Consider the following 55,210-nt stretch of genomic DNA (forward strand, 5'->3'; position numbering starts at 1 on the left):
TTTCACCAACGCGACCAACCCGTTTGGCACCGCGCAGGAGATCGAGATCGGTATGGGTCTGGCCCGTGCCCACCGCGTGACCTATGTCGGTGAGCTTGGGTGGGAAATCTACGTCTCATCCGATATGGCCGGCCACGTGTTCGAAACCCTGCACGAAGCAGGGCAGGACATGGGGTTAAAGCTGTGCGGCATGCATATGATGGACAGTGCCCGGATCGAAAAGGGTTTCCGTCACTTCGGCCACGACATCACTTGCGAGGACAACGTTGTCGACGCCGGTCTTGGCTTTGCCGTCAAGGTCGACAAGGGCTGCGACTTCATCGGCCGCGAGGCGGTGATCGCGCGCAAGGAAAGCGGACCTCACAATCGCGTTGTCCAGTTCAAGCTGACCGACCCGGAACCGCTGCTGTTTCACAACGAGCCGATCATTCGGGACGGTGAGTATGTGGGCTATCTGTCCTCGGGCAACTATGGCCACACGCTGGGTGGCGCGATTGGTCTGGGCTATGTGCCCTGCGAAGGCGAAAAGGCGGCGGACGTGCTGGCCTCGACGTACGAGATCGACGTCTGCGGCGTCAAAGTCAAAGCCGAAGCCTCGCTCAAGCCGATGTACGACCCAAAATCGGAACGCGTTAAGGTTTAACGCTGTAAATCTGGAAACGGGGCGCTTCGGCGCCCCTTTTTTGTTGGGCTATCAATTTTGTTGATGTGAGAGTTCACGGTTTTCGCAGTTTTCAAACCCGCCTGACCTGCCGTAAAGACAAACGGTATCAGCCGGAGGCCAAAGATGGCGGAAGTCGCGACACCCCCACAGAACGAGGACACGCCCAAGGGTCTTGCCCTTGCGGTGACGGCCTACACGTTGTGGGGTTTTCTGCCACTCTACATGAAAGCGTTGGCTCATATCGGGCCGGTCGAAATCGTGGCGCATCGGATTGTCTGGTCGGTGCCTGTGGCGGGGTTGTTGCTGATAGCGCTGGGTCGAACCAAAGACCTGAAGGCCGCTTTGCAGAATCCTAAGATGCTGGGAATGGCGTGCCTGACGGCCGCTTTGATCTCGGTGAATTGGGCCATTTATGTCTGGGCCATCGCCAGTGGAAATGCCTTGGACGCTGCGCTGGGCTACTACATCAACCCGCTGTTTAGCATCTCCTTGGGAGCGATCCTGCTGCGCGAGCCGTTGACTCGGACGCAATTAGTGGCGGTCGGATTGGCCGCTTTGGGTGTGCTGGTACTGATTGTCGAGGCGGGTCGGTTGCCTTGGGCGGCGCTGGGGCTGACGGTCAGCTGGGGGTTTTATGCGTTCTTCAAACGCTCACTGCCAATCGGTCCAAATCAGGGCTTTTTGCTAGAGGTACTGATCCTGTTGATCCCGGCTTTGGTCTATATCACCTGGTTGGGTGCACAGGGCACCGGCCATTTTGGCATAGCGGCTCAGGATACCGCACTGCTGGCGTGCGCGGGCATCGTTACCGCGGTTCCGCTGCTGGTTTACGCCAACGGAGCCAAACTGGTTCGGCTGTCCACCATGGGAATTCTGCAATACATCGCGCCGACGATGATCTTTGTCACCGCGATCACCTTGTTCGGAGAGCACATCGACCGGGGCCGTATGATCGCCTTCCCGCTGATCTGGGCCGCGCTGATTGTCTATACGATCCCGATGATCCGTCAGATGAAGCGTCAGGCCTGACGGATCAGATCAGCCGCTGCGTCCGCCCACAAGCGATACGCTTTCGGGCTGGGGTGATACCCGTCAGGGGCGGCAAGGGCCGGATCATCCGGGAAGGTCACGGACAGGTGGCGCGCTTGAGGAAACGTTGCGGCGACCTGTTTCAGTCCCTGATCCAGCCGGGCGGCCTGACGCCCCAGAACCCAGGCCAAAGGCTGCGGCAGCGCCGGAAACCGATCCATTTGCGGTACAGCCGTCACAACGACGCGGCGTACACCCAGAGCGTTCGTCAGATGATCCAGCAAACGGGTCTGCAACGTGGTGAACTTCTGTTGCGTGACAGCACGGGTGACATCATTCACGCCCAAGGCTGTCACGGCTGCATCAAAGCGGCCTTCAAGGCGCTCCAGCCGCTCAAGCGTATCTTGTGTCGTGTGGCCGGTTGTGGCCTCGAGCCGCCACTCGACACTGTAATGTCTGGCCAGCCGAGCGACCAGAAATCCTGACAATGCCTGCTGCTGTCGACCTGCTCCGACACCCGCCGCTGAACTGTCACCCGCAATCAACAGCCGCAGCCGAGGCCCACGCCCCTCTCGTCCTGCGCGCGGGCCCAGAGGTTCAGGCAACTGTTGGGCTTTGCGGCGCACGGATACCGCTTGTGCCGCCAAAACAGGCAGCAGAGGGACGCGCAATATCTGATCGGCGGCGATGGGGGCGGGCATGGTCAGCTGAGCGCGTTTTTGTATTCCAGGAAACGCGGGTCTTTCATTACCCGGGCCATCATTGCTTCGCGCAGTGCGCCTATGGTTTTATAAGGGCGCATGACCACTTCGAACGTTTCGATCAAGCCATCGTCGTTGAGGGTGATCAGATCGACACCAACCGCGTCCAGGTCGCCAACCTTGCACTGAAACTCCAACGCCCAGTCGTTGCCATCGCCCATGATCCGGCGATAGTGGAAGTCTGAAAACACCTGGCCAACATGCCCCAACACAGCGGCAACCGGTTCGCGCCCGGTCCAGGTGCTGTAATAGGTGGGCGGGGAAAACCGCACATCCTCGGCCAGCAATTCGTGAATCAGGCTTTCATCGCCTTTGGCAACAACTTCTTGCATGCGCGCGATTGTGGGGTGCATGGTCTCTCCTCCGCTTTGGCCCGAGAGTTGCTGAACTGATCCGTTCAGGCAAGCCCGACGTTGCGGGAAGTCGCGCCCTGCGTTAGGCAGGCGCGCATGAGCGAGACCTATGATCCCCCGAAAACGCCGTTGGACGTGCTGTACGAGGATACGCAACTGATCGTGGTGAACAAGCCTTCGGGGTTGTTGTCCGTGCCAGGACGCGGAGAGCACTTGGCCGATTGTCTGCTGACCCGCATGCAGGCAGCGTTTCCTCAGGCGTTGCTCGTGCACCGGTTGGACCGGGATACGTCAGGTGTCATGGTTTTTGCGCAGACACCGCACGCTCAGCGTCACTTGAGCATGCAGTTCGAGAAACGTCAGACCCGCAAGACCTATGTTGCGCGCGTGTGGGGTCGTATCGAGGCAAAGACCGGTACCGTCGATCTGCCGCTGATCGTGGATTGGCCCAACCGCCCGCGTCAGATGGTCTGCCATGAGACGGGCAAGCCTGCCGTGACGGACTGGCGGGTTGTCAAATACGAAGGTGAGACCACGCGCGTCCGGCTGTTTCCGAAAACCGGGCGGTCCCATCAACTGCGTGTTCATATGCAGGCGCTGGGCCACCCCATTCTTGGGGACCCGTTCTATGCTGAAGGGTCAGCGCGGGATTTCCCGCGGCTGATGCTGCATTCGGAAGAGTTGCGCCTGAAAAGTCCCGAGGGCGGAGTTTCCATGAAATTCCGCGCCCCGGCTGACTTCTGATCTCAGGCGGTGCTGGTCCACAGCATCTTGAGATTGCCCAGAGAGAACCGTCTCGTTCGTTTACGCGGCGCGCAGGGCTGACGCGCAGCCATGATCTCTTGTTCGATTTCGAAGGCACGCAAGGTGTGATCCTGCGCCCAGCGATCCAGTTTGAGTGTCATCATCACGTGATTGTCGCGGCTTGGCATGATCGACCTCCTTTGGTTGGTTCATCAAAGATCACCGATCACTCCTGACACCACCTTGTCAGGGGGCTGTGCTAGAGTGTCAGCAGACTGCCCGGAGAACCCCATGCGCCGCTCGACCCGCCTTTTTGAAATTATCCAGATCCTGCGCGCAGCTCAGGCGCCTGTGACAGCCGAAGCGCTGGCTGAAAAGCTTGAGGTGTCGGTGCGCACGGTCTACCGCGACATCGCCGCATTGCAGGCACAGCGTACCCCGATCGAAGGTGAGGCCGGCGTGGGATACCTGATGCGGCGCGGTTATGACCTGCCGCCTTTGAACTTCGATGCCGAAGAGGTCGAGGCGCTGTGGGTCGGGCTATCGATGCTGGCGCGCACCGGTGACAGCACCTTGCAACAGGCCGCAGACCGAGTGTGTCGCAAGATCGATGCGCTGCGCGCCCCTGCAGACTGGCTGCAGGTCGCCCCCTGGGGCGCGCCGATGGATGACCCCGCCAAGGGCTGCGTGCCCGTGGTGAACTACCGCGAGGCCATCCGCGCCGAGCGCAAGATCCGCCTGACCTATGTAAACGCCGAAGGCGAGCGGACCGAGCGGATCGTTCGGCCTGTCGCGCTGATCTACCACATCGAATGCACCATGTTGGCTGCGTGGTGTGAATTGCGGGGCGGGTTTCGCCATTTTCGCACGGACAGAATTTGGGCCTGCGAAATGACAGAGGAACACTTTTGCGGTCAGGGCGCGCCCTTGCGAGCAATCTGGCAAGACCAGACCGAATGGGACGCCGCGGAACGGCGGCAAATTGCCGACTTCACCTGATTGTTGCTTGAGCCTAAGCCGGGGGGGCGCGATATACTGCCCCAAACAAAGCGGGTCCGATGAACGGGCCCAGAGCAGAAGGTGATTTCATGACGATTTCCAAGTGTGCTGTTGCCGCCGGGCTGTGCTCGGCCATGTTTTTGGGGGCCTGTACCGATCCCGGTACGCTGAACCTGCCCTCGGATCCCAATCAGAATGCCAAGCAAGGCGCAATTCTGGGTGGCCTGATCGGCGCAGGCGTCGGTGCCATCGCCAACGGTTCAGACCCGCTGTTGGGCGCGGTGGCCGGTGGCGCGATTGGCGCGGCAGGTGGTGGCCTGATCGGGAACCAGTTGGACAAGCAAGCAGCTGAACTGCGCCAGCAACTGGCCAACCAGGGGATCATCGTTACCAACGCCGGTGATCGTCTGATCGTGACTGTGCCGAATGATATTACGTTTGACACCGATAGCGCGACCGTACGTCCGGCGCTTCGGGCGGATCTGGTGCGGGTGGGACAGAATCTGGTGAACTACCCCAACTCGAACGTTCAGGTTGTCGGCAATACCGACAGTGACGGTGATGCGGCCTACAATCAGGGCCTTTCAGAACGTCGCGCGCGCGCCGTGGCGGACATTCTGCAGGCGAATGGCGTCAGCGGCGCTCGTATTTCGACGGTCGGGCAGGGTGAAAGCCGCCCCATTGCCTCGAACCTGACGCCGGAAGGCAAAGCTCAGAACCGCCGCGTCGATATCGAGATCATCCCCAACGGGAACACGTAATGCTTGGGGCACCTTCGGGTGCCCTTTTTCGCACATTGACTGCGCGTCATCCGGGCTTTGGTCCGCGCCAGACTTGAGCTAGCTATTGGCCAAACACCAAAGCGGAGTTTCCCAATGTCTGAACCCATCCTGCTGAGCCTGTCCGGCTCGTTGCGCCAAAGTGCCACCAACCGCAAGCTGCTGCGCGAAGCGGCGCGGTTGTTTGAACCCGGTACGCATATCGAGGCTGACCTGAACCTGCCTCTGTATGATGGTGACCTTGAGGATGGCGAGGGCATTCCCGAAGCCGTGCAAACCCTGTCCGATCAGATCGCACAGGCGCATGCGGTGATCATTTCCACCCCGGAATACAACAAGGGCCCGTCGGGTGTTCTGAAAAACGCGCTGGATTGGGTCAGCCGCACCGATGGCCGCCCCTGGGCTGACAAGCCGGTTGCCGTGATGTCGGCTGCCGCGGGTCGCGCGGGAGGCGAGCGGGCGCAGATGATCCTGCGCAGCTATATGGTACCGTTTCAACCTCGCATACTGCAGGGGCCTGAAATCCATCTGGCCAGCAGCTCGGACGAGTTTGACGAGGATGGCAAACTGCGCAGCGAACGCTATGAGAATTCGTTGCGGACACTGATGCAGAAACTACGGGCCGAGGCCGGGTTCTGATCGCGCAACACCGCTTGCCGGGGCGTTTCGGTTTGCCTAATCTGCCGCCATGACGCAGGACATACAGACCGATGTGATGGACCCGGCCCGCGCCGCCGCGCTGCAGGCGGCGCTTGGGTTTGAGGAACGGATCGGGGCGGGCAACCCGCTGCCGCCCTTTTTCCACCAGTTGTATTTCTGGACGCCCCAGCCTCCCTCAGGTTTGGGACGGGATGGGCATCCGAAGGTCGGGGGCGGTCTGATCCCTGACATGGGCCTGCCGCGCCGGATGTGGGCCGGCGGCCGTCTGCAGTTTCACAAACCCCTTGTTGCGGGTTCGATGGCGCAGCGCCGCTCTGTTCAGGAAAGTGCGACTTCAAAAACTGGACGAACAGGACCTCTGGGCTTTGTCACGTTGCGGCATGAGGTTTCACAGGACGGCCATCTTTGCCTGACCGAATGGCAAGATCTGGTCTATCGGAAAGACCCTTCAAAGACGGACATCAAGCCCAACCCCCCTGTGGCGCGTACGGATGAAACTGATAAGCGAGAGGTCGCTTTCGACTCCACGCTTCTGTTCCGCTACTCAGCGCTGACCTTCAACGGGCATCGTGTCCACTATGATCTGGACTATGCGCGCGATGTCGAAGGCTATAACGGGCTGGTGGTCCATGGCCCGCTGCTGGCTCAGCTTCTGATGCTGTTTGCCGAAGACCTGATGGGACCGCTGGCAGAGTTTTCATTCCGGGCGTCGTCGCCGCTGATGCATTTTGAAACGGCCACCTTGTGTCGGAACGGTCAGGTGATGTGGGTGCGCGGACCCGATGGTCGGCAATGCATGACCGCTGAGGCGCTGCCGCAGTCAGAGTGACGCCTCGGGCCGAAAACCGTCTGGGATCGTATCACGGTTGTCCAGAACCAGATCGGCCATGACCTCGGCGACTTTCGGAGCCATGCCAAAGCCGATCTTGAAGCCTCCGTTGGCGATGAACTGTCCTTGATGCAACGGATGCGCGCCCAACATCGGCGCGCGGCTTTTGCTGCGCGGGCGCACGCCTGCCCATCTTTCGATGACCTCTGCGCCGTGCAGAACCGGCACCGCGCGCATGGCGCGGTCCAACACATCGTCCAACGCTGCGTCCGTGCTGGTCGGATCGTCATAGTCCCGTTCCGAGGTCGAGCCGATCGCCAGTGTGCCATCCGCATGCGGAATGAAATGGATCGCGTCAGCAAACAGCTGCGGCACCTCGCCAGCGTCAAACCGCAGCAGCGCGGCCTGTCCTTTGACACCATTGCCAACAGTTTTGCCCAACGCTTCACTCAGTTCCTGCAATCCGGCCAATCCGGTTGCGTGGACAACCTGCCCATGGTCCGGCGCTTCGGTCATGACCTCGACACCCATAACGGCCAGCGCTGCGACCAATGCGGCGCAGGCGCGGCGGGGATGCATGCGGGCGCTGAGGGTGTCGTGGATGACAAAACCCGTGGGGCTGGGCGGGCACCAAGCGCCAACCTCAGCGGTTTCAACCACCCGCCATTCTGCGCGACCCTGCCACAGCTCGGCCGCCGTGTCTGCGCGGGCATGGGCCAGCGTCAGCATGCGCTCATCGGCGATAGGCTGTAAGCGGCCCAGCCGGGCATATCCGGGTGAAACGCCACCTGTCGCCTCGACCTGCTTCCAGAACGGCTCGGCCATGATCAGGCTGTCGAACTGAAAGGCCTTCTTCGCATTCCAGTTCTCGGGCACGTGCGGGGCCAGCGCGCCGACCAGCCCGCCGCTGGACCCCGCGCCGGGGCCAAACGGATCGACGACCTGAACCTTTGCGCCGCGCCGGGCGCAGGTCCATGCGATGGAGAGACCAAAGATGCCAGCCCCACGCACCGTCACATCGACCATTGCCATTCCCCTTTTCCTTGTTCAGTGTCGCGCCGCTTAGCTACAGGATTCCCCGATGGCAGACCAGCGTGCCGAACTGACTTGGACCGAGGATCAGATTCCCGTCTCGGATCGTTTTGACGACCCCTATTACTCGTTGCAAAACGGGCTGGAAGAGACGCGGCACGTGTTTCTGGCAGGCAATGACCTACCCGCGCGGTTCGCGCCGGGTTTTCACATCGCCGAACTGGGCTTTGGCACCGGCCTGAACATGCTGACCGTCTGGTCGGAATGGGAGAATGCGGGCCAGACCACGCCGCTGACCTTTACCAGTTTCGAAGCATACCCCATGGAGCCTGAGGATATGGCCCGCGCGCTGGCGGCCTTCCCCGAACTAGCGCCGTGGGCGGAACGGTTTCTGGCGCAGTGGCAGGGCGGAACGTGCGATCTGGGCACGCTGCAGCTGGAGGTTGTCGAAGGCGACGCACGCCAAACCTTGCCCGCATGGGCGGGGTCGGCGGATGCCTGGTTTCTGGACGGGTTCTCTCCGGCCAAAAACCCCGAGCTTTGGGAGGCGGATCTGATGCAGCACGTCGCCGATCACACCGCAGCGGGCGGCACTGTAGCAACATACACGGCAGCAGGTTTCGTGCGACGCGGATTGGAGGAGGCCGGTTTCGCTGTTACCCGCACGCCCGGCTATGGCCGCAAACGCCACATGACGCGCGCGGTCAAACCATGACCCAGCAGAATAACACACGTGCTGGCATTGCGCTGATGATCGGGGCCACCATCGTCTTTGCGCTGCAAGACGGTATCTCGCGCCATTTGGCCGGCACGTATAACACTTACATGGTGGTGATGATCCGATACTGGTTCTTTGCAGCCTTCGTGATCGCCTTAGCCGCCCGCGCGCCCGGCGGGCTGAAGGCAACCACCCGGACAAGCCAGCTCAAGTTGCAGATCTTCCGTGGCTTGCTTTTGGCCGCCGAGATCTGTGTCGCGGTGTTCAGCTTCACGGTTCTTGGCCTGATCGATGCGATGGCCGTGTTCATCTGCTACCCGTTGCTGGTTGCTGCGCTCAGCGGGCCGGTTCTGGGTGAACAAGTCGGCTGGCGGCGGTGGGCTGCGATTGGGGTCGGCTGTATCGGTGTTCTGATCATTCTGCAGCCCGGTATCGGCGTGTTTAACCCATGGGCCATCGTGCCGCTGATCTCGGCCCTGATGTTTGCGGTCTACGGATTGCTGACGCGATATGCGTCGCGTCGTGACAGCACGGCCACCAGCTTTTTCTGGACCGGTGTCAGCGGGGCCGTCGCAATGACGCTGGTCGGCATGTGGTTCTGGGAGCCTATGGCCCAAGCCGACTGGGCATGGATGGCCGTGCTATGCGTCAGCGGTGTTCTGGGGCACTGGCTGCTGATCAAGTGCTATGAAATGGCCGAGGCCAGCGCGGTTCAGCCTTTCGCCTATTTCCATCTGGTCTGGAGCGCCATTCTCGGCATCTCGATCTTTGGCGAGACGCTGCGCCCCGAGGTGGTCATAGGCGCAGCACTGGTTGTGGCCGCCGGTCTGTTCACCCTATGGCGCGAACGACGCCAGGGTTGACCCGACCAGTTCCTGCGAAAACGGAATGGGCAGAGCAGGCTCACCCAAGCGGGCGCGATAGACCGGCAGACTTTCTGCGACCCGCATCACATAGTTTCGGGTCTCGCTGAACGGAATCGTTTCGATCCAGTCGACCACGTCGATCTGTCCCGCGCGCGGATCGCCATAGCGCTGCATCCACGAGATTGGGCGGCGCGGACCCGCGTTATACCCTGCCGCCATCATCACGACATTGCCGTTGAAATCAGCGGCGAGGCTGGACAGGTAATTCGCGCCTAGCTTGGCGTTGTACTGCCAGTCCGAAGTCAGCTTGATTGTCTTATGACCGCTTAGAATGCCCAATTCCTTGGCGACCAGTTTTGCTGTGGCAGGCATGACCTGCATCAACCCCCGCGCGCCCGCGCCACTGATGACAACCGGATCAAACTCGCTTTCGCGGCGGGCGATGGCCAGCGTCATCTCTTTGGCCATAGGCAGCCCCATATCGGCGACCGGGTGAACCGGGTAATAGGCCGCGGGCAGAACGGTGCCATAAGTCGCAGCACGTTTGGCGATCATCACGGCCAGATGCGGCTGTTTCAGTTCGATCACCAGATCGCCAAGCTGATTGGCCTGAACCGGGTCCAGTTCTTCGACCAGATGCGTCAGGAAACGTTCCGACAGGTTGTCTTCATCTGCTTTCAGCAGCAGCAGTCCGGCCTCCAGAACGCTGGAGTTCGAAAACTCAGCCTGTTTCCAGTGTGGCGCACGTCGTGGGTTGGCCAACTCGCTATCAAAAGGCCGCCCGATCTGTTCCGCGGCCAACAGACCGTAGAAAGACGTTTGATAATCCGCGCCCATCGCATAGGCGTCATAGGCCTTATCAGCATCGCCTTGTGCCGCGTAAGCGCGGCCCAGCCAGTATCCACCGCGCCCTTTCGAGATCGGAGATTTCACTGCCTCCGAGAAATTCTGGAAATGTCGGACGGCCGTGGCCGGATCGTTCAGTTTGCGCAAGGCCAGAAAGCCGGAAAGCCACTCCAGATCCGCATAGCCATAGCCCATTTCGGGCGTCATGTGGTGATTGGCGGCGATCTTGTAGGCGCGGCTGGCGTCGCCATTTCGCATCTCCAACCGGGCCAGACGTCGCCGTCCTTCGGCCCATTTGTCCGGCTCGCCCAATGCATCAGGACCGATCGAGCGCGCCAGCATCAGATCGATTGCGCTGTCGTCCAGCTCCTTCTTGTCGCGCCAGACGAACCTGTCAAAGGCCAGCCCGGGTGAATCCGCCAGCGACTTCGGAACCGCGGCCACCTTGCCGTCGACACCGGGTTGCCGTTTCTGCAGAGCAATCCGCGCCTCGGCCAGTTTGCGCTGATCCGAACTGACCAAAGGTAGCATTTGTCCCGCGCTGACCAAATGATTGTCCCACAGCATTCGGTCCAGCCTTGCGGCGTGATGGGGTTTCAGCAGCTTCCCAAAGTTCTCCAAATAGTCTTTCTGCAGACCGGAACCCATTGGCATCGTCCGCCAGGCGGTGACGATATCCGCCTCAGCGTCGCCCTGACGACCTTTGGCCATTAGCGCGACCGCATAGTTCAATGCGCCCTCGGCAGTCTGCGGCGGCACATCGGCATAGAACTTCAGAACACGATCCGGGTCGGCCCCGGTGAACACCGGCTCGCTCTTGCGGCGTAGCCAGGCCAAGCCTGGCCAGTCGGGGCGGCGGTCCAGAAAGACCAGAACATCGCCCGAGCTGCCAAATCCTTCGCGCAGCCAGTGCCAAACGATAATGTCCCGCGTCACCGACCCTCGCGCACCTGAAACGCGCAGGGCTTCGTTCCAGTCACCCTTGCGCATCTCATTCATGCCGGCCCGCAGATCTCCTGCCGCGTCGGCCCGCACCTGTGTGCCCGAAACCAGAATCACGGCCACCAAAACCGCCAGAAAGCGTGTCATCCCTTGCATTCCCCAACCAACCAAGGATACAGCCATTCAGGATAAACCTTGCGCCGTCGGGATCAACTCAAGAAAGCGAAATTCCTGACCTTCCGCGACGCAAAAAATACAAACTGCACCTAAGGAGCGTGTCATGTTCAAAGGCTCTATGCCAGCCCTCGTCACCCCGTTCAAAAACGGCGAGTTGGACTTGGATACGCTCAAACGTTTGGTTGAATGGCAGATTCAGGAAGGCTCGACCGGGCTGGTCCCCGTCGGTACGACCGGTGAAAGCCCAACGCTAAGCCATGAAGAGCATGAAATCGTCGTGGCTGAAGTTGTCAAAGCCGCCGCGGGTCGCGTCCCTGTTATTGCTGGTGCCGGGTCAAACAACACGGTTGAGGCCATTCGCTTTGTCCGATTCGCCGAGCGTGTGGGCGCGGCGGCTGCTCTGGTCGTGACGCCCTATTACAACAAGCCGACCCAGAAGGGTTTGGTGATGCACTTCCGTGCCCTTCATGATTGCGCCGACATCCCGATCATCATCTACAACATCCCCGGACGGTCGGTCATCGACATGACGCCCGAAACCATGGGTGAGCTTGCGAAACTGCCGCGCATCATCGGTGTGAAAGACGCCACCGGTGATCTGGCTCGCGTCAGCCAGCAGCGTGCAAGCTGTGGCGCTGACTTCTGCCAGTTGTCCGGCGAGGACGCGACAGCGCTCGGCTTCAACGCGCATGGTGGGGTTGGCTGTATCTCGGTTACGGCGAACGTCGCGCCCAAACTGTGCGCGGAATTCCAGCAAGCCACGCTGGACGGAGACTATGCCAAAGCGCTGGAGTATCAGGACCGTCTGATGCCGCTGCACGAAGCGATCTTCATCGAGCCGGGCCTCGTTGGCGCCAAGTACGCGCTTAGCAAATTAGGCCTGTGCAGCGAAGAGGTTCGTTCGCCCATGGCCGAACTGGAAAACAGCACCAAAGCCGCAATCGATGCGGCGATGGCTCGCGCAGGCCTGATTTAAAACCTGATTAGAAATTCAAAGGGCGGCCCCGATTCCCGGGTGCCGCCCATTTTTTGTGTCGGATCCAGACTTCATCTGGCCAGAAATACCTCGGGGGAGGCGCGGCTTGCCGCGACGGGGGCAGCGCCCCCTATCGTTTCCCGTAATACAGGCCGACCACATGTTCAGCTTGCGCAAAGAACAGCCAACGCGAGGTGGCGACGCCTGCCAGATGTGAAGCCACCGCCAACAGCGCCAGGAAATGGCTGAACGGCAACAGCAGCAGGACAACCGGCAGAACAAAGGCGAGCGCAAATGAGATGATCCGCAGCTTCTCGGCGTGCTTTCGGCCTACCACGTGCACAAATTCGCGCAGCAGATAGTTGGTGCCGGTGTGCGGCGGCTCGAAGGCGCGTACTGTACCGCGATCTCCAAGACCCGTTGCAGTGCCCAGATCGGTGCCGGATTCCGCCAGCGCCGTGTCACCCTTCTTCCAGTACAGGACCTGCACCAGTGCAGCGATCAGCAACAGCGGCAACGCGATGCTCGTTTGTCCGGCCAACAACGCGCCGCCTGCAAGGCTGAAGCTGATGAACATGGCCGGTGTTAGGTTCATGTTCCAGCGCGGAATGGTCTTGAGCTGCGTATAGATCATCGAGGTCGTGAAAACGGTCGCCAGCGAGAACAACGTGCCAATCCAGCCCAAAAGGCTCCAGCGTTGGCCCAGAAAGACCACGCCGATGGCATAAAGCCCCATGACGATTAGCGCGATGACCGCGCACCAGCCTTCACGGCTGAGCCAACTGGAGCGCCATTGGGTAAAGGCTTTCATTGCCCGTTCCGGGTGGCCGAGGTGGAAGGTCGAGGCCATAAGTCCGCCCACGGCCAGCGCATAGGCGATGGCAAAGAATACGAAGGCCACCCAGCCCGAGACGTCCGGCAGGCCAAGGCCCAGAAAGAACAGAAGGCCAAAGCCTAGCCCCGACAGGGTTGTGAAGATGATAACTGAGGGTGCGGGATGCATCAGAGCTTCTCCAGAGTCTTGTCCAGCCAGCCAAGGAACCCTTTGGGTTCTTCGGCGACCGGCGCCAACAGCGGCGCGAGGATGTCGATTTGTTCTTCGACATTGTCCTTGGGTCGCGGCGGCAGGTATTTGTTGACGGGCTTGGTGCCCATCTCGGGCATCAGGTCCATGCCTCCACGGTCCGCGACCAGTTTGCTGACATCGCTGTCCGGGTCGCCCAGATCGCCAAAGTGGCGGGCTCCGGCCGGGCAGGTGCGCACGCAGGATGGGACACGGTCCACTTCGGGCAGGTTCTCGTTGTAGATCCGGTCGACGCAGAGGGTACATTTTTTCATCACCCCTTCGGCCTGATCCAGCTCGCGCGCGCCGTAAGGGCAGGACCACGCGCACAGGCCGCAGCCGATGCAATCGCTTTCGTTCACCAGAACGATGCCATCCTCGACCCGCTTGTAGCTGGCCCCGGTGGGGCAAACGGTGACGCAGGGCGCGTCCTCGCAATGCAGGCAGGATTTGGGGAAGTGGATGAGCTGCGCATGACCTTCAGCGGGCTGCACCTCGTAGGAATGCACCCGGTTCAGGAAGGTGCCTGACGGGTTCGCGCCATAGGCGTCCTGATCAGACAGGGGTGCGCCATAGTTTTCGGTGTTCCAGCCTTTGCACGAGATCACGCAGGCATGGCAGCCGACGCAGGTGTCCAGGTCGATGACCAGACCCATCTTGCGTTCAGTAGATTGGGGAAGTTGGGTCATGACTGCCTTGCCTCCGCGTTAGTGGTGAGGGCGGGCTGGGGCTCTGCCCCAGACCCCGAGGTATTTTGGGCCAGATGAAGAGCGGATCGGATCATTTGCCCACCTTCCATGCCAAGTCCTTTGGACCTTTGCCCACCGGAGATTTGATTGGTGCAAATTCCGGCTGGCTTTCTGAATCCGAAGGTGCCGCGGCCTTTTCGATTTTGACCTTGAGGTCGAACCACGCGGCCTGACCGGTGATCGGGTCAGAGTTGGCCCAACGCAGACCGTCGCCTTTGGGGGGCAGAAGTTCGTGGATCAGGTGGTTCAGCAGGAAACCCTTGGTGGCCTCGGGCGCGTCTTCCTGCAAGGCCCACGCACCTTTGCGTTTACCGATCGCGTTCCAGGTCCAGACGGTGTTTTCGTTCAGCGCCGCCATTTCCATCACTGGCACTGTGATCTCACCATGGGGAGACGTCACTTTTGCCCAGTCGCCATCCTGCAGCCCATGCTCGCGCATCAGCTTGGTCGGAACGTAGAGCGGGTTTCGGCCGTGCAGCTGGCGTAGCCAAGCGTTCTGGGTGCCCCAGCTGTGATACATCGCCATTGGGCGTTGGGTCAGCGCGTTGACGGTGAAGCCTTCGTTGCCGTGCTGGTCGGTTTCATACCAGATCGGCATTGGGTCCAGCGTTTCCTTGATCCGCTCGCGCAGGTGCTCGGGCGGCTGACGCTCACCATGGCCCTCGGCGGCCAATTGGAACTTACGCATTGGTTCGGAATAGAGCTGGAACAGGTAGGGCTGTGGGCTGTCATAGATGCCCATTCCTACGGCCCAGTCCTGATAAGCGGTGTTCCACGGTTTGTAGTAGTCCGCACCTTCGGGAATATGCGCCACGTAAAAGCCGCCGTTCTCAATGTAACGGTTCAACTGGTCGGGGTTGACCTCGCCTCGGCCTTCCTTATCGCCGTTTTCACCACGGAAGCCGGCGAGGGGGCCGATGCCGGGCTTGCGTTCGTGATTGACGATATAGTCCGCATAATCCACCCATTTGGCGCTGCCATCCTCTTTGGTGAAGCCGGGCAGTTCCAAACGGTTGGCCAGATCGATGAGCACAGATTGGAAGCCGCGCACGTCACGGTCGGGTTCGATCACGGGCCAGCGGATGGCGTCTGCCGCCGCTTCCGCCTCGCAGATCGGGCGGTCGAGCAGTGAGATGCAATCGTGGCGTTCCAGATAGGTGGTGTCGGGCAGGATCAGATCGGCATAAGCCACCATTTCCGAGCTGTAAGCGTCGGAATAGATGATATGCGGGATCACATAGTCGCCGTTCTCATCCTTGTCCGTCAGCATCTCCATGACACCTTTGGTGTTCATGGTCGAGTTCCAGGACATGTTGGCCATATACATGAACAGCGTGTCGATCTTGTAGGGGTCGCCCGCATGCGCGTTCGAGATCACCATATGCATCAGCCCGTGACTGGACATCGGGTTTTCCCAGGTGAATGCCTTGTCGATCCGCGCGGGGCTGCCATCTTCTTTCAGCGCCAGATGCTCGGGGCCTTGAACAAAGCCCAGATGCGGGCCGTCCAATGGTGAATTCGGGGTCACCTTGCAGTGCGGGGTCGGGTGCGCCTCGACCGGTTTGGGGTAGGGCGGTTTGAAACGGAAGCCGCCAGGAACCTCGACCGTGCCCAGCAGAATCTGAAGGACATGCAGCGCGCGGCAGGTCTGGAAACCGTTGGCATGGGCCGAGACACCGCGCATCGAGTGCATCGCGACCGGGCGACCGATCATCTTGGTGTGCTTTTCACCGCGGAAGTCGGTCCATTCCTGATCAAGCTCGAACGCTTCGTCAAAGGCGACGCGGGCCAGCTCGCCTGCGATGGCGCGGATGCGCTTGGCAGGGATGCCGCATTGCTGGGCGACTTTTTCCGGAGCGTATTCATCGCTCAGATAGCGCTCGGCCATCAAGTGGAAGACCGGGCGGTGGGTTACGCCATCTTTTTCGTAAGTGGCAGACAGGTCGGGGCGGACGCCCGGCTTGTCGAATGCCGTCAGTTCGCCGGTGTTGCGGTCAATGACCAGAGGTTTTCCATCCGCGTCGCGCAGGAACAGGCCTTTGGTCGGGCCCTCGGACGCGTCAATCAGAACCGGCGCGTTGGTGTAGCGGCTGAGATAGTCGAGATCGATTTTGCCCGCCTTCATCAGCACGTGGATCATCGATAGGATGAACAATCCGTCAGTGCCGGGCGTGATCCCCACCCAGTCGTCAGCAACAGCGTTGTAGCCTGACCGGATCGGGTTCACCCCGATCACGCGCGCGCCACGCGCCTTGATCTTGCCGATGCCCATCTTGATCGGGTTCGAATCGTGATCCTCGGCCACACCGAACAGCATGAACAGCTTCGTGTGATCCCAGTCCGGCTGGCCGAATTCCCAGAACGCGCCGCCCATCGTATAGATGCCGCCCGCCGCCATGTTGACCGAGCAGAACCCGCCATGGGCTGCGTAGTTGCAGGTGCCGAAATTCTGGGCCCAAAAGCTGGTGAAGCTTTGGCTCTGGTCGCGACCAGTGAAAAACGCCAGTTTCTCGGGATTGTCCTCGCGGATTGGCTTCAGCCAGCCGACCGCGATCTCAAGCGCCTCATCCCAGCTGATTTCTTCGAATTCACCTGAGCCGCGCGGGCCGACGCGTTTTAGCGGTGCGCGCAGACGCGAGGGGGCGTTGACTTGCATGATCCCCGCCGAGCCCTTTGCGCACAACACGCCCTTGTTGACCGGGTGATCTCGGTTTCCTTCGATATAGGCAACCTTGCCGTCTTTCATGTGCACATTGATCCCGCAACGGCAGGCACACATGTAGCAGGTTGTTTTTCTGACCTCGTCAGAGACCTTGGGAGAGGTATTAATGATTGGCTGGTTCATTTCTGGTCCCTGTGGCTTTTGATCCGATCAGTCTTGGAAGAGGCGAATGATCGGAACATTATTTCGCTTGTGCCGGATTTACGAGACGTCTGTCCGGGATTGGGATGTTTCTGCCTGTACGGCCGTTACCGCGATCATGTGCAGAACGTCCTCGGCCGAGCATCCGCGTGAAAGGTCGTTGGCCGGTTTCGCAAGGCCCTGAAGGATGGGGCCAATCGCTTCGGCTCCGCCGATACGCTGCGCAATTTTGTAGCCCAGGTTACCCGCATCGAGGTTAGGGAAGACGAAAACGTTTGCCTCGCCGCGCAGGGGCGAATCCTTGGCCTTTTTGGCGGCCACTTCGGGGACGAAGGCAGCGTCAAACTGCAGTTCACCATCAATCAGCAGATCAGGATCGGCAGCTTTTGCAATCGCAAGCGCCTCGGAAACCTTGTTGATCTTGGGGTGCTTGGCGCTGCCTTTGGTCGAAAAGGACAGCATCGCAACGCGGGGTGTCTCATGCGTCAGCGCTTGATAAGACGCGGCAGAGGCGCGGGCGATTTCAGCCAGTTCCTGTTCGTTCGGATCGACGACAAGGCCGCAATCGGCAAAGATATGAGCGCCACGAACCGTGTGATGGTCGCGGCAGTACAGCATCAGGAAAAAGCTGGAGACCATGGCCGAGCTCGGAGCCTTGCCGATGATCTGCAACGCGGCACGGACCGTGGCCGATGTGGTTTCTACAGCTCCGCCAACGGTTCCGTCGGCGACGCCCATATGCACCAGCATCGCAGCATAGTTCAGGCGGTGTTTGATTTCCTCGGCGGCCTTTTCAGGCGTCATGCCCTTATGTTTGCGCCGCTCGTACAGCTCGGCTGCAAAGGCCTCGGCATGGGGGGAATCCGACGGATCATGGATGTTGATACCGTCCACATCCTGACCGGCCTGTTCGGCCAAAAGTTCAGTTACTTTCGCTTTGTCTCCGACAAGAATGATGCGTGCGACACCTTCTTTGCGGGCTTTCAAAGCGCCTTCAACAACACGTGGATCATCGCCCTCAGCGAGGGCGATGATCTTGTCGGAGCTGCTGGCAGCTCCGAGAATTGTGCGCAGTGGCTTCACGCGCTTATGCCTCGACCTGCGGAGTCATGTCCGAAGAGTCGATGCCTGCAACCGGAACGGGCTTCTTCATCGCGTCGCGACGGAAGGGCTCACCCAGTTCCTGGTTGATCAGAGCTTCGATCAGAGTTGTGATACCGTTCTTCTGATCTTCGATCGCCTGGTTCAGCGCATCGGTCAGCTCTTCCTGGGTGCGGGCGACAACGCCTTTCAGGCCACAGGCCTTGGCGATACCGGCGTAGGAAACCTGAGTGTCCAGCTCGGTGCCGACGAAGTTGTCATCGAACCACAGGGTCGAGTTCCGCTTTTCCGCACCCCACTGGTAGTTGCGGAAGACGATCTGCGTAACTGCAGGCCATTCCGAACGGCCAATCGCGGTCAGTTCGTTCACGGCGATACCGAAGGCGCCGTCACCGGCGAAACCGACAACCGGAACGTCCGGCTGGCCGATTTTCGCACCAACGATGGCAGGCAGACCGTAACCACAGGGTCCGAACAGGCCCGGTGCCAGGTATTTGCGGCCTTCTTCGAAGGACGGGTAGGCGTTACCGATGGCGCAGTTGTTGCCGATGTCGGACGAGATGATCGCCTCTTTCGGCAGAGCGGCCTGGATTGCGCGCCATGCCATGCGGGGGCTCATCCAGTCAGGCTTGGCTGCACGTGCACGCTCGTTCCAGGTGGTGCCCGGATCGTCGTCCTCGTGAGTCATTGAGGTCAGTTCCTGTGCCCATGCGGATTTCTTCTGGGCGATACGGTCCTTGCGCTCCTGACGGCCTTCGTCACCCGCGGTGTCGCTCAGGCGGGACAGGATGCCGTTGGCGACTTTGGCGGCGTCACCAATGATGCCGACGCTGACGTCTTTGGTCAGGCCAATACGGTCAGGGTTGATGTCGACCTGAATGATCTTCGCATCTGCGGGCCAGTAGTTGATGCCGTAACCGGGCAGAGTCGAGAACGGGTTCAGACGGGTGCCCAGAGCCAGAACAACGTCCGCTTCCGAGATCAGCTCCATACCGGCTTTCGAACCGTTATAGCCCAGCGGGCCAGCAAACAGCGGGTGCGAGCCGGGGAAGGCGTCGTTGTGTTGGTAGCCAACGCAAACCGGTGCGTCCAGACGCTCGGCCAGAGCTTTCGACGCTTCGATGCCGCCTTCAGCCAGAACTACACCGGCACCGTTCAGGATAACGGGGTTCTTTGCGTTCGACAGCATTTCGGCAGCCGCAGCAACTGCATCTTCGCCACCCGAAGGACGTTCGAACTCGACGATCTTGGGCAGTTCGATGTCGACAACTTGGGTCCACATGTCACGCGGGATATTCAGCTGAGCCGGGGCGCTTGCGCGCTTGGCGTTCATGATCACGCGGTTCAGAACTTCGGCAACACGCGACGGGTCACGTACTTCTTCCTGATAGGCAACGCAGTCCGCGAACATGCGCATCTGCTCCATCTCTTGGAAGCCGCCCTGACCGATGGTTTTGTTGGCCGCCTGCGGAGTAACCAGCAGAACAGGAGTGTGGTTCCAGTATGCGGTCTTAACAGCGGTGACAAAGTTGGTGATGCCGGGGCCGTTTTGCGCGATCATCATCGACATTTTGCCGGTTGCGCGGGTGTAGCCGTCAGCCATCATGCCGCCAGAACCTTCGTGGGCGCAGTCCCAGAAGTTGATTCCAGCTTTCGGGAACAGGTCCGAAATTGGCATCATTGCCGAGCCGATGATACCGAACGCATGTTCGATACCGTGCATTTGCAGAACCTTAACAAAGGCCTCTTCCGTGGTCATTTTCATCTGAGTGTTCTCCGCACAATTGAAGAAAGGTCCGGGCACAATGCCCGCCTTTGGATATGGTTTTGGCGCATGGGGCCAAGCGGCGTTAGGGCCAGAACGTCAACCGGGATAGGTCCAGAAATATGTCAGGCCGATCGGATGGCATCCGCGATCAGCTTTACCCCCGGTGCAATGCGATCCTTGCTGATGGACGAGTAGCCGAGGCGGTAAAAATTTCGCGGTTGTTGTGGGCCTTTGAAGAACGGCGCGCCGGGTTCGATATGGACGCTCTGACGTTGCAGGTCGCGGGCAAGGCGGGTGGTGTCGACATGATCGGGCGCTGACATCCAAAGGGATGATCCGCCCATAATGCCCCGCCCGGCGACGGTTAGCCCGTGCTGCTCGACCGCGATGTCCAAAGCTTCGCGCCGGCGGGCGAGGGTTTTGGACATGCGTCGAATCTGGGCATCGTAGTGGCCCAGTGACAGGAAATAGGCTGCTGTACGTTGAATATGACCCGGCGGGTGGCGCAAGACCAGCGACCGCAGGGCACGGGCTTCGCGGATAAACGGCTCGGACCCGACAATGTAGCCAAGGCGCAATCCGGGAAACAGAGATTTCGAGAAGCTGCCCACATAGATCACCCGGCCGTCCCGATCCATGGACTTGAGCGCGGGTGAAGGCGCGCCAAGGAAGGACAATTCGAATTCATAATCATCCTCGACCACCATGGCGTCCAATTCGCGTGCGCGGCGCAGCAATTCGTTGCGCCGATCTACGGGCATGGTTGCGGTTGTCGGACTTTGGTGGCTGGGCGTGGTAAAGATGACGTCTGTCTCATTCGGCAGCATGTCCGGCGGCAGACCGTCACTGTCCACGGGCACTGCCGTAATCTTGCAATCGGACCGGTTCAGCAAATCCCGAAGCGCATAGTAACAAGGGTCTTCGATCACTGCCGTTCGGTTTCGGTTCAACAGAATGCGCGAGGCCAGCCATAGGGCGTTCTGAGCGCCCATCGTGATAAGAATCTCTTCGGGTCGGGCCGCGATTCCCCGACGGGGCAGGGTATGGCGGGCAATGAACTCAATCAGCAGCGGATCGTCCTGATCCACATAGTCCCCGGTCAGCGAGGCGAAATCCTTGTGGCCCAGCGCACGCACCGCGCACAGACGCCAGTTCGCGTGATCAAACAATTTGCGATCAGCCTGGCCGTAGATGAACGGATACTTGTATTCCCGCCAGTCGCTGGGTTTGGTTAGCACATCGCCGCCGGAAAACTTACGCGCCAGGGCCGAGCTCCAGTCGACGTTTTCGTCCCGTTTCTGAACCGGTGTGTATTTTGGCGGAACCGGCGCGTTTTGCGACACGAAGTAGCCGGATCGCCCTTTGGCCGTCAGGTAATCATTGGCCAGCAACTCCGTGTAAGCCAGCGTCACCGTGATCCGGCTGACCCCCAGATGTGCCGCCAGTTTGCGGGACGAGGGCAGCTTTTCCCCAACGTGGAAACGTCCAGACAGGATACCTTCGGCGATCATCTGCTGGATCTGCGCCTGCAGCGTGCCTTTTCCGTTCAGTTCAAGAAAGAATGTATCAACCGATATGCCCATAGGGCCTTATAGGGTGGACTTAAATCGAGAGCAATCTGGACTTAACGCCCTATGACTTTTCGTGAACGCGGCTGTTGACGTAATTGCGCGACTCACCTAAATAACTAGAAATCTAGTTTAATGGAGAAAGCAGATGTGGGAAACAGCTGCCGCAGGATTTTCGGCCATGGGCTCAGAGGCTCGGCTAAAGGTTCTCAAGACTCTGGTTCGGGCCGGGCAAGCCGGTCTGACAGTGGGTGAGATTCAAGACAGAACAGGCATCGCGCCGTCAACACTGGCCCATCACCTGCGTTTTCTCGCTGCGGGCGGGGTTGTTGAACAGGAGAAAGTCGGGCGTAGCACCATCAATCGCGCCAACTATGACGAACTGAGAAACCTGGCGCAGTTCATTCTTGCCGAATGCTGCGCAGACGAAGTGGGAAAGGCCGCGAACGATGGCTGAACTGACACAGAACCCGAAGGCACCGGCGAAAGTTGCCGTTGACCTGATCAAAACCCCTTGGGCGCTTATTGTGGCCATTCTGGCGCTGGTCGCCATTTTGGACCCCGGCAACTGGACTGAGGTCGTTACCTTTGCAGGCAAGGCGCTGGCCCATACCGGCCAATACATCCTGTTTGCGGTCCTTCTGCTGTCTTACCTCAAAGCGACGGGCGCTGAGGTGATGGTCGCGCGCGCGTTCGAAGGGCGGGAAACGCGCATGATCTTTCTGGCCGCGTTGTTCGGTGGCCTCGCCCCGTTCTGTTCCTGCGAAGTTATCCCGTTTATCGCGGGTCTGCTTGCTCTGGGCGCGCCTTTGTCTGCTGTTATGGCGTTCTGGCTGAGCTCACCACTGATTGACCCGCCGACCCTTCTGATCACCGCGGGTGCTTTGGGTTGGCCTTTTGCAATCGGCAAGGCCATTGCAGCGGTTGCGTTGGGATTGTTCGGCGGATTTGCCGTGCGGGCACTGATGCGGAGCGGGGCTTTTGCCCAGCCTCTGCGTGAATACAAGCCAGCCAGCTGCTGTGGCTGCGGACCCAAGCAGGACGACAAACCCGTCTGGAAATTCTGGCAAGAGCCAGAGCGCCGTCAGCGGTTCCGGTCCGAGTTCGTCCATAACGGCCTGTTCCTGCTGAAATGGCTGGCTCTGGCCTATGTGCTCGAAGCGTTGCTGGTCAGCTATGTTCCCGCCGATCTGATCGCGCGTGTCGTTGGCGGCGAAGGTGTTGTGCCCATCATCATCGCAGCACTGGTCGGAATGCCCGCCTATCTGAACTCTTACGTCGCACCGCCGCTGCTGGCAGGGTTGACTGAACAAGGGATGAGCGCAGGCGCGGCGATGTCTTTCATGGTCGCAGGGGCAGTCAGCTCGATCCCGGCCATGGCCGCCGTCTGGTCATTGGTGAAACCGCGGGTCTTCGCGACATATCTTGTGCTGGGGATCACCGGGGCCATCATCTCTGGCATCGTGTTCCAGATGATCTGAACAAAAAACGCCCGGTGTTTTCACCGGGCGTTTTTTAACTGGCTTCGCAATGGCGGGGTAACTTGAACCGATACCGCGCCTCGCCACTGTCAACGTAAACACGTTTTTCGATGCAGGCGGTTGTGCCAACCGTTTGTGAGATCGGAGCCTCAGTCGAAGTAATCGACGTTGCCGACCCGTCTGGCAGCCGGACAGACGCGATTACGCCGTTCTTGAGATCACCGTTGATCGGGGTGGCCGACAGCACGTTGACCGTCAAGAAGGCCTCGTGCTCATGCTCGCCGCTGTCGTTGAGGATCAGCAATCCGGCGGCACCCACGATCAGGCCAACGCCACCGAGAAGGGGCAAGCCCCAGGTTTTTGCGAAAGCATAGATCGAAACGGCGCGATGCGGTCCAAACAGTTTGGAAAGAACGTTCAGCATGGGTGTCTCGTGCAAAAAGCCCCGGTCCGTTCAGGCCGGGGCTGTCTGAGCCTTAGGGGCGCAGATCGTCTTCGTCTTCGTCGTCCGCACCACCTTTGGGCAGGTTGAAGAAGCTGTCGGCATCGATGACCGGCTCTTCTTCTTTCTCGTCCACAGGTTCATCCGACAGCGAGAAGGTTTCCAGACCTTCGATGGCGGTCGGGATCTTCGGCGCGGCGTCCATTTCCAGCGACTGCTCGGTCGAGACCAACTTGCGACGCTCGTCATCGCTCATGACGCCGCCTTCGGCTGCTTTTTTGGCGGCGGCTTTCTGGACGATGGCGTCCAGTTCCGACTGTTTGCACAGGCCCAGAGCGACCGGATCGATCGGCTGCATGTTGGCGATGTTCCAGTGGGTGCGCTCACGGATCGACTGGATAGTCGGCTTGGTGGTGCCCACCAGCTTGGCAATCTGGCCGTCGCTGAGTTCAGGGTGGAACTTGACCAGCCACAGGATCGAATTCGGGCGGTCCTGACGCTTGGACAGCGGCGTGTACCGCGGGCCCCGGCGCTTTTCCTCGCCCGAGGCGGCCGGGTTGAACTTGAGCTTCAGCTTGTGCAGTGGGTTGTTCTGCGCCGCATCGATCTCATCCTGGGTCAGCTGGTTGTTGGCAATCGGGTCAAACCCTTTGACGCCAGCGGCGACGTCGCCGTCCGCGATGCCCTGCACCTCAAGCTCGTGCATGCCTACGAAATCCGCGATCTGCTTGAAGCTGATCGTGGTGTTGTCCACCAGCCATACGGCTGTTGCCTTGGCCATAAGCGGTTTTGCCATCAGCCCGTCTCCTATAAATACATCTGTCCCGTCGCCGGAATTCGGCGGCCCCGAGGCTTTGGGGCAGGTTTCCGTTGTCGGGGAACTTGGCCCGTATATAGTCGCGCTGAGGCAAGAAGGGAAGAGGCGAATGCGCCACGGGATTCTGGGGTTGGTTTTGGTATTGGTCGGTGCGTTGGTAGCACACGCGGATGGCGAAAAGGCGGGTGAGTTTGACTACTACGTCCTGTCGCTCAGCTGGTCGCCGAACTGGTGCGCCCGCGAAGGCGATGCGCGCGGGTCCGATCAATGCGACGCGCGCCATGACTACGGGTGGATTCTGCATGGTCTTTGGCCGCAATACCACCAGGGCTGGCCATCCTTCTGCCGCACGCCCGAGGCGCCGCCCTCGCGCGCGATGACCCGCGAAATGGCGGATATTCAGGGCACGTCAGGGCTGGCCTGGCATCAATGGAAGAAACACGGCACTTGTTCGGGTCTGTCGGCACCGGACTACTATGCCCTGTCCCGGCAGGCCTATGGAATGGTTGAGCGCCCGCGGGTGTTCCGCAAACTGGACGCGTCGGTCAAACTGCCCGCATCCGTCGTGGAAGAAGCTTTCCTTAAGGCCAATCCCGGTCTCGAACGCGACATGATCACGGTCACTTGCAAGCAAGGCTATATCGAAGAGGTGCGCTTGTGCCTGTCACGCGAGCTTAACCCGGTTCCCTGTGGGCGCGACGTGGTCAAAGACTGCACAGCCAAAGACGCCCTGTTCGACCCGATTCGTTAGAGTTTTCGGTTCTGGCAGTCCCGCGCGTAGTCCAGCGCCTTGGCGGTGCCTTTCAGGTCAATCGCCATCACCACTTCACCTGCCGGGTTGTAAACAGTCATCGTTCTGTTCTGGGCAATGGCGTTGACGAAATTCCGATCCGTGAAAAACACCGTCGCGCCCGGCACCCGGTCCTGCTTGAAGCCGATGGCGGTCGCGTCAAAGCTTTTGCCGTCCAGTTCAAACCGGATCGGATAGCTCTGCCCCGGTTCAATATCACCCCAGGCCTTATTGTAGACGGTGAAATACCCGCGATTGCCCAGTGCGTCATATCCCAATCGCACAACCGAGAGATCCTGGTAGATCGTCTGGATCAGACACCCGTTTCCGAGCGCAGGGTCCATCATGATATTCCAGCCTTCGACAAAGCCCTTGTCGATGAGTTCCTGCGACCAAGCGGCAGTTGCGGTGAAAGCGGCGAAGGTGAAGGCGAGAAGGCGGGTCATTATTGGTTCCGAATTAAAAGAGGTCAGGCTAACGGCATAGTACACGCCACGCGCTTAAGGCAAAGGTCATTCTGGGCCGCTGTGGCGGTGAATTGCGATCTATGTGCGTAGTAAAACGCGGCTATGCCTTGCGGCGCCGACGCTTGAATCCTGCCCGTCGCACAATAGTCTTTGCTCAACAAGTTAAGGAGCGAGCCATGCCTCAACACCCAAGAACATTCTCTCACATCGGGTTGTCAGTCCCAAACGTTGATGAAGCTGTAAAATTCTACTCCGAAGTTCTTGGATTTTACGTGATCATGCCACCAACCGACGTGGTCGAGGATGATACGGACATTGGTGTTATGTGCACTGATGTGTTTGGCCCCGAATGGAAAAAACTGCGTATCGCGCACCTTGCGACAGCCGATCGAGTTGGTTTCGAACTTTTTGAGTTTGACGGGAATTATCCGCCAGAAAACAATATCGATTTTCGCCAGAATGGTACGTTCCACTTCTGCGTCCAAGACCCTGACGTTGAAGGCTTGGTAGAAAAAATTGTGGCAGCGGGCGGTAAGCAACGGATGCCGATCCGATACTATTATCCCGGAGAGAAGCCCTACCGCATGGTCTACGTTGAAGACCCGTTTGGTATTGTCTTCGAAATTTACAGCCATTCTTATGAATTGACCTACTCGTCGGGTGCTTACACCTGACAAACGAGTAAAGCCTTTTTGTGCAATCGGAGCAGGCGGGAGCGTTCGCTTGCCAGTTGATTGCGGCGCTCAGAGCTCTTTTCGTGCCCTCAATGCCGCCGTAATCGTCCCGTCATCCAGGTAGTCCAGCTCTCCGCCAATCGGAACGCCCTGCGCAAGTGAGGTCAGGCGGACCTGACCCTCCAACTGATCGGCGATGTAGTGGGCGGTGGTTTGGCCATCGACGGTGGCGTTTAACGCCAGAATGACTTCGGAAATCCCCTCGGCCAAAACCCGGTCTTTGAGGCGGGGAATGCGCAACTCGTCCGGGCCGACGCCATCCAGCGCCGACAATGTGCCACCCAGAACGTGATAACGGCCTTTGAAAACGCCGGCGCGCTCCATCGCCCACAGGTCGGCCACGTCCTCGACCACACAAAGCTCTCCGGTCGCGCGGGCCTCGCTGTCGCAGATGTCGCAGATATCGGTGGTGCCTACGTTGCCGCAGTTCAGGCACTCGCGGGCGGTGATGGCGACCTGCTGCATTGCATCGGACAAGGGTGTCAGCAGCAAGGCGCGTTTTCGGATCAGGTGCAGCACGGCGCGGCGGGCCGAGCGGGGGCCGAGGCCCGGCAGCTTGGCCATCAGGTCGATCAGATTGTCGATGTCGCTGTTCGAACTCATGGCGCGGGCTCCTGCAAAAGGGCCGGGCATCTTTGCCCGGCCTTTGGGTCGTCAGGAGTGTCTATCAGAACGGCAGCTTGATGTCTGCGGGAAGGCCCATGCTTTCGGTCAGTTTTGCCATCTCGGCCTGCGAGCGTTCGGCCGCTTTGGTCTGCGCATCCTTGATAGCGGCCAGAATCAGGTCCTCGACTACTTCTTTGTCGTCCCCGTTGAAGATCGACGGGTCGATATCCAGACCTTTGAGCTCACCTTTTGCTGTGGCGGTTGCCTTGACCAGACCTGCACCGGATTCGCCGACAACCATGATGGTGTTCAGTTCTTCCTGCATGTCGGCCATCTTGGTCTGCAAATCCTGCGCGGATTTCATCATTTTGGCCATATCGCCCAGACCGCCGAGTCCTTTGAGCATTGGTTTTCTCCTGTAAATCGGTTTGACGCCTAAATACGGGCGTGGGCTGCGGCATACAAGGGCAGAGGTGCTCCCGCCCGTCGTCAAGGTCTTTGGCAAGACCTTTCCTCCCGTTGGGCCGGGCAGCGCGGGCATAGCCCGCGCTGCCCGGCCCAAGGCCGCTTAGGATACTCGGCGTCAGCCGGGTGCCCGTGGCGGGCGCGGGAGTTCTTTTGCTTTGTGAACGCCGATCAGTCCTCTTCGAACGGATCCCATTCGTCTTCCACCTCGGCCAGGGCTTCGGTTTCAACCTTGGCTGCGCGTTCTTCTGGTGTTTCGATCCGCTTGATGCGGGCTTTGGGGAACTGCATCAGGACGGCCTGAACAAGCGGGTGCTGTTCGGCCTGCGCTTTCAACGCAAGATCGGCTGCGTCGCGAACTTCGGCGATCGTCGCTGCCTCGCCATCCGCCACAATCGATACGGCCCATCGGTTCCCCGTCCAGCGCTGTAGAGCCGAGCCCAGGCGTTGAGCTAGATCGGTCGGGGCGTTGTCTGTCGGCGTAAACTCGATCCGCCCCGGTGAATACGAGACAAGCCGTACGCCGTTTTCGACTTCGACCAGGAGTTTCACGTCCCGATTGGTGCGGATCAATTCTACCACGTGTTCGAAGGTCGGATAGCGCGCCAGCGCGGTCTGGACGTCTTGGGCCAATGCTGCCGTTGGTGCGCCCGCCGGTCCGCGCTGTGGCGCAACCTGCGCTGCGGACGTCGCCTGTACAGGCGCATGGGACGGTACAGCCATACCTCCGCCCGGGCCGCCGTTTGGTGGCGGTGGTGCATCTTGCAGTCGTTTGATCAACTCTTCCGGGCTGGGCAGGTCTGCCACGTGGGTCAGGCGGATCACCGCCATTTCGGCTGCCATCATCGCGTTGGGCGCGGCGGAGACCTCCTCCAGCGCTTTCAGCAGCATTTGCCACATCCGGGTCAGAACGCGCATCGGTAGCGCCTCGGCCATTTGCTGGCCGCGCGCGCGCTCATCAGGGGAGACGGTGGGGTCTTCGGCGGCGTCCGGCGTGATCTTTACCACAGAAACCCAATGGGTGATTTCCGCAAGATCGCGAAGCACGGCCAGCGGATCCGCCCCTTCGGCGTATTGGCCGCTCAACTCCGTCAAGGCACCTGCCGCGTCTCCGCGCAGGATCATATCCATCAGGTCCAGAACGCGCCCCCGGTCGGCAAGACCCAGCATCGCGCGCACCTGATCGGCGCTTGTTTCCCCCGCTCCGTGAGAAATCGCCTGATCCAGCAGCGAGGTCGCATCCCGCGCTGAGCCTTCGGCGGCGCGAGTGATCAGTGCCAACGCATCATCGGCGATCTGCGCGCCCTCGGCTGCGGCGATCTTGTTCAACAGGCCGATCATGTCTTCGGGCTCGATCCGGCGCAAATCGAAGCGTTGGCAACGTGACAGGACGGTCACCGGAACTTTGCGGATCTCGGTGGTCGCAAAGATGAACTTCACATGTTCGGGCGGTTCTTCAAGCGTTTTGAGCAGCGCGTTGAACGCACTGGTCGAGAGCATGTGAACTTCGTCGATGATGTAAATCTTGTAGCGAGCAGAAGCCGCGCGATAACGGACGCTATCGATGATTTCTCGAATGTCATTCACGCCGGTTCGGCTGGCGGCGTCCATCTCCATCACGTCGACATGACGGCCTTCCATGATGGCAACGCAGTGTTCACACTGGCCGCATGGTTCGGTCGTGGGACCGCCTGTGCCGTCGGGACCGATACAGTTCATTCCCTTGGCGATAATTCGCGCCGTGGTCGTCTTACCGGTCCCCCGAATGCCGGTCATGATAAAGGCCTGCGCGATCCGATCCGCTTCGAACGCGTTTTTCAGCGTGCGCACCATTGCGTCCTGTCCAACCAGATCAGCAAAGGTCTCGGGGCGGTACTTGCGGGCAAGAACCTGATAGGCGGGGCTGGGCGTTTCGGTCATGTCTGCTCTGTCGGATTCGTAACAGGGATGCAGCGTAGAGACCCGCGTCGCCCGCGTCCACAGCAGGGTTGGAGGAATTTCGGTTTGGTTTGTATTGAGGGGAAGAAAAGAACACCGATTCCGTTGACTCACAAAGGAGCATCGCTTTGGAAAAATTCGAAATCCATGCCCTAGGCGTTGGCCCTGGCCAACTGGCCTTGTCGCCGTTGCCCGGAGCGGGTGGTGCCTATGACCGCGATCTGAGTGTGATCCGCGACTGGAACCCTGATCTGGTGATTTCAATGACCACCGACGCCGAACTGAACCAAGTCGGAGCAGCTGGCTTTGGGGGCGATGTTCAAAACGCATCTGCCGTGTGGCAGCACCTGCCGATCAAAGACTTCGGCGCGCCATCGCCGCCAATTCAGGTGCTTTGGCCCGAAACCAGCGCATTGGCGCGGCGCATTTTGGTAGATGGCGGGCGTGTTTTAGTCCATTGTCGGGGCGGTTGCGGTCGATCCGGCATGGTCGTGCTGCGCCTGATGATCGAAAGCGGAGAGGAGCCCGCGCAAGCCCTTGTGCGCCTGCGCGCTATCAGGCCTTGCGCTGTTGAAACCGATCCGCAAATGGACTGGGCCATGATGCTGACCCAGCATAGGTCGTAAGAGCCGATCAGGCCGGAATTTGCTGTACGGTTTCTTGCGAGGGACGAGGTGCCAAAGCCCTTGCCTCAAGCATGGCGCAAGGGGCAGTGGTCAACGCACCGGCGGGCAACATCGCAAAATCGGCGCCGAACATCATATCGGCATAGCCTTCCAGCGTTTCGGCTGAGTCTTCGGCATTTGTCCCGCAATAGACCCTGATTCGGGCCGGGCTGGCGCGAAAGCGTGCCGTGCAGCCTTCGCCGCAATGACTCAACTCGCTTGAGCCGTCCATTTCGAATTCGCTGGTTGTCACGGGCTGCGCCGCGTCCATTGCCTGCGTGATGGCGCGCGCCAATTGGGCCAGCGCCGGGCAGGGTTTTCCGGTCTTCTGGCACAAAGTCGCTGTGTACTCATGCGTATGTGTCTTCCAGATCATGATGCGCCCTCCGCGCGATGGACGGGGGACGTGGAACAGGTGTCTCAGTAAACTGAAGACCTGCCCGGACACCCCGCCCGAGTTTCGGTTTTGCCTTTGATGGCAGGTCTCCTGACTTGCGGGTCATCGCTTTGCCGACCTTCCCAACCTTTCGGCCAGTGGTATTTCAGCATTGCTCACCGCTTACAGTTGCGGGGGCAGTCGCGGATTTGGTCCATTCCGGCATAGCCGGCAGGACCGCACCGTGTTCCCTTTTCATCCCGCCCGGGTTACGAGGCGAGAACCATCACACCATCGCTAGCGGGTGTAGCCGGTTTGAGTCAAGCTGCCTGTTTCGCCAGGCCCAAACGGACGCTTGGTCAATTTGAGAATCTGTTGACTTTGAGTCGGGAAAAGCGCCGATTGCAGAAAGTGAACCGTACGGTTCAGATGCTTGCGAGGGCGCTATGTTGGACAATACTACAGCGGTAATGACCGAAGATTTTATACTGGCCGCCGGTACGGCCAGCCTGTCCGCACGGTTGTACACACCCGCATCGGCACCAGACGTTGCCGTTGTGATCCACGGTGCCACGGGCGTACCGCGTGACTACTACAAGCACTTTGCGCATTGGCTGGCGGCCGAGCAAGGCATGGCCTGTCTGACCTATGACTATCGCGACTTTGGGCATTCCTTGACCGGTCCGATGCGCGAATCGCAGGCCACCATGGCGGACTGGGCGTTGATAGACATGCCTGCCGCCCGAGCAGAAATGCGACGCAGATTTCCGTCTGTGCAACACTGGAGCATTGGACACTCGGTCGGTGGAATGCTTGGGCCTGTCCAACCGGATATCGACCAGATTGATCGTATGGTCTGTGTCTGTTCCGGCCTGGTCACATTGACTGACCATCCTTGGCCATACCGCGCGCTGGCGACGATGTTCTGGTACGGTCATCCGCCGTTGTTGGTCAAGGCGCTGGGATACCTGCCGGGCAAGGCGCTGGGATTTGGGTCGAACCTACCGTCGCGTGTGTATTGGCAATGGCGCAAGTGGTGCACCGATCCGCTGAACTATGTGCCAGAGATCGGCACCAGCCTGCCCGAAGCGCTATGGGCCGCGTCCGAGACACCCGTTGACCTGTTCACAACAGACGATGATCAGGTGGTGCCCCCGAACGCGGTGTGGCGATTGGCCGATCTCTACGGCCCCAAGGCGCGCAGGCACCAGTTGTCACCGAAGGAGTTCGGCCTGTCCGAGATCGGCCACATTGGCGCGTTTGCGCGTCGCAATGCGGCCGTCTGGCCTCGGCTGATTGCGCCAACCAACGGCTAGAGCCTTTTGCGGGACGTCTTGTCCTGCATCACGGACCGCACCATTTTGCCGAATGCTTTGTCGCGTGCCCGTGATTCCGCCACGGTCTCAGAGTTTCTCTGATCCTCGCGCCGCAGTTTTTGCCAACGGGCCAAACGTTCTGGGTCCAGCGTTCCTTCGGCGATGGCATGCTGCACGGCACAGCCGGGTTCGCTTTGGTGTTGGCAATCCGAGAAGCGGCAATCATTTGCCAGATCCAGAATGTCGGAGAAAACTTCATCCACGCCGTCTTGCGCATCCAGCAAACGCAGGGCGCGCATACCGGGCGTGTCGACCAGCCATCCGCCATTGCGCATCGGATGCAGCGCTCGCGCAGTCGTCGTGTGCCGACCGCGTGCGTCATCCTCACGAATGCCCGCAGTGGCCTGATGCAGACCTGTCATGGAATTGGCCAGTGTCGTTTTGCCGACGCCAGAAGATCCAACCAGCGCTGCGGTTTGCCCTGTTGGGCACCAGGACAGCAGGTTCTGAACGTCGCTCTCATCCAGAGCATTGACTGCAAGCACGGTCAGAAACGCAGCCAGCGCCTCGGCTTTTTGGACAAAGACTTTGGGGTCGTCGCAGGTGTCGGCTTTGGTCAGGACAACCACCGGATAGCACCCAGCCTGATGCGCCAGCGCCAGATAGCGCTCAAGGCGCGCCAGATTGAAATCAGCGTTGCACGAGCTGACGATGAACAGCACATCCACGTTGGCCGCGATCAATTGGGCCTCGGCCCCGGTGCCTGCGGCCCGCCGTTGCAAAAGGCTGCGGCGATCCAACAGGCTCTGCACGCGGTTTTGGTCATCCACCAACACCCAGTCGCCGACGGCCAATGTGCCGGTCGACTGATTTGGTGTGAACAGAGTGGATTCACCGTCCGAGCTCACGCCAGTCAGGCGATCACGATGAACGGCGGTGATGCGAAAGGGAATGTAAGTAGGGTTGGCCGCGTGCTGCGCGGCAAAGTGTGAGGACCATCCAAGGTCCGAAAGTGTAAGGGACATTGTTCTGCCTGTGTTCAGGTACAGCAATCCTACCGGATGGCGGTCGCGCATCCGTCGGTAATGTGTTCAGGCAGGTGCGAGTATAGGGTTCAGAAACGCTCTGCCCGAAGGGTTTTTTCGACAATCATAAAAGCCCTCCTGCGGCTAAAGGTTCGCGTTGAGTGAGAGGTTGGACATCGACCCAAGCGGGGCTCGTTGTGGCTGCTTCCTTCCGGACCTGACCAGGTTGGCGAGGCGCTCGCCCGCGCCAACCTCTCAACGGGAGATATAGGCAAGACCGGCGGGAATGACAACCCGTCACAATAAGAGTTGAATGTGCAAGAACCCATCTGCATCTGTGCCAATCAGCTTCGGGTCGAACCGGGCAATCTCAGCCAGATGATCCTGCGCCTTGGGGCTGGTTTTCAACAAGGCCGACGTGCCGGACACAGGTGCAAATCTGAACGGGGACGGGCCGTTGCTGAGGGACTCTGGAGGCAGTTCCCCGGTCAGATAGTCTTTCAGCACCTGCTGGATCGACAGGGCCGGAAGAGTAAGAGGTTTGGCATCCGCTACAAAAGGGAAATGCCCGCCACCGCTGGCCCGGTAATTGTTGAGCGCGACAACGAAACGTTGATTTTCAGTCACCGGGCGGTTTTCGAAACGAACATCCCGGACGCGCCTGTGGTCAGAGTTCACCAGCTGTCCTGTCGCGTCGAAACGGGGCGGCATGCTCAGATCAATTGCGTAGCTGAGCCCAAACAGAACATCGAAGTTATGTCCGACGCGGTCCGCGTTAACCAGTTCGATCGGTGCGTCTTGATTTATCTGGTTGAAAACGCCGGCGGACATCTCCAGCCAATCCAAAACCTGCGCGCCAGACATCTCAACCGCGCGCAGTTCGTTCGGAAAGATATTCAGGTCAGCCACATGGCGCATGCGCAAAACACCGGGCGGAATGTCTGTATAGAACCGTGGCCCTGCGCGGCCGCCGAATTTGGACGGAGCAGCCGCGGATAGCACCGGCAGGCCCTCATGGTCTGTGCCCACAAGGTTCCGCCTCAGCGCAGAGGCCTGTGCGTCCGCCAGCACGGCAAGCGCGCGGTCTTTGGCACAAAAGCTGAAAAAGCTGTGCAGGTGGACATCGGTTTGTCCGATCGGTTGTTCGGCACGTCCTCGGGTGGCGGAATGAAGCGCGGAGAAAAGCGACGTCAGTTCCGGATCCTCAGGTGCGTTCGTGACCGGGCGCAGTTCAGCCGTATGGGCTGAAACCGACCACACTTGTCCGGCAGTCGCGGTCAGCTCCAGGTCGATGACCCCCAGATGCGACCCGGCTGAACCGGGCATGACGACAGGAATGCCGTGTACCAGACCGCGTTCAGCGTCGACGTACCGTTGCCCGGAATGAGCCGTTCCCGGAAGTGTCTGATGAGTATGCCCGGCGATGATTGCGTCGATACCGCCAATAGCGCACAGCGGAATCACTGCGTTTTCCAGATCGGGCGCGGGTGTAGACGGACCCAGCCCGGAGTGGGCCAGCGCAACGATCACATCGCACCCTTCTGATTGAAGCGTGGACACGGATTGCCGAGCACAAGTCAGAATGTCTTCGATCCGAACATCTTCGTCCAGCCGATGAGATTCCCAGTTTCGGGTCTGAGGTGGAAGGACTGAAAAGACTCCAATTTTTAAATCATGCTTTCGTCCATCAATGGTAACCTCACGGGTCAGAACCAAATGATCCGTCCAACTCGTTGTGGCGCCGGGTTGGTGGACGTTGCTGCAAATCACCGGGCACGGAGCCTGCAACAGGATGCGGTCCAGAACTCTTTGACCAAAACCGAAATCGTGGTTTCCCAGCCCGACGGCGTCATATCCCAACGCTTTGAAGGCTTGCATCAACGGATGAGGGCGATCGACTTGTTCAGCGGCCAGATCTCCGACCGGAGTGCCTTGCAGGGAATCTCCGTTGTCGAACAGCAAGACGACAGCGCCCTCGGCCTCAGCTTGTTCTCTGGCATCCCGGATAAGACTGGCAGTCCGCGTCAGGCCAATCGTTGGCTCGGGCCTGTCTGAATAATAGTCGAAACTCCTGAGGTTCATATGCAGATCGGTGGTGGCCAGGATGCGAAGCCGCACGGATTGCGATGGCAAGGTCAGGGGAAGTTTCAAAATTCTACTTCTGGCGTATTTGCATTATTCAATTTCAACAAAAAGATTATTCCCTGCAAATTTCAAGGCTTAGCTAAACCCATTTGACGGAAAACGGGAATTCCAAGCGGAAATCACCGTTGCAACTGTTGGGCCGTCATGGCAGCCCTGTGCGCACTAGCCTAAGGATAACTCATGAAAAATGCGGAATATGTGACCTTTGGTGGCTCGGGATTGGATCGCGCGGCACATATTCGTGGTGATGCGGAAAAACTCGGGCAGGCGCGGCAACATCCCGGTGCGAAATGCCTGTTGTTGTGGCGCGGCAAGGTCCTGGTGAAGGGTGAAGCGCTGGATCAACTCGGGTTTGTATCCATGACCCACAAGTTGGTTGAAAGCGGTCCGGGTGGCTCGGTCGAGCAGCCTGTCTTCCTGGGCATGTCCGATGACGCGCCGGTGTTTGCCGCCGATATCTCGGGCTGGGCAGCGGACGGATTGGATTTGTCGGGTGTCGGCGCTTTTGTGGACCGAAGCGAGCAGCAGCACCCTGATTTGCCGCAGGGCCATGTCTTTGCCGAACTGCGCCGGATCATGACCCGCCTTTCGACGCGCGATGCAGAATTGGCCGCCTCGGCCAAGGCGGTCATCGGTTGGCATGAAACCCACCGCTTCTGTGCCCGGTGTGGCGCTGCCAGTGAGCTGGCGCAAGCCGGATGGCAGCGCAGCTGCCCGTCCTGTGGCGCGCAGCATTTTCCGCGTACGGACCCGGTGGTCATCATGCTGATCACCTACGGCGATTCGGTGCTGATGGGGCGGTCGCCTGGCTGGCCCGAGGGGATGTATTCGCTGCTGGCCGGATTTGTGGAACCCGGCGAAACGCTGGAAGCTGCGGTTCGGCGCGAAGTGCTGGAGGAAGCGGGGGTTCCGGTCGGGGCTGTCAGCTATCTGTCCAGCCAGCCCTGGCCTTTCCCGGCGTCGCTGATGTTTGGCTGCGCGGGCGAGGCCTTGTCGCGTGACATCACGATTGATCCGGTCGAAATCGAAGATGCCATGTGGGTCAGTAAGTCTGAAATGATGCAGGCGTTTGCGGGTGAGCATCCCAAGCTGCTACCGGCTCGCAAAGGTGCGATTGCGCATTTCCTTCTGCAAAACTGGCTTGCGGATACCCTGGACTGACAAAATACTGAGCTGAATAGCAAGAGACCCTCGAACCCCAATGCAGTTTACAGCGCGCGAAGACATCGAAGCACCCATCAACGCCGTATTCGAGATGGTTGCCGATTTTGAACGGTTCGAACGCATTGCGATGCGCCGTGGGATCGAGGTGCGGCGAACGTCCGGCCACATGGGAGTGGTCCCGGGCACAGCGTGGGAGACCGAGTTCAAATTGCGTGGTAAGACCCGACAGATCTCGGTCGAAATGACCGAATGTGATCCACCGTCGCTGATGCGGTTCGAGGCTGCCAGCAAGGGGATGTACGGCGTCACGACAGTTGAGCTTTTGGCCTTGTCGCCGCGCCGCACCCGCCTGAGCTTGGATATGGCCCTGTCGGCAAAGTCGCTGCCAGCTCGGCTGTTGCTGCAATCGCTGAGGCTTGGTCAATCCCGATTCAAGCGCCAATTTCAGCTGCGCCTCACTGAGTTTGCCCGAGAAATGGAACAGCGCCACATTCACGGGCGGTGAGCAGACCAGCCAAACGCTTGGAAGGACGCGAAATGGATGGCATCGAAATCCGCAAAGCGGTCCTAGCGGACGCCGAAGGCATCTCGGGCGTATTGCGGGAAATAGCTGCGGCGGGAAAACGCAATAAACCGAGTGACGTTGATTTCGTGAGGCAGCACTACGTGATCGACCCGGATCGTATCAGATGCTCGGTCGCAGCTCAGGACAATCGGATACTGGGGTTTCAGTCCCTGAAGTGGGCGGTTGATGGCAATCCTTATGGTGCGCCGGTCGGGTGGGGCGTTATCGGCACGCATATCCGCCCGTCCGCGGCGCGACGCGGTGTTGGGCGCGCCTTGTTCCGCGAGACACTGTTGGCGGCGCGGGCGCATGACCTTCCGGCTATTGATGCCACCATCGCCGCCAAAAATGCCGAAGGTCTGGCCTATTACGCGGCGATGGGATTTGTGGACTATCGGCAGTTGGATGGTGCCCAGTGCAAACGCTTTACCATCACTTAGTCACGGATCGTTTCAGCCGCGCGGCTGGGCGGCCGGGTAGACACCGAGAATTTCAACATTCGTCGTAAAGTGTTCCAGCTCATCCATTGCCAGTTGAACGTTCCGGTCGTCCGGGTGGCCCACTATATCCGCATAAAACTGAGTCGCGGTGAACGACCCGTCGACCATGTAGCTTTCCAGCTTGGTCATGTTGATGCCGTTGGTCGCGAACCCACCCATCGCTTTGTACAGAGCGGCAGGAATGTTGCGGACCTGGAAAACAAAGCTGGTGATCATGCCGTGCTCACCCCGGCGGCTGTTGTCGGCCTGCCGTGACATCACCAGAAAGCGCGTGGTGTTGTTGTCGCGATCCTCGATATGACGCGCGAGCACGTTCAACCCATAGATCTCGCCAGCCAACTCGCTGGCCAGAGCGGCCGAATGCAAATCGCCCTGTTCGGACACTTCGCGCGCAGCGCGTGCGTTGTCGGGGCTGACGCGCCCACGGATATTGTGCTCTTTAAGGAATTCAGCGCATTGAGGCAGCAACACCAGATGAGAATGCGCCTCGGTCACATTTTCCAGCTTGGCGCCGGGCACACCAAGCAGATTGATGTGCACCCGCACAAAGGCCTCGTCGATGATGTGCAACCCGCTGTGCGGGAGCAGCCGGTGAATATCGGCCACCCGCCCATAGGTGGTGTTCTCGACCGGCAGCATCGCCAGTTCAGCCGCGCCCGAGCGCACCGATTCGATCACATCTTCGAAAGTCCGGCAAGGCAGAGCTTCCATATCGGGGCGGGCATTGCGGCAGGCCTCGTGGCTATAGGCGCCGGGTTCTCCCTGAAATGCAATACGTTTGGTCATTTGGTCGATTCCGTGCAACAAGTTCGATAATTGGGCGTTTAGTCGCGGTGTCTATACCTTGCCTCTTGTCAGGGGAAGCCTTAGACACCCCGCAGACAGCTGAAATGGACACGCGATCAAATGTTCGACACGATGACAGTTACTAAGGCCGCTGCAGGCCTGTTTGGCACCTTCCTGGTGCTGCTTCTGGCCAAATGGGGCGCAGAGGTTCTTTACCATGCGGATGGGCATGGCGAGACGGCCTCGTACATCATCGAAACCGAAAGCTCGGGCGAAAGCGCCGACGGCGAAGAGGTGGTGTTCGAAGACATGCTGGCTGCTGCCGATCCGGACAAGGGCGCCCGCGTCTTCCGCAAGTGCACCGCCTGCCACAAGCTGGAAGACGGCGCAAACGGCACTGGCCCCTATCTGTTCGCGATTGTGGACCGCCCGGTTGCCGCGGCAAAAGGGTTCACCGGATACTCTGCTGCGATGCAGGCGCATGGCGGCAACTGGACACCCGAAGCACTGGATGCCTTCCTGACGCGCCCCAGCGCCTATATCTCGGGCACATCCATGAGCTTTGCTGGCCTGAAAAAGCCGCAAGAGCGTGCAGACCTGATTGCCTATCTGCAGACCATCAAATAAGAATCGACCCGGTTTCGACTGGTTCCAAAGCCGCTGTCCGCAAGGCAGCGGCTTTATTTTTTGTCTAAGAAAAACTTCACAAAGTGTTCACGCATTCTAAACTTGAAACTGGCAGGGCTGGTCTTTTAGCTGGTGCCAACAAGATTAGAGACGTCAACGACCAGGGGATGAGCCATATGAAATCCATTCGAGTTTCCGCTTTAGTGCGACCACGGGATTTCGGGCGTTTAATTCACATCCTGGCATTTGGGGCCCTGTTATGTGCAGCTGCTGCGACGCAGGTCTTTGCCGAAGAAAAGATCATCAAATCGCACGGGTTCTCGGAATTTGGTGATCTGAAGTACCCCGAGGGGTTTGCACATTTCGACTATGTGAACCCGGACGCCCCGCGCGGAGGCGAACTTTCCTATGCCGCGCAGGGCACGTTCGACAGTTTCAATCCGTTCACCCGTCAGGGCCGCGCCGGTGCGCGCTCGGCCGACCAATACGAATCTTTGCTGATCGAATCGTATGATGAACCGGCCTCGTACTATGGTCTTCTGGCTGAAAGCCTTGAATACCCTGAAAGCCAGGATTGGGTGATCTTCAACATGCGACCCGAGGCGCGGTTCTCCGATGGTACTCCGGTCACGGCTGAGGATGTGGTCTTTTCCCATAATCTGCTGTTGGATCAGGGGTTGAAATCTTACGCCGATGCGGTGCGCAAGCGGATCCCACGGGCAGAAGCATTGGATGAACATCGGGTCAAATTCTATTTCGCCCCGGATATCCCGCGCCGGGCTTTGATCTCGCAAGTTGGCGGAACACCGGTATTCTCAAAGGCGTGGTTCGAAGCTGACCCCGAGAATCGCCGCCTGGACAAATCGCGGCTTGTTCCGGGTATCGGGTCCGCGCCCTACCTGCTGGACAGCTACGACATTAATCGTCGCATCGTTTACAAGCGTAACCCGGACTATTGGGGTGATCACGTCAACGTAAATGTTGGTCGCAACAACTACGACAAAATCCGTATCGAATACTTCAGCGACTCGATTGCCGCGATGGAGGGGTTCAAGGCCGGGACATTCACACTGCGGCAAGAGAACAACTCGAAAAGCTGGGCCACGGCCTATGATTTCCCGGCGATTGAAAATGGCGCTGTAGTGCGTGCCGAGTTGGCGAACGGGAACGTCCCGTCGGCCAGTGGCTTCATCATGAACCTCGACCGTCCCAAGTTTCAGGACCCGAGGGTCCGAGAAGCGGTACAACTTGGGTACAACTTCGAATGGACCAATGAGAGCCTGCAGTATGGCCTGTTCCAGCAGCGCAACTCGTTCTGGGAAGGCACGCATCTGGAAGCTAAAGGTCTGCCAGAAGGGCGTGAGTTGGAGGTACTGCAAAGCCTCGGCGATGCTGTTGACCCCGCGGTTCTGACCGAAGAACCCGTCATGGCACATGAATCGCGAGCTGCGCGCCAGAATGATCGCCGGAACCTGCGCGCAGCCATGAAATTGCTGGACGAAGCAGGTTGGATCGTTGGCGATGACGGTATCCGCCGCAACGCAAACGGCGAGGTTCTGTCCATCGAATTCCTGTCGGATCAGCCGACTTTTGATCGCATTATCCAGCCCTTTGTCGATAACCTGCGCGCGATGGGGATTGATGCGGTCTACAACCGTGTCGACAACGCGCAGTTCACCCTGCGCCGCCGGGACCGCGACTTTGATATGATTTACGGTGGATATCCGACATCATTGCAGCCATCGACGGGTCTGTATCAGCAATTCGGGACCGAGTCTGCGGCGTTTTCAGTGTTCAACCCATCGGGGGCGCATGGCCCCGATATCGAACCGCTGATCGACAACATCGTGGCGGCCACCGATAGCGAAGAACTTTTTGCAAATGTGCGCGCCTTGGATCGTGTTCTGCGCGCCAAGCGGATCATGGTTCCCACGTGGTATCTTGGCCAATACTGGGTTGCCTATTGGGATATGTACGAATACCCGGAAAACCTGCCGCCATATGCGCTGGGCGTCGAAGACCTCTGGTGGATTAACGCAGAGAAAGAAGCCGAGTTGAAATCTTCAGGTGCCTTGAGGTAATCCGCCCCCATGGGAGCATATATCCTAAGACGCCTGTTGCTGGTGATCCCCACATTGCTGGGGATCATGATCGTCAACTTCACGCTGGTTCAGTTCGTTCCCGGCGGTCCGATTGAACAGATCATTGCCCAGATGGAAGGCGGCGGTGATGTGTTCGAAGGCATCGCCGGTGGCGGCAGCGATATCGAACAGCAAACCGGTGGCGCGAATGACCGCTACATAGGTGCACGCGGCCTTCCGCCCGAGTTCATTGAAGAGCTCGAGAAGGAATTCGGGTTCGACAAACCTCCGGTTCAGCGCTTCCTCGACATGATGGGCAACTACCTGACGCTGGATTTTGGTGAGAGCTATTTTCGCTCGATCAGCGTGATTGATCTGGTGCTGGAAAAGATGCCGGTGTCGATCTCACTAGGCCTGTGGTCGACCCTGATCGCCTATCTGGTGTCGATCCCGCTGGGCATTCGCAAGGCGATCAAGGACGGATCACAGTTTGATACATGGACTAGCGGCGCCATCATTGTCGCCTATGCCATCCCGGGCTTCCTGTTCGCCATTCTGCTGCTGGTGCTGTTTGCCGGTGGGTCCTACTATCAAATCTTCCCGCTGCGGGGCCTGACGTCGGACAACTGGGACAGCCTGAGCCTATTCGGAAAGATCGTCGACTACTTTTGGCACATCACGCTGCCGATCATTGCGCTGACGATCTCGGCTTTTGCGACGCTCACGCTGCTGACCAAGAATTCGTTCTTGGATGAGATCAAGAAACAGTACGTCATGACGGCCCGCGCCAAGGGCCTGAGCGAAAGCAAAGTGCTCTATGGCCATGTGTTCCGAAACGCGATGCTGATCGTGATCGCAGGTTTTCCGGCGGTGTTCATCGGCGTTTTCTTCGGTGGCTCAATTATCATCGAAACGATCTTCTCGCTGGACGGTCTGGGTCGATTGGGCTTTGAGGCCGCTGTTGCGCGTGATTATCCGGTGATCTTCGGCACGCTCTTTATCTTTGGCCTGATGGGCCTGGTTGTCGGCATCATCAGCGACCTGATGTATGTGCTGGTTGACCCGCGCATCGACTTCGAAAAGCGGGAGGGTTAAATGGCGCTCTCTCCACTCAACCAGCGCCGCTGGCGCAATTTCCGCCGCAACGGTCGGGCCTTTTGGTCGCTTATCATCTTTTCGGTCCTGTTTGGCCTGTCGCTGTTTGCCGAGTTCATCGCAAACGACAAACCGATCCTGGTGAAGTACCGGGGTGAGTTCTATACCCCGATCTTCAATTTCTACCCGGAAACCGAGTTTGGCGGGGACTTCCAGACCGAAGCAATCTATCGCGACCCCGAGGTGCAATGTCTGATCGACAGCGGCGGACTTGAAGAATGCTTTGACGATCCCGAAGGGATCATTGATGAGATCAAGACCGGCACGTTCCAGGCTGACGGGTACGAGCGCGGCTGGGCCATCTGGCCGCTGATCCCGTATTCCTTCAACACCAGCGTCGACCGACCGGGTGCCGCGCCGCTGCCCCCCAATGGTCAGAACCTGCTGGGTACGGATGACACCAAACGCGACGTTCTGGCCCGTGTGATCTATGGCTTCCGCTTGTCCATCCTGTTCACGCTGATGGTCACTGGTGTGGCCAGCCTGATCGGCATCTTTGCCGGAGCGATACAGGGCTTTTTTGGCGGATGGCTTGACCTGATATTCCAACGGATCATTGAGATATGGTCCGCGACGCCGTCGCTTTACGTGATTATCATCATGTTTGCCATTCTGGGCCGAAGTTTCTGGCTGCTTGTGGCGTTGATGATCCTGTTCAGTTGGACCGGTCTGGTCGGCGTCGTGCGCGCAGAGTTCCTGCGGGCTCGGAACCTTGAATACGTCCGCGCTGCGCGAGCGCTGGGTGTGGGCAACATGACCATCATGTTCCGCCATATGCTGCCCAACGCGATGGTTGCCACGCTGACCTTCATGCCGTTCATCGTGACGGGCACGATCGGAGGGCTGGCCTCGCTGGACTTCCTTGGCTTTGGCCTTCCGTCCTCGGCCCCGTCGCTGGGTGAGCTGACCTTGCAGGCGAAACAGAACCTGCAGGCCCCGTGGCTGGCCTTCACCGCCTTCTTCACCTTTGCCATCATGCTGTCGCTTCTGGTCTTCATCTTCGAAGGCGTCCGCGATGCGTTTGATCCCAGAAAGACCTTTTCATGAGCCTGTTGGATGTGAATAACCTCAAGGTGTCCTTCCGGCAGGACGGTCAGGTTTCAGCCGCGGTCAAGGGTGTGTCATTTACCGTGGACCGGGGCGAAACGGTCGCGTTGGTTGGCGAATCCGGATCGGGAAAATCTGTGACCGCGCTCAGCACTGTTTCGTTGCTGGGCGACAGTGCGATGGTCGAAGGCTCCGTCAAATATGACGGGGATGAGATGATTGGCGCGTCAGAGGCCAAGCTGATGGAAGTACGGGGCAACGATATCAGCTTTATCTTCCAAGAGCCGATGACCTCGCTGAACCCGCTGCATACCATCCAAAAGCAGATGGCCGAGTCGCTGGCCTTGCACCAGGGCCTGTCCGGCGATGCCGCGCGAGACCGGATCGTTGAACTGTTGACGAAAGTCGGCATCCGTGATCCCGAGGAACGCTTGGACAGCTATCCGCACCAACTGTCTGGCGGCCAACGCCAGCGCGTGATGATCGCTCTGGCGCTCGCAAACAAGCCCGACATCCTGATCGCGGACGAACCGACAACCGCGCTGGACGTAACGATTCAGGCGCAGATCCTTGAATTGCTGGCCGAACTGCAGAAGTCTGAAAACATGGGGATGCTGTTCATAACCCATGATCTGGGCATTGTCCGCCGTATCGCGGACCGGGTCTGTGTGATGAAGGATGGCGAGATTGTCGAAACCGGTGCCACGCGCGAGATATTTGACAACCCTCAGCATCCTTACACTCGCAAGCTGCTGGCGGCAGAACCGTCCGGCCACCCCGACCCGGTGGCCGCCGACGCCGAAGAGGTCGCCCGCACCGAGCATCTGAAGGTCTGGTTCCCGATCCAACGCGGATTCCTGAAACGCACTGTCGGGTTTGTGAAGGCCGTGAACGACGCCACGCTTAGCGTACGTGCAGGTGAAACTCTGGGTATCGTGGGCGAAAGTGGGTCCGGCAAAACCACTTTGGCGCTGGCCATCATGCGTTTGATCGCGTCTGAGGGCGGCATCACTTTCAGGGATCAGGATGTACGCCGCTGGTCCACGCGCGAGCTCCGACGTTTGCGCAAGGACATGCAGATCGTGTTTCAGGATCCCTTCGGCAGCCTCAGCCCGCGGATGACCTGCCAACAGATCATCGCCGAAGGGTTGGCGATCCACAAGGTTGACCCCCACCGCGCGCCGCGTGAGCTTGTGGCCGAAGTGATGACCGAGGTAGGGCTGGACCCTGCTGCGATGGACCGCTATCCGCACGAGTTTTCAGGCGGTCAGCGCCAGCGCATTGCCATCGCCCGAGCCATGGTTCTGCGGCCCAAACTGCTGGTTCTGGACGAGCCGACCAGCGCGTTGGACATGACGGTGCAGGTTCAGATTGTTGATCTTCTACGCGATCTTCAGCGGAAATATGGGCTGGCCTACTTGTTTATCAGCCACGACCTCAAGGTCGTACGCGCGATGTCGCACAACGTGATCGTGATGCGGAACGGAGACGTGATCGAGATGGGCTCGGCCGAGGACCTGTTCGAAAACGCGCAGACGGATTACACCCGCGAGCTGATAGCGGCGGCGGGCTGACACCAGCCCGCCCCAAATTTCAGGCAGTTGCCTTTTCCCGAGCGGCTGATTTGGGGACCGGCCCGCGCAACTCTTCGTAGTGATCAAAGCTTAGCTTGACCCAGCCGGTGCCGCGTGTGGCACTGGCGAGTGTGCGGTGCAGCTCGTCCTCGGCGACGGCGGGCAGCTGGGCGTTGAAGATTTCCCAGCCCGAAGCATTTGGGTTGCCCTCAAAGCCCAAGACCTGACCCTGCAGAGAGCTGATCGTGGGCACCAGATCGCCAACAAAATCTGACGGCAAGTGAATCTCAGCGTTCAGGATGGGTTGTAGCACCACCGGTTTCGCCTGTGGCAGCGCTTCACGTACCGCGTTCTTTCCAGCGGTACGGAACGCATAGTCCGAGCTGTCGACGTTGTGATGCTTGCCGTCGCTCAGGGTGACTTTGACATCAACAACGGGAAAGCCCTCGGGACCCTGCGCCAACGCATCTTTGGCACCGTGTTCGACCGAAGGGATATAGTTTCGGGGAACGGCACCGCCCTTGACTACCTCTTCGAACTCGAACCCTGCGCCACGCGGGGTAGGCGCGATCGAGATGACGACGTCGGCAAATTGCCCTGCGCCACCTGATTGCTTGCGGTGGCGGTGGCGGTGCTCGACAGGCGCGCGGATGGTTTCGCGATAGGCGGTTTCAACCTGTTCGGTATCGATCTCGATCCCGAAATCCTCGGCCAGCTTGGCGCTGATGCGACGCATATGTTGGGGCCCTTGCGAACCCAGGACCGCGTGACCGCTCAGCTCATCTTGTTCGAGATGCAGTCCGGGATCGATCTCGGTCAGCCGGGTCAGCGCATTGGAAAGGCGCACATCATCGCGCTCATGCGTAGGGGATACGACCTGCCGGTGAGCCGCTGGATGAGAGTCGGCCCATTCCGGTAACGGCGTGGCCCCGGTGCTGTCATACAGGTTGCCCGGATTAAGGTGGTCTGACTTTACAGCCAGCCCAATCTGCCCGGCCTCTAGTTCAGCGATTTGAGTCTTGGCGTCCAATGTCGTCAGGTTACCAACCGTGTCACCGCCCAGAGCTTCATGCGCCTTGACGCCTTTGCCCAGCCCGCGCAGGACGATGATCTTGCCGATATGTTTTTTGACATCCGCGAACCCGGCTATAGCACGCGCGGTTTCCTCGGCTTCGTCCCGCCCTGCGGCGATATCGAACTCGGGTGCCTCGTGCCGCAACGCTTTCATCAACCGGGTCAGGCCGTTTCCGTGGCTGGCCGAGCCCAAGCAGGCTGGTATTAATTGATGGTTCTGCAGAACTTGAGCGGCCAGATCGTAGATTTCCTCGCTCGGTGGTTGTTTGTCTTCGATCAACTGTTCCAGCAGGTGGTCATCGAAATCGGAAAGCGTTTCCAGCAATTCCGTCCGGGCTTCCTGTTCGCGGTCTTCCACGGATTGTGGCAGTTCGATCAGGGCCGAGGGTTGTCCTTCCTGATACTTCCAGGCGCGTTCAGAAATCAGGTCAACTGCGCCGATGATCGTGTCCCCATCCCGGATCGGCACCTGCCGCAAGGCGATGTGATGGGTGCAATAGGTCTGCAGGGCTGCGATGATGTCGCGGATGCGGCCATTGGGACTGTCCATGCGGTTGATGAACAGGAAGCAGGGAATGCCCGCCTCTTCCACCAAGCGCAAATACGGGGCGCACAGCACGGCGGCATCGGGGTCCGGCGGCACGACGACAACAGCCGCGTCCGAGATCGCCATTGCAGGCCCCACATAGGCCAGCGTGTCGCTGCCCCCGTTCACGTCAATGGCACACCAGGGCTCGCCTAAATAAGAAAAACCGTGCAAATGCACGGTCCCGGATACGTCGAATGTGGTTGGCCGGCCATCGAGGCGGCTTATGGCCTCGACCAGAGTAGTTTTGCCCGATTGGCTGGGGCCGAGGACGGAAAAAACGCGCATGGATGCTGTCCCTCTTTCAAGTTGCAGAACGGCTGCACGAAAAGGGCGGTCGAGCGCGAATGCCTCGGCACATGCTGTCTGGTATTTTGCCTGCCTCGGGCGCGGGGCGGATGTTCACCCGCCCCCTGAGTGTGGGGAAAACACACCCTTCGCGTCAAGTCTTGTCCCAGCTATGGGATCAGATCGCCGAACTGTGACCTGCCTTGCTGAGGTCATAGGCGTCAAAGCTACGCGCGATCATCCGGGTCAGCGGGCGGGCTTCGGGCGGAACGAACAACCCGTCGTCGGTGATGCTGAGCAACCCGTCAAATTCAGAATTCGCAGCCTCGTACATATCGCGCAGGTCGGCCTCGGAAATGGTATGATCGCGCAGGATTTCGGCCGAATTGATGCGGAAGTCGCACATCAAAGCTTCGATCAGGCGGGCGCGCAGGATGTCCTGACCCTTGAACAGATGCCCGCGAGAGATCGAGAACTGGCCATCGCGGATGGCTTTTGTATGCGCCGAGGTTGCCGGTGCGTTTTGAGCATAGCCTTGCGGGAATTTCGAGATCGAGCTTGCGCCGACTCCGATCAAAACCTCGGCCTGATCGTCGGTGTAGCCTTGGAAATTACGTTTCAACCGGCCTGCGTTCAGCGCATGCGTTAGCCCGTCATCCTGTGTCGCAAAGTGGTCGATCCCGATCTCGGCGTAGTTGTCCCATAGGAAAAGCCGCCGCGCTGTATCAAAAAGGTCCAGGCGGTTTTCGGGTGTGGGCAGGGCGTCCGTTGGAATCAATTGCTGCCGTTTTGCCATCCACGGCACATGAGCGTAACCGTATAGCGCCACTCGATCAGGGCTGAGCGACAACAGCTTTTGCACGCTCTCGGTCATCTTCGCTTTGGTCTGATGCGGCAACCCGTACAGAATGTCGGCATTCAGGCTTGTGATGCCGCGCGCGCGGATCATGTCGACGGCGTTACGCGTGGTGTCATAGCTTTGGATGCGACCGATGGTTTTTTGAATGTCGTCGTCAAAATCCTGCACGCCGATCGAGGCGCGGTTCATGCCCGCTTCGGCCAGTGCGTCCAGACGGGCTTCGTCGATTTCATTGGGGTCGATTTCCACCGAAAACTCGGCATCCGGTCCAAGGGGCACGATCTCGAGGATGCGCGCCGCCAAATCCCGCATCAGGTCCGGGTTCAGCAAGGTGGGCGTGCCGCCGCCCCAATGCAAGCGCGACAGTGTCACGCCTTCGGGCAAGTGGGCGGCCAGCAGATCCAGCTCTGCCTTCAGGACGTCCACATAGGCAACCACAGGGCTGTCGGTCTGAGTCCCTTGGGTGCGGCAGGCGCAAAACCAGCATAGTCTGCGGCAGAACGGAACATGGACGTAAAGCGACACGGAGCTGCCGGGTTTGATTCCGGAAATCCAGTCACCAAAAAGACTTGGCCCCACATCATTGCTGAAATGCGGGGCTGTGGGGTAGCTTGTGTAACGCGGGACTTTCGCGTCAAATAGTCCAAGCTTTGCCAATTGCGGTTTCACTATCATAGCGATACCGTTAAGGCACCGTCGACACAGAAACCTTGACCGAGATCAAGTGGAACCGCGCACGATGCTAAAAGCTCAATTTGACCACACCAACTGTTCGGACTGTCCAATCCGGCACCGCGCCGTTTGTGCGCATTGTGATGCCGATGAGTTGGAAGAGCTTGAAGACATCAAGTATTACCGCACCTTCGAGGCAGGGCAGACGATTATCTGGTCCGGTGATCAGATGAATTTTGTCGGCTCGGTCGTGTCCGGGATTGCTTCGTTGACGCAGACGATGGAAGACGGACGCACACAAATGGTTGGCCTTCTGCTGCCCAGCGACTTTGTCGGGCGACCGGGGCGCGAAGCCGCGCCCTACGACGTGCAGGCCACGACCGATCTGGTCATGTGCTGCTTTCGCAAGAAACCGTTCGAAGATCTGATGAATACTACCCCGCACATCGCTCATCGCCTGCTGCAGATGACGCTGGACGAGCTGGATGCCGCCCGCGAATGGATGCTGGTGCTGGGGCGCAAGACCGCGCGCGAAAAGATTGCCAGCCTGCTGTCTATCATTGCCCGCCGCGATGCTTCGATCACGCCAAAGGACAAGCCTGCGCCCATCGTGTTCGACCTTCCGCTGACGCGTGAGGCGATGGCAGACTATCTGGGCCTGACCCTCGAAACCGTCAGCCGCCAGATCTCGGCGCTCAAGAAAGACGGGATTATCCAGTTGGAGGGCAAACGCCACGTGACGATCCCGGATATGCGTCGCCTGATGGAAGAGGCTGGCGACGATTCGGATGGCGGGTTCCTGGTTTAATCCTGTTCTCTGAGAGTTTTCCGTGGTTTACTGGCTTGGTGAATAAACCAGTCAGGAGCATGACATGGAATTCAGTAGCCTTTTGGCAATGCTTATCATCGGCTGCATCGCCGGGTGGCTTTCGGGCAAGATTATGGAAGGCCGGGGCTTTGGCCTGATCGGTAACGTGATCGTTGGGATCATTGGCGCATTCCTTGCGGGCACGATCTTTCCGGCGTTGGGCTTTTCTGTCGGCGGCGGTGTTTTTTCGTCGATCTTTTTTGCGACGATTGGTGCGGTCATCCTGCTGTTCGTGATCGGATTGATCAAACGCGCTTGAACCACCCGCCGGAACGGGTGGTCCTGGGCTTTTTCAGTGTGCCATAAAAACCGGCACCGAAGCTTGTTCCAGCATGTTGCGGGTGGCCCCGCCCAGGATCGCCTCGCGGAACCGCGAATGGCCGTAGGCACCCATGACAATCATATCCGCTTCGCTGTCAGCGGCGTGCCGGTTCAGAATGTCCGAGACGCGCGTCATGGTTTTACTCAGCACGTCAATTTCACACTTGGCCCCATGGCGGGCCAACATCTGAGACAACAGCCCGCCCGGGTCAGATCGATCCGGGCCGTGGCGCGGCGGGTCGATGACAACGATCCGAACCACATCAGCCTGTACCAGGAACGGCAGCGCGCGACGAATGGCGCGCATGGCCTCGACGCTTTCATTCCAGCCGATCAAAATCGTGCCGGGACGTTGGAAAGGCGTCGCGTTTTCGGGTGTGACCAGAACAGGTGCGTGACCTTCGAACATGGCCGCTTCGACAATCGGTTCAGACTCTGCCCCCCGATCTTTGCCGTAAGGTTGCGGAAGGACAACCAGATCGGAGAAACGGGCGCGATGGGCAACGTGACGGCCGATATCGGCTATTTGCGCGACACCGCTTTCCGCAGACCAGCGAATTCCGGATTTACCCAGGTAATCTTTGGTATGAACCAACAGCTCGTCGGCTTCGGCATTGGCCCGGCTCAGAGTCTCTTGCAGGACCAGTGCGTTCGCGCCCGCGTAGTAATACCCAGCCTGACTGCGATCCACGCCAAGACACAGCGCGTCGGCATGTGCGTCTTGTCCATCCGCCAGTGCGACCATTTGAGCCAAAGCCGGTTTTGATTGTTCCGCGTCCGTTACGACTGTGAGAAGAGATTTGTAAGCCATCTTGACCTCTTGCCTGGGGGACTGAGTCACCTGCGACGACGCAGCTCATCCTTAAGGCTTAGGATTGTCACAGATTTCGGCGTATTGTCTTGACACAGATCAAAGCAAGTCTGGCCGCCGTGGGACACAACAGCGGCCAGTCAAATAGGTTCCGCGACTAAACAAGGATCGCGCGGGGCATGGCAAAGGGACGCAATATGTCAAATTACATCAAGCTGATCGTGCTTGGTCTGATCGCGATATTCGCGGCGATCGGAACCAACTATGCACGCGATTTGGCGTATCAGGTGCATGCAATTCTGGTGATGCTGATCGCCGGTGGTTTGTTCATCTGGACGCTGAGAAACACGGATGAGCCAGATATCCTCGTTGACCGCTCGGCCGAATACATGGATGACGTGATCCGCTATGGCGTGATCGCGACGGCCTTCTGGGGCGTCATCGGGTTCATCGCAGGGACGTTCATCGCGTTCCAGCTCGCCTTTCCGGTGCTGAACTTCGAATGGGCGCAAGGGTACCTGAACTTCGGCCGTCTGCGCCCGCTGCATACCTCGGCGGTGATTTTTGCGTTTGGCGGCAACGCGTTGATCGCGACATCATTCTACGTGGTTCAGCGCACCAGCGCCGCGCGGCTTTGGGGCGGTAACCTGGCGTGGTTCGTATTCTGGGGCTATCAGCTATTCATCGTTTTGGCCGCGACTGGCTATGTTCTGGGCGGAACGCAGTCCAAGGAATATGCAGAGCCAGAGTGGTATGTTGACCTGTGGCTGACCGTTGTTTGGGTCGCTTACCTGGCCGTTTTCCTGGGCACGATCGTCAAGCGGAAAGAGCCGCATATCTACGTGGCGAACTGGTTCTACCTGGCGTTCATCGTGACTGTCGCGATGCTGCACCTGGTCAACAACATGACCATCCCGGTCAGCATCTGGGGCTCTAAATCGGTCATCGTCTGGTCCGGCGTACAAGACGCCATGATCCAGTGGTGGTATGGCCACAACGCTGTGGGCTTTTTCCTAACCGCGGGCTTCCTGGGTATGATGTACTACTTCATCCCGAAACAGGCCGAACGTCCCGTATTCTCGTACAAGCTGTCGATCATCCACTTCTGGGCGCTGATCTTCCTGTACATCTGGGCCGGTCCGCACCACCTGCACTATACCGCGCTGCCTGACTGGGCTTCGACGCTGGGCATGGTGTTCTCGATCATCCTTTGGATGCCGTCCTGGGGTGGTATGATCAACGGTCTGATGACCCTGTCGGGTGCATGGGACAAGCTGCGCACCGATCCGGTGATCCGTATGATGGTGATCTCGGTCGGTTTCTACGGCATGTCCACGTTCGAGGGTCCGATGATGTCGATCCGCGCTGTGAACAGCCTGTCTCACTATACCGACTGGACCATTGGTCACGTGCACTCGGGCGCGCTGGGCTGGAATGGCATGATCACCTTTGGTGCGCTGTACTTCCTGGTGCCGGTCCTGTGGAAACGCGATCGCCTGTATTCGCTGCAGATGGTCAGCTGGCACTTCTGGCTCGCAACCATCGGCATCGTGCTCTACGCGGCATCGATGTGGGTCACCGGTATCATGGAAGGCCTGATGTGGCGTGAAGTGGATGCCAACGGCTTCCTGGTGAACTCTTTCGCCGACACCGTGGCGGCCAAGTTCCCGATGTATGTGGTGCGTGCGCTGGGCGGTGTTCTCTACGTCGCTGGTGGCGTGATCATGTGCTACAACCTGTGGATGACTGTGCGGAAAGCGCCGGCCAAAGAAGCCAGCCTGTCCGTCGCGGTCCCGGCTGAATAAGGAGGGCCGGAGCAATGGCAATTCTCGACAAACATAAGATCCTCGAGACCAACGCGACCCTCCTGCTGATCTTCAGCTTCCTGGTCGTGACCATCGGTGGCATCGTTCAGATCACCCCGCTGTTCTACCTTGAGAACACCATCGAGAAGGTGGAGGGCATGCGCCCTTACACCCCACTCGAAATGGCGGGTCGTGAAATCTACATCCGCGAAGGCTGCTATGTCTGCCACAGCCAGATGATCCGCCCAATGCGGGACGAGGTCGAGCGCTATGGCCACTACTCGCTGGCGGCTGAGTCGATGTATGACCACCCGTTCCAGTGGGGCTCCAAGCGTACGGGTCCTGATCTGGCGCGCGTTGGCGGCCGTTACTCGGATGATTGGCATGTGCGCCACCTGCGTGATGCACAGTCAGTCGTGCCGGAGTCGGTCATGCCCAAGTACGGCTTCCTGGAACAGCGCAAGATCGACGGTCGTTACATTGGTGACATCATGGCGGCAAACGCAGTGGTCGGAACCCCGTATACCGAAGAGATGCTGGAAAACGCCGTCGCGGACTTCCGTGCACAGGCAGATCCGGACAGCGACTTTGACGGGTTGCTCGAACGGTATGGCGATAAGGTCAACATCCGTAACTTTGACGGCCAGCCCGAGCTGACCGAAGCGGACGCGCTGATCGCCTATCTGCAGATGCTGGGTACTTTGGTTGATTTCTCGACCTTCACCCCGGATCCGAGCCGCTAACAGGAGGGTGTGATGGAAGAATACACAATCCTAAGGCAATTCGCGGATAGCTGGATGCTGTTGCTGCTGTTTGTCTTCTTTATTGGCATTGTGGTCTGGGTTTTCCGCCCCGGTGCCAGCAAGGAGTACAAAGACACCGCCAACATTCCGTTCCGGCACGAAGACAAACCCGCCGAACCCGAGGAGGCGAGGAAATGAGCAAACCATCTGAAAAACTGCCGGGCGATCCAAAAACAACCGGACACACCTGGGACGGGATCGAGGAATTCGACAACCCGATGCCTCGTTGGTGGCTGTGGACCTTCTACGCCACGATCTTCTGGGGTGTGATCTATACGATCATGTACCCAGCCTGGCCTCTGGTACAGTCGGCAACAGCCGGTGTTCTGGGCTGGTCGTCCCGCGCCTTGGTCCAAGAAGAACTGGTCGAGTTTGAAGAGGCAAATGCCCCTTGGAATGCCAAGCTGGTTGAAACCCCGCTTGAGGACATCTCGAAGGACCCAGAATTGCAGCAATATGCTGTAAATGCGGGTAGTGCGGTCTTCCGTACCTGGTGTGCCCAGTGCCACGGCTCGGGTGCGCAAGGCGCGGCTGGGTTCCCGAACTTGCTGGACGACGCATGGCTGTGGGGCGGTTCGCTTGAGGATATCGAGTACACCGTTGCTTATGGGATCCGGAACGAAGAAAGCGACGATGCGCGCTATTCCGAGATGCCGGCCTTTGGTGAAATCCTTGAAAAGGATGATATCACCCAAGTGGTCCAGTACGTGATGTCCCTGACCAATGCGCAGACCGATGATGCGGCGGCACAGGCGGGCAAGGTTGTCTTCGAAGATAACTGCGCAGTCTGCCACGGCGAAGACGGTAAAGGCGATGTCACCCAGGGTGCACCGAACCTGACGGATGCGATCTGGCTTTACGGTGGCAGCCAAGAGGCGCTGACCGAGACGGTCACCTATAGTCGCTTTGGCGTGATGCCCCCGTGGGAAAATCGCCTGACCGATGCGCAGATCCGCGCGGTAACTGCCTATGTCCACCAGTTGGGTGGCGGTCAGTAAGGTCATAAGAATACCTTCGGACGGTTAACCGCCCGAAGGTTGAGGCACCGGCTGTTCCATCTGTTCGCGCGTTTCCTGAACAGCCGGTGCTTAATCCTTATCCTACAATTCGTGCTTTTGTCGGTCCAGCGGTGGGTCATTGTCCTGTTGCGTTGTCCATGCGCTTCGTGGCGCGGCATTTTGTCGGACAACAACGTGATCGGGTCATTTCTCTTTTCCGCCCGTTGAGACAAAAAACCTCCGATTTCCCTTGTTTTTCTCTCTTTTGGCAGGCGCAAGCGTCCCAAAAAACTGTTGGGTAAGAAGGGGGGCGAACTGGTAAGCTGTGACAAAAGGTGTCTGCACGATGCGCTTTTGACCCATGTCAAAGTGACTACCTTTGTGATCTGGAAAAAGACGCCGTGACAAAGCCACATCTGGAGCCAGCCCGTGAGCGATTCCGACCCTGCACCTAGCCTGTACGCTGCAAGAGAACCCATTTTCCCAAGGCGCGTTTCCGGGCCGTTCAGAAACCTGAAATGGATCATCCTCGCGGTCACTCTGGGTATCTACTACATCACGCCCTGGATCAGGTGGGACAGGGGCCCCAGTCTTCCCGATCAGGCGGTGCTTCTGGATTTGGCAAACCGCCGTTTCTATTTCTTCTGGATCGAAATCTGGCCGCACGAGTTCTATTTCGTGGCCGGCCTTCTGATCATGGCAGGGCTTGGCCTGTTCCTGTTCACCTCGGCGCTGGGTCGCGTGTGGTGCGGCTATGCCTGTCCGCAGACGGTCTGGACCGATTTGTTTATCCTTGTCGAGCGTTGGATCGAAGGGGATCGCAACGCCCGCTTGCGCTTGCATCGGCAGGAAAAGATGGATTTTCGGAAGGCGCGTCTGCGTCTGACCAAGTGGACCGCTTGGCTGCTGATCGGTTTGGCGACCGGCGGGGCCTGGGTGTTCTATTTTGCTGATGCGCCGACGCTTGCACGCGATCTGGTCACCGGGAACGCGCATCCCGTCGCCTATACGACCATGCTGATCCTGACCGGCACGACCTTCCTGTTCGGTGGGTTTGCCCGCGAACAGATCTGTATCTACGCGTGCCCTTGGCCACGGATTCAGGCCGCGATGATGGACGAAGACACCCTGGTCGTCGGGTATCGTGAGTGGCGGGGTGAGCCGCGGGGCAAAGGAAAACGGACTGCGGATTCCGAGCTGGGCGACTGCATCGACTGCATGGCCTGCGTGAACGTTTGTCCGGTTGGTATCGACATTCGCGACGGCCAGCAGCTGGAATGCATCACATGCGCCCTGTGTATCGACGCCTGCGACGACATGATGGCCAAGATCGGCAAGCCGCGCGGTCTGATCGACTATATGGCGCTGAGCGACGAAACGCGCGAGCGCGAAGGTCAGCCACCCAAGAGCGTCTGGAAACATATCCTGCGTCCCCGGACCATCATGTACACGGCGCTGTGGTCTTTGGTGGGCTTTGCACTGCTGTTTGCTCTGTTCATTCGCTCGGACATCGAGGTCACCGTGGCGCCGGTGCGTAACCCGACCTTCGTGACCTTGTCTGACGGGACGATCCGCAACACCTATGACGTGCGGCTGCGCAACAAGCATGGTGAGGATCGGCTGTTCAAGCTGTCTCTGGCCGGTGATCCGGCGATGCGTCTCGTGATTGAGGGCACCCAGCTTGATACAGTGAACGTGACCGCCGATACTGCACAGCTAGAGCGGGTCTATATCATCGCATCCAAAGACACCGATCCGGCAGCGGCCGACACGACGCCGGTACGGATCTGGATCGAAGACCTGCAAAGCGGTGAGCGCGCCTACAAGGACACGACGTTCAATGGACGAGGAAACTGATATGGCAGAGCGTCA

At 59.2% G+C, this 55,210-nt stretch carries 56 protein-coding genes, 1 other RNA gene and 1 riboswitch (2 of these 58 only partly in view); of the genes, 32 read left to right on the plus strand and 25 right to left on the minus strand.

Annotation, left to right across the window (positions count from 1 at the left end):
• Together GOV53_RS15225 and rarD are read left to right on the plus strand one after the other, a co-directional pair.
• Window positions 1-643 carry the end of a GcvT family protein gene (locus GOV53_RS15225; protein ID WP_170467987.1) on the plus strand. Its footprint begins 1,811 nt before the window's first position, so 643 of the gene's 2,454 nt are visible here — the last part of the coding sequence; its start codon lies beyond the left edge, outside the window; its stop codon occupies window positions 641-643.
• Between the two features lie 144 nt (window positions 644-787).
• Entirely contained in the window at window positions 788-1,693 is a 906-nt protein-coding gene (rarD, locus tag GOV53_RS15230) for an EamA family transporter RarD (protein ID WP_170467989.1), read from the plus strand.
• Here rarD and GOV53_RS15235 read toward each other — a convergent pair.
• A complete protein-coding gene (locus GOV53_RS15235; RefSeq protein ID WP_170467991.1) occupies window positions 1,684-2,394 on the minus strand; it encodes an SGNH/GDSL hydrolase family protein in 711 nt (236 codons plus the stop codon). The genes rarD and GOV53_RS15235 overlap by 10 nt on opposite strands.
• 2 nt (window positions 2,395-2,396) lie before the next feature.
• On the minus strand, window positions 2,397-2,807 hold the full coding sequence (locus tag GOV53_RS15240) for a nuclear transport factor 2 family protein (RefSeq protein ID WP_170467993.1): 411 nt from the start codon (window positions 2,805-2,807) through the stop codon (window positions 2,397-2,399).
• Window positions 2,808-2,903: 96 nt separating this feature from the next.
• On the opposite strand from GOV53_RS15240, the gene GOV53_RS15245 reads away from it, so the two are divergent.
• Window positions 2,904-3,551: an RluA family pseudouridine synthase gene (locus tag GOV53_RS15245; protein ID WP_170467995.1), complete on the plus strand. Its 648-nt coding sequence runs from the start codon at window positions 2,904-2,906 to the stop codon at window positions 3,549-3,551.
• A 2-nt stretch (window positions 3,552-3,553) separates the two neighbouring features.
• On the opposite strand, the gene GOV53_RS15250 is transcribed toward GOV53_RS15245, so the two are convergent.
• Window positions 3,554-3,739: a hypothetical protein gene (locus GOV53_RS15250; protein ID WP_170427413.1), complete on the minus strand. Its 186-nt coding sequence runs from the start codon at window positions 3,737-3,739 to the stop codon at window positions 3,554-3,556.
• Window positions 3,740-3,842: 103 nt separating this feature from the next.
• Here GOV53_RS15250 and GOV53_RS15255 point away from each other — a divergent pair, with 103 nt between their 5' ends.
• From GOV53_RS15255 to GOV53_RS15270, 4 genes are all read left to right on the plus strand, one after another.
• Entirely contained in the window at window positions 3,843-4,550 is a 708-nt protein-coding gene (locus GOV53_RS15255) for a helix-turn-helix transcriptional regulator (protein ID WP_170427412.1), read from the plus strand.
• Window positions 4,551-4,639: 89 nt separating this feature from the next.
• Window positions 4,640-5,311 carry an OmpA family protein gene (locus GOV53_RS15260; protein ID WP_170467997.1) on the plus strand — a complete coding sequence of 224 codons (672 nt, stop codon included), beginning with the start codon at window positions 4,640-4,642 and terminating at the stop codon, window positions 5,309-5,311.
• Between the two features lie 114 nt (window positions 5,312-5,425).
• Window positions 5,426-5,968, plus strand: coding sequence for an NADPH-dependent FMN reductase (locus tag GOV53_RS15265; protein ID WP_170467999.1), 543 nt, complete (start codon window positions 5,426-5,428; stop codon window positions 5,966-5,968).
• A gap of 49 nt (window positions 5,969-6,017) precedes the next feature.
• A complete protein-coding gene (locus GOV53_RS15270) occupies window positions 6,018-6,818 on the plus strand; it encodes an FAS1-like dehydratase domain-containing protein (protein ID WP_170468001.1) in 801 nt (266 codons plus the stop codon).
• Here GOV53_RS15270 and GOV53_RS15275 read toward each other — a convergent pair.
• A complete protein-coding gene (locus GOV53_RS15275; protein ID WP_170468003.1) occupies window positions 6,810-7,850 on the minus strand; it encodes an NAD(P)/FAD-dependent oxidoreductase in 1,041 nt (346 codons plus the stop codon). The genes GOV53_RS15270 and GOV53_RS15275 overlap by 9 nt on opposite strands.
• A gap of 49 nt (window positions 7,851-7,899) precedes the next feature.
• Between GOV53_RS15275 and mnmD the strand changes: the two genes are divergently transcribed.
• Both mnmD and GOV53_RS15285 read left to right on the plus strand, forming a co-directional pair.
• Window positions 7,900-8,565: a tRNA (5-methylaminomethyl-2-thiouridine)(34)-methyltransferase MnmD gene (mnmD, locus tag GOV53_RS15280; protein WP_170468005.1), complete on the plus strand. Its 666-nt coding sequence runs from the start codon at window positions 7,900-7,902 to the stop codon at window positions 8,563-8,565.
• Entirely contained in the window at window positions 8,562-9,431 is an 870-nt protein-coding gene (locus GOV53_RS15285) for a DMT family transporter (protein ID WP_170468007.1), read from the plus strand. Before mnmD ends, GOV53_RS15285 begins: the two co-directional genes overlap by 4 nt.
• On the opposite strand, the gene GOV53_RS15290 is transcribed toward GOV53_RS15285, so the two are convergent.
• Window positions 9,405-11,369, minus strand: a complete 1,965-nt coding sequence (locus tag GOV53_RS15290; RefSeq protein WP_170468118.1) for a lytic transglycosylase domain-containing protein — start codon at window positions 11,367-11,369, stop codon at window positions 9,405-9,407. The genes GOV53_RS15285 and GOV53_RS15290 overlap by 27 nt on opposite strands.
• 133 nt (window positions 11,370-11,502) lie before the next feature.
• Here GOV53_RS15290 and dapA point away from each other — a divergent pair, with 133 nt between their 5' ends.
• A complete protein-coding gene (dapA, locus tag GOV53_RS15295; RefSeq protein WP_170468009.1) occupies window positions 11,503-12,375 on the plus strand; it encodes a 4-hydroxy-tetrahydrodipicolinate synthase in 873 nt (290 codons plus the stop codon).
• Between the two features lie 130 nt (window positions 12,376-12,505).
• Here the strand turns inward: dapA and GOV53_RS15300 are convergent, their stop codons facing one another.
• The 6 genes from GOV53_RS15300 to GOV53_RS15325 form a co-directional block, all read right to left on the minus strand.
• On the minus strand, window positions 12,506-13,378 hold the full coding sequence (locus GOV53_RS15300; RefSeq protein ID WP_170468011.1) for a dimethyl sulfoxide reductase anchor subunit family protein: 873 nt from the start codon (window positions 13,376-13,378) through the stop codon (window positions 12,506-12,508).
• Window positions 13,378-14,127: a 4Fe-4S dicluster domain-containing protein gene (locus GOV53_RS15305; RefSeq protein ID WP_170468013.1), complete on the minus strand. Its 750-nt coding sequence runs from the start codon at window positions 14,125-14,127 to the stop codon at window positions 13,378-13,380. The genes GOV53_RS15300 and GOV53_RS15305 overlap by 1 nt, the downstream gene beginning before the upstream one ends.
• A gap of 91 nt (window positions 14,128-14,218) precedes the next feature.
• On the minus strand, window positions 14,219-17,032 hold the full coding sequence (locus GOV53_RS15310; RefSeq protein WP_170468015.1) for a molybdopterin oxidoreductase family protein: 2,814 nt from the start codon (window positions 17,030-17,032) through the stop codon (window positions 14,219-14,221).
• 78 nt (window positions 17,033-17,110) lie between these two features.
• Window positions 17,111-18,133 (minus strand): phosphate acetyltransferase, encoded by a 1,023-nt coding sequence (gene pta / locus GOV53_RS15315; RefSeq protein WP_170468018.1) that lies wholly within the window; start codon window positions 18,131-18,133, stop codon window positions 17,111-17,113.
• Window positions 18,134-18,137: 4 nt separating this feature from the next.
• Window positions 18,138-19,916: a sulfoacetaldehyde acetyltransferase gene (gene xsc / locus GOV53_RS15320; RefSeq protein WP_170468020.1), complete on the minus strand. Its 1,779-nt coding sequence runs from the start codon at window positions 19,914-19,916 to the stop codon at window positions 18,138-18,140.
• A gap of 125 nt (window positions 19,917-20,041) precedes the next feature.
• On the minus strand, window positions 20,042-21,502 hold the full coding sequence (locus tag GOV53_RS15325) for a PLP-dependent aminotransferase family protein (RefSeq protein WP_170468022.1): 1,461 nt from the start codon (window positions 21,500-21,502) through the stop codon (window positions 20,042-20,044).
• Window positions 21,503-21,635: 133 nt separating this feature from the next.
• On the opposite strand from GOV53_RS15325, the gene GOV53_RS15330 reads away from it, so the two are divergent.
• Both GOV53_RS15330 and GOV53_RS15335 read left to right on the plus strand, forming a co-directional pair.
• Window positions 21,636-21,944: an ArsR/SmtB family transcription factor gene (locus tag GOV53_RS15330; RefSeq protein ID WP_170427398.1), complete on the plus strand. Its 309-nt coding sequence runs from the start codon at window positions 21,636-21,638 to the stop codon at window positions 21,942-21,944.
• Window positions 21,937-22,968: a permease gene (locus tag GOV53_RS15335; RefSeq protein ID WP_170468024.1), complete on the plus strand. Its 1,032-nt coding sequence runs from the start codon at window positions 21,937-21,939 to the stop codon at window positions 22,966-22,968. The genes GOV53_RS15330 and GOV53_RS15335 overlap by 8 nt, the downstream gene beginning before the upstream one ends.
• Before the next feature lie 34 nt (window positions 22,969-23,002).
• Here GOV53_RS15335 and GOV53_RS15340 read toward each other — a convergent pair whose 3' ends face one another.
• Complete coding sequence (locus GOV53_RS15340) at window positions 23,003-23,392, minus strand: hypothetical protein (protein ID WP_170468026.1); 390 nt, start codon at window positions 23,390-23,392, stop codon at window positions 23,003-23,005.
• 52 nt (window positions 23,393-23,444) lie between these two features.
• Window positions 23,445-24,206 carry a DUF1013 domain-containing protein gene (locus GOV53_RS15345; RefSeq protein ID WP_170427395.1) on the minus strand — a complete coding sequence of 254 codons (762 nt, stop codon included), beginning with the start codon at window positions 24,204-24,206 and terminating at the stop codon, window positions 23,445-23,447.
• A gap of 130 nt (window positions 24,207-24,336) precedes the next feature.
• Here GOV53_RS15345 and GOV53_RS15350 point away from each other — a divergent pair, with 130 nt between their 5' ends.
• Window positions 24,337-24,978 (plus strand): ribonuclease T2 family protein, encoded by a 642-nt coding sequence (locus GOV53_RS15350; protein WP_170468028.1) that lies wholly within the window; start codon window positions 24,337-24,339, stop codon window positions 24,976-24,978.
• Here GOV53_RS15350 and GOV53_RS15355 read toward each other — a convergent pair.
• Entirely contained in the window at window positions 24,975-25,463 is a 489-nt protein-coding gene (locus GOV53_RS15355; protein WP_170468030.1) for a hypothetical protein, read from the minus strand. The genes GOV53_RS15350 and GOV53_RS15355 overlap by 4 nt on opposite strands.
• Window positions 25,464-25,660: 197 nt before the next feature.
• Between GOV53_RS15355 and GOV53_RS15360 the strand changes: the two genes are divergently transcribed.
• On the plus strand, window positions 25,661-26,158 hold the full coding sequence (locus tag GOV53_RS15360; RefSeq protein ID WP_170468032.1) for a lactoylglutathione lyase family protein: 498 nt from the start codon (window positions 25,661-25,663) through the stop codon (window positions 26,156-26,158).
• 69 nt (window positions 26,159-26,227) lie between these two features.
• On the opposite strand, the gene recR is transcribed toward GOV53_RS15360, so the two are convergent.
• From recR to GOV53_RS15375, 3 genes are all read right to left on the minus strand, one after another.
• On the minus strand, window positions 26,228-26,821 hold the full coding sequence (gene recR, locus GOV53_RS15365) for a recombination mediator RecR (RefSeq protein WP_170468034.1): 594 nt from the start codon (window positions 26,819-26,821) through the stop codon (window positions 26,228-26,230).
• A gap of 64 nt (window positions 26,822-26,885) precedes the next feature.
• Window positions 26,886-27,230, minus strand: coding sequence for a YbaB/EbfC family nucleoid-associated protein (locus GOV53_RS15370; protein ID WP_170468036.1), 345 nt, complete (start codon window positions 27,228-27,230; stop codon window positions 26,886-26,888).
• Window positions 27,231-27,460: 230 nt separating this feature from the next.
• Window positions 27,461-29,209, minus strand: a complete 1,749-nt coding sequence (locus tag GOV53_RS15375; RefSeq protein WP_170468038.1) for a DNA polymerase III subunit gamma/tau — start codon at window positions 29,207-29,209, stop codon at window positions 27,461-27,463.
• Between the two features lie 146 nt (window positions 29,210-29,355).
• Between GOV53_RS15375 and GOV53_RS15380 the strand changes: the two genes are divergently transcribed.
• Window positions 29,356-29,853, plus strand: a complete 498-nt coding sequence (locus GOV53_RS15380; protein ID WP_174823452.1) for a protein-tyrosine phosphatase family protein — start codon at window positions 29,356-29,358, stop codon at window positions 29,851-29,853.
• Window positions 29,854-29,860: 7 nt separating this feature from the next.
• Here GOV53_RS15380 and GOV53_RS15385 read toward each other — a convergent pair whose 3' ends face one another.
• The gene (locus GOV53_RS15385; RefSeq protein ID WP_170468040.1) at window positions 29,861-30,268 is read right to left on the minus strand and encodes a hypothetical protein; all 408 of its coding nucleotides are present in this window, start codon (window positions 30,266-30,268) and stop codon (window positions 29,861-29,863) included.
• 84 nt (window positions 30,269-30,352) lie between these two features.
• Window positions 30,353-30,570: riboswitch (cobalamin riboswitch) on the minus strand.
• 144 nt (window positions 30,571-30,714) lie between these two features.
• Here GOV53_RS15385 and GOV53_RS15390 point away from each other — a divergent pair.
• A complete protein-coding gene (locus GOV53_RS15390) occupies window positions 30,715-31,584 on the plus strand; it encodes an alpha/beta hydrolase family protein (protein ID WP_170468042.1) in 870 nt (289 codons plus the stop codon).
• Here the strand turns inward: GOV53_RS15390 and rsgA are convergent.
• From rsgA to GOV53_RS15405, 3 genes are all read right to left on the minus strand, one after another.
• Window positions 31,581-32,609 (minus strand): ribosome small subunit-dependent GTPase A, encoded by a 1,029-nt coding sequence (gene rsgA, locus GOV53_RS15395; protein ID WP_170468044.1) that lies wholly within the window; start codon window positions 32,607-32,609, stop codon window positions 31,581-31,583. The genes GOV53_RS15390 and rsgA overlap by 4 nt on opposite strands.
• Window positions 32,610-32,768: 159 nt before the next feature.
• An RNA gene (gene ffs / locus GOV53_RS15400) (signal recognition particle sRNA small type) lies at window positions 32,769-32,867 on the minus strand.
• A gap of 39 nt (window positions 32,868-32,906) precedes the next feature.
• Window positions 32,907-34,760 carry a bifunctional 2',3'-cyclic-nucleotide 2'-phosphodiesterase/3'-nucleotidase gene (locus GOV53_RS15405; protein WP_254439299.1) on the minus strand — a complete coding sequence of 618 codons (1,854 nt, stop codon included), beginning with the start codon at window positions 34,758-34,760 and terminating at the stop codon, window positions 32,907-32,909.
• A 174-nt stretch (window positions 34,761-34,934) separates the two neighbouring features.
• Here GOV53_RS15405 and nudC point away from each other — a divergent pair, with 174 nt between their 5' ends.
• The 3 genes from nudC to GOV53_RS15420 are packed head-to-tail and all read left to right on the plus strand — an operon-like array spanning window position 34,935 to window position 36,923.
• Window positions 34,935-35,915 carry an NAD(+) diphosphatase gene (gene nudC, locus GOV53_RS15410; protein WP_170468046.1) on the plus strand — a complete coding sequence of 327 codons (981 nt, stop codon included), beginning with the start codon at window positions 34,935-34,937 and terminating at the stop codon, window positions 35,913-35,915.
• Between the two features lie 40 nt (window positions 35,916-35,955).
• Window positions 35,956-36,423 carry an SRPBCC family protein gene (locus tag GOV53_RS15415; protein WP_170468048.1) on the plus strand — a complete coding sequence of 156 codons (468 nt, stop codon included), beginning with the start codon at window positions 35,956-35,958 and terminating at the stop codon, window positions 36,421-36,423.
• 32 nt (window positions 36,424-36,455) lie between these two features.
• Entirely contained in the window at window positions 36,456-36,923 is a 468-nt protein-coding gene (locus tag GOV53_RS15420; protein ID WP_170468050.1) for a GNAT family N-acetyltransferase, read from the plus strand.
• Window positions 36,924-36,935: 12 nt separating this feature from the next.
• Here GOV53_RS15420 and GOV53_RS15425 read toward each other — a convergent pair whose 3' ends face one another.
• A complete protein-coding gene (locus GOV53_RS15425; protein WP_170468052.1) occupies window positions 36,936-37,769 on the minus strand; it encodes a prephenate dehydratase in 834 nt (277 codons plus the stop codon).
• A 120-nt stretch (window positions 37,770-37,889) separates the two neighbouring features.
• Here GOV53_RS15425 and GOV53_RS15430 point away from each other — a divergent pair, with 120 nt between their 5' ends.
• The 5 genes from GOV53_RS15430 to GOV53_RS15450 all read left to right on the plus strand — a co-directional run bounded on the left by GOV53_RS15430 (window position 37,890) and on the right by GOV53_RS15450 (window position 44,253).
• Window positions 37,890-38,396 (plus strand): c-type cytochrome, encoded by a 507-nt coding sequence (locus tag GOV53_RS15430; protein ID WP_170427382.1) that lies wholly within the window; start codon window positions 37,890-37,892, stop codon window positions 38,394-38,396.
• A gap of 176 nt (window positions 38,397-38,572) precedes the next feature.
• A complete protein-coding gene (locus tag GOV53_RS15435) occupies window positions 38,573-40,477 on the plus strand; it encodes an extracellular solute-binding protein (RefSeq protein ID WP_170468054.1) in 1,905 nt (634 codons plus the stop codon).
• A 9-nt stretch (window positions 40,478-40,486) separates the two neighbouring features.
• The gene (locus GOV53_RS15440; protein WP_170427380.1) at window positions 40,487-41,572 is read left to right on the plus strand and encodes a microcin C ABC transporter permease YejB; all 1,086 of its coding nucleotides are present in this window, start codon (window positions 40,487-40,489) and stop codon (window positions 41,570-41,572) included.
• Window positions 41,573-42,679, plus strand: a complete 1,107-nt coding sequence (locus tag GOV53_RS15445; RefSeq protein ID WP_170468056.1) for an ABC transporter permease — start codon at window positions 41,573-41,575, stop codon at window positions 42,677-42,679.
• On the plus strand, window positions 42,676-44,253 hold the full coding sequence (locus tag GOV53_RS15450; protein WP_170468059.1) for an ABC transporter ATP-binding protein: 1,578 nt from the start codon (window positions 42,676-42,678) through the stop codon (window positions 44,251-44,253). Before GOV53_RS15445 ends, GOV53_RS15450 begins: the two co-directional genes overlap by 4 nt.
• 19 nt (window positions 44,254-44,272) lie before the next feature.
• Here the strand turns inward: GOV53_RS15450 and GOV53_RS15455 are convergent, their stop codons facing one another.
• A complete protein-coding gene (locus GOV53_RS15455; RefSeq protein ID WP_170468061.1) occupies window positions 44,273-46,201 on the minus strand; it encodes an elongation factor G in 1,929 nt (642 codons plus the stop codon).
• A 178-nt stretch (window positions 46,202-46,379) separates the two neighbouring features.
• Window positions 46,380-47,735: an oxygen-independent coproporphyrinogen III oxidase gene (gene hemN / locus GOV53_RS15460; RefSeq protein WP_170468063.1), complete on the minus strand. Its 1,356-nt coding sequence runs from the start codon at window positions 47,733-47,735 to the stop codon at window positions 46,380-46,382.
• A 64-nt stretch (window positions 47,736-47,799) separates the two neighbouring features.
• Between hemN and fnrL the strand changes: the two genes are divergently transcribed.
• Window positions 47,800-48,540, plus strand: a complete 741-nt coding sequence (gene fnrL, locus GOV53_RS15465) for a transcriptional regulator FnrL (protein ID WP_170427375.1) — start codon at window positions 47,800-47,802, stop codon at window positions 48,538-48,540.
• A 64-nt stretch (window positions 48,541-48,604) separates the two neighbouring features.
• Complete coding sequence (locus GOV53_RS15470) at window positions 48,605-48,859, plus strand: GlsB/YeaQ/YmgE family stress response membrane protein (protein WP_170468065.1); 255 nt, start codon at window positions 48,605-48,607, stop codon at window positions 48,857-48,859.
• 33 nt (window positions 48,860-48,892) lie between these two features.
• Here the strand turns inward: GOV53_RS15470 and GOV53_RS15475 are convergent, their stop codons facing one another.
• Entirely contained in the window at window positions 48,893-49,732 is an 840-nt protein-coding gene (locus tag GOV53_RS15475) for a universal stress protein (protein WP_170427373.1), read from the minus strand.
• Window positions 49,733-49,929: 197 nt separating this feature from the next.
• On the opposite strand from GOV53_RS15475, the gene ccoN reads away from it, so the two are divergent.
• The 6 genes from ccoN to GOV53_RS15505 form a co-directional block, all read left to right on the plus strand.
• Entirely contained in the window at window positions 49,930-51,537 is a 1,608-nt protein-coding gene (ccoN, locus tag GOV53_RS15480) for a cytochrome-c oxidase, cbb3-type subunit I (RefSeq protein ID WP_170427372.1), read from the plus strand.
• A 14-nt stretch (window positions 51,538-51,551) separates the two neighbouring features.
• Complete coding sequence (gene ccoO / locus GOV53_RS15485; protein ID WP_170468067.1) at window positions 51,552-52,280, plus strand: cytochrome-c oxidase, cbb3-type subunit II; 729 nt, start codon at window positions 51,552-51,554, stop codon at window positions 52,278-52,280.
• A 12-nt stretch (window positions 52,281-52,292) separates the two neighbouring features.
• Window positions 52,293-52,478 carry a cbb3-type cytochrome oxidase subunit 3 gene (locus GOV53_RS15490; protein WP_170468069.1) on the plus strand — a complete coding sequence of 62 codons (186 nt, stop codon included), beginning with the start codon at window positions 52,293-52,295 and terminating at the stop codon, window positions 52,476-52,478.
• Complete coding sequence (gene ccoP, locus GOV53_RS15495; RefSeq protein ID WP_170468071.1) at window positions 52,475-53,338, plus strand: cytochrome-c oxidase, cbb3-type subunit III; 864 nt, start codon at window positions 52,475-52,477, stop codon at window positions 53,336-53,338. Before GOV53_RS15490 ends, ccoP begins: the two co-directional genes overlap by 4 nt.
• Window positions 53,339-53,767: 429 nt before the next feature.
• On the plus strand, window positions 53,768-55,195 hold the full coding sequence (ccoG, locus tag GOV53_RS15500; RefSeq protein WP_170427368.1) for a cytochrome c oxidase accessory protein CcoG: 1,428 nt from the start codon (window positions 53,768-53,770) through the stop codon (window positions 55,193-55,195).
• 1 nt (window position 55,196) lies between these two features.
• A protein-coding gene (locus GOV53_RS15505) for a FixH family protein (RefSeq protein WP_170468073.1) crosses the window boundary here: on the plus strand, window positions 55,197-55,210 show its start. It continues 445 nt past the right edge of the window; 14 of the gene's 459 nt are visible here — the first part of the coding sequence; the start codon lies at window positions 55,197-55,199; its stop codon lies beyond the right edge, outside the window.

The organism is Ruegeria arenilitoris, from assembly GCF_013035315.1.
Lineage (GTDB): Bacteria > Pseudomonadota > Alphaproteobacteria > Rhodobacterales > Rhodobacteraceae > Ruegeria > Ruegeria arenilitoris_D.

Bases quoted from the DNA above. Each gene is read 5' to 3' on its own strand.
- GOV53_RS15375 (WP_170468038.1), bottom strand. From the start codon at position 29,209: ATGACCGAAACGCCCAGCCCCGCCTATCAGGTTCTTGCCCGCAAGTAC.
- GOV53_RS15275 (WP_170468003.1), bottom strand. From the start codon at position 7,850: ATGGCAATGGTCGATGTGACGGTGCGTGGGGCTGGCATCTTTGGTCTC.
- GOV53_RS15240 (WP_170467993.1), bottom strand. From the start codon at position 2,807: ATGCACCCCACAATCGCGCGCATGCAAGAAGTTGTTGCCAAAGGCGAT.
- xsc (WP_170468020.1), bottom strand. From the start codon at position 19,916: ATGAAAATGACCACGGAAGAGGCCTTTGTTAAGGTTCTGCAAATGCAC.
- GOV53_RS15335 (WP_170468024.1), top strand. From the start codon at position 21,937: ATGGCTGAACTGACACAGAACCCGAAGGCACCGGCGAAAGTTGCCGTT.
- GOV53_RS15455 (WP_170468061.1), bottom strand. From the start codon at position 46,201: ATGCGCGTTTTTTCCGTCCTCGGCCCCAGCCAATCGGGCAAAACTACT.
- GOV53_RS15470 (WP_170468065.1), top strand. From the start codon at position 48,605: ATGGAATTCAGTAGCCTTTTGGCAATGCTTATCATCGGCTGCATCGCC.
- GOV53_RS15420 (WP_170468050.1), top strand. From the start codon at position 36,456: ATGGATGGCATCGAAATCCGCAAAGCGGTCCTAGCGGACGCCGAAGGC.
- GOV53_RS15370 (WP_170468036.1), bottom strand. From the start codon at position 27,230: ATGCTCAAAGGACTCGGCGGTCTGGGCGATATGGCCAAAATGATGAAA.
- GOV53_RS15425 (WP_170468052.1), bottom strand. From the start codon at position 37,769: ATGACCAAACGTATTGCATTTCAGGGAGAACCCGGCGCCTATAGCCAC.
- GOV53_RS15360 (WP_170468032.1), top strand. From the start codon at position 25,661: ATGCCTCAACACCCAAGAACATTCTCTCACATCGGGTTGTCAGTCCCA.
- GOV53_RS15310 (WP_170468015.1), bottom strand. From the start codon at position 17,032: ATGAACCAGCCAATCATTAATACCTCTCCCAAGGTCTCTGACGAGGTC.
- GOV53_RS15390 (WP_170468042.1), top strand. From the start codon at position 30,715: ATGTTGGACAATACTACAGCGGTAATGACCGAAGATTTTATACTGGCC.
- ccoO (WP_170468067.1), top strand. From the start codon at position 51,552: ATGGCAATTCTCGACAAACATAAGATCCTCGAGACCAACGCGACCCTC.
- GOV53_RS15345 (WP_170427395.1), bottom strand. From the start codon at position 24,206: ATGGCAAAACCGCTTATGGCCAAGGCAACAGCCGTATGGCTGGTGGAC.
- mnmD (WP_170468005.1), top strand. From the start codon at position 7,900: ATGGCAGACCAGCGTGCCGAACTGACTTGGACCGAGGATCAGATTCCC.
- GOV53_RS15435 (WP_170468054.1), top strand. From the start codon at position 38,573: ATGAAATCCATTCGAGTTTCCGCTTTAGTGCGACCACGGGATTTCGGG.
- GOV53_RS15290 (WP_170468118.1), bottom strand. From the start codon at position 11,369: ATGACACGCTTTCTGGCGGTTTTGGTGGCCGTGATTCTGGTTTCGGGC.
- ccoN (WP_170427372.1), top strand. From the start codon at position 49,930: ATGTCAAATTACATCAAGCTGATCGTGCTTGGTCTGATCGCGATATTC.
- GOV53_RS15305 (WP_170468013.1), bottom strand. From the start codon at position 14,127: ATGACCCAACTTCCCCAATCTACTGAACGCAAGATGGGTCTGGTCATC.
- GOV53_RS15430 (WP_170427382.1), top strand. From the start codon at position 37,890: ATGTTCGACACGATGACAGTTACTAAGGCCGCTGCAGGCCTGTTTGGC.
- GOV53_RS15415 (WP_170468048.1), top strand. From the start codon at position 35,956: ATGCAGTTTACAGCGCGCGAAGACATCGAAGCACCCATCAACGCCGTA.
- GOV53_RS15245 (WP_170467995.1), top strand. From the start codon at position 2,904: ATGAGCGAGACCTATGATCCCCCGAAAACGCCGTTGGACGTGCTGTAC.
- rarD (WP_170467989.1), top strand. From the start codon at position 788: ATGGCGGAAGTCGCGACACCCCCACAGAACGAGGACACGCCCAAGGGT.
- dapA (WP_170468009.1), top strand. From the start codon at position 11,503: ATGTTCAAAGGCTCTATGCCAGCCCTCGTCACCCCGTTCAAAAACGGC.
- GOV53_RS15330 (WP_170427398.1), top strand. From the start codon at position 21,636: ATGTGGGAAACAGCTGCCGCAGGATTTTCGGCCATGGGCTCAGAGGCT.
- GOV53_RS15355 (WP_170468030.1), bottom strand. From the start codon at position 25,463: ATGACCCGCCTTCTCGCCTTCACCTTCGCCGCTTTCACCGCAACTGCC.
- fnrL (WP_170427375.1), top strand. From the start codon at position 47,800: ATGCTAAAAGCTCAATTTGACCACACCAACTGTTCGGACTGTCCAATC.
- GOV53_RS15260 (WP_170467997.1), top strand. From the start codon at position 4,640: ATGACGATTTCCAAGTGTGCTGTTGCCGCCGGGCTGTGCTCGGCCATG.
- nudC (WP_170468046.1), top strand. From the start codon at position 34,935: ATGAAAAATGCGGAATATGTGACCTTTGGTGGCTCGGGATTGGATCGC.
- GOV53_RS15255 (WP_170427412.1), top strand. From the start codon at position 3,843: ATGCGCCGCTCGACCCGCCTTTTTGAAATTATCCAGATCCTGCGCGCA.
- GOV53_RS15265 (WP_170467999.1), top strand. From the start codon at position 5,426: ATGTCTGAACCCATCCTGCTGAGCCTGTCCGGCTCGTTGCGCCAAAGT.
- GOV53_RS15340 (WP_170468026.1), bottom strand. From the start codon at position 23,392: ATGCTGAACGTTCTTTCCAAACTGTTTGGACCGCATCGCGCCGTTTCG.
- GOV53_RS15250 (WP_170427413.1), bottom strand. From the start codon at position 3,739: ATGCCAAGCCGCGACAATCACGTGATGATGACACTCAAACTGGATCGC.
- GOV53_RS15325 (WP_170468022.1), bottom strand. From the start codon at position 21,502: ATGGGCATATCGGTTGATACATTCTTTCTTGAACTGAACGGAAAAGGC.
- GOV53_RS15490 (WP_170468069.1), top strand. From the start codon at position 52,293: ATGGAAGAATACACAATCCTAAGGCAATTCGCGGATAGCTGGATGCTG.
- GOV53_RS15450 (WP_170468059.1), top strand. From the start codon at position 42,676: ATGAGCCTGTTGGATGTGAATAACCTCAAGGTGTCCTTCCGGCAGGAC.
- GOV53_RS15440 (WP_170427380.1), top strand. From the start codon at position 40,487: ATGGGAGCATATATCCTAAGACGCCTGTTGCTGGTGATCCCCACATTG.
- GOV53_RS15445 (WP_170468056.1), top strand. From the start codon at position 41,573: ATGGCGCTCTCTCCACTCAACCAGCGCCGCTGGCGCAATTTCCGCCGC.
- GOV53_RS15350 (WP_170468028.1), top strand. From the start codon at position 24,337: ATGCGCCACGGGATTCTGGGGTTGGTTTTGGTATTGGTCGGTGCGTTG.
- recR (WP_170468034.1), bottom strand. From the start codon at position 26,821: ATGAGTTCGAACAGCGACATCGACAATCTGATCGACCTGATGGCCAAG.
- GOV53_RS15385 (WP_170468040.1), bottom strand. From the start codon at position 30,268: ATGATCTGGAAGACACATACGCATGAGTACACAGCGACTTTGTGCCAG.
- rsgA (WP_170468044.1), bottom strand. From the start codon at position 32,609: ATGTCCCTTACACTTTCGGACCTTGGATGGTCCTCACACTTTGCCGCG.
- GOV53_RS15285 (WP_170468007.1), top strand. From the start codon at position 8,562: ATGACCCAGCAGAATAACACACGTGCTGGCATTGCGCTGATGATCGGG.
- GOV53_RS15475 (WP_170427373.1), bottom strand. From the start codon at position 49,732: ATGGCTTACAAATCTCTTCTCACAGTCGTAACGGACGCGGAACAATCA.
- hemN (WP_170468063.1), bottom strand. From the start codon at position 47,735: ATGATAGTGAAACCGCAATTGGCAAAGCTTGGACTATTTGACGCGAAA.
- GOV53_RS15300 (WP_170468011.1), bottom strand. From the start codon at position 13,378: ATGCATCCCGCACCCTCAGTTATCATCTTCACAACCCTGTCGGGGCTA.
- GOV53_RS15270 (WP_170468001.1), top strand. From the start codon at position 6,018: ATGACGCAGGACATACAGACCGATGTGATGGACCCGGCCCGCGCCGCC.
- GOV53_RS15235 (WP_170467991.1), bottom strand. From the start codon at position 2,394: ATGCCCGCCCCCATCGCCGCCGATCAGATATTGCGCGTCCCTCTGCTG.
- ccoP (WP_170468071.1), top strand. From the start codon at position 52,475: ATGAGCAAACCATCTGAAAAACTGCCGGGCGATCCAAAAACAACCGGA.